The 57,671-nt window shown below is 35.8% G+C and carries 60 protein-coding genes, 1 pseudogene and 1 riboswitch (1 of these 62 only partly in view); of the genes and pseudogenes, 45 read left to right on the plus strand and 16 right to left on the minus strand.

Annotation, left to right across the window (positions count from 1 at the left end; genetic code table 11):
- The 4 genes from HF990_RS00575 to HF990_RS00590 all read left to right on the plus strand — a co-directional run.
- Positions 1–302 carry the 3' end of a potassium transporter gene (locus HF990_RS00575; RefSeq protein WP_168411737.1) on the plus strand. It extends 391 nt beyond the left edge of the window, so 302 of the gene's 693 nt are visible here — the last part of the coding sequence; its start codon lies beyond the left edge, outside the window; it ends in the stop codon at positions 300–302.
- Positions 303–330: 28 nt separating this feature from the next.
- Entirely contained in the window at positions 331–1,086 is a 756-nt protein-coding gene (locus HF990_RS00580; protein ID WP_168411738.1) for a prepilin peptidase, read from the plus strand.
- A gap of 80 nt (positions 1,087–1,166) precedes the next feature.
- Positions 1,167–1,838: a hypothetical protein gene (locus HF990_RS00585; RefSeq protein ID WP_168411739.1), complete on the plus strand. Its 672-nt coding sequence runs from the start codon at positions 1,167–1,169 to the stop codon at positions 1,836–1,838.
- 378 nt (positions 1,839–2,216) lie between these two features.
- Entirely contained in the window at positions 2,217–2,921 is a 705-nt protein-coding gene (locus HF990_RS00590; protein WP_168411740.1) for a gamma-glutamyl-gamma-aminobutyrate hydrolase family protein, read from the plus strand.
- 52 nt (positions 2,922–2,973) lie between these two features.
- Here HF990_RS00590 and lexA read toward each other — a convergent pair whose 3' ends face one another.
- Positions 2,974–3,591: a transcriptional repressor LexA gene (gene lexA / locus HF990_RS00595; RefSeq protein ID WP_016836870.1), complete on the minus strand. Its 618-nt coding sequence runs from the start codon at positions 3,589–3,591 to the stop codon at positions 2,974–2,976.
- A 167-nt stretch (positions 3,592–3,758) separates the two neighbouring features.
- On the opposite strand from lexA, the gene yneA reads away from it, so the two are divergent.
- From yneA to tkt, 4 genes are all read left to right on the plus strand, one after another.
- A complete protein-coding gene (yneA, locus tag HF990_RS00600; RefSeq protein WP_016836871.1) occupies positions 3,759–4,100 on the plus strand; it encodes a cell division suppressor protein YneA in 342 nt (113 codons plus the stop codon).
- Positions 4,087–4,743, plus strand: a complete 657-nt coding sequence (locus HF990_RS00605; RefSeq protein ID WP_016836872.1) for a YneB family resolvase-like protein — start codon at positions 4,087–4,089, stop codon at positions 4,741–4,743. Before yneA ends, HF990_RS00605 begins: the two co-directional genes overlap by 14 nt.
- Positions 4,744–4,809: 66 nt before the next feature.
- On the plus strand, positions 4,810–5,040 hold the full coding sequence (locus tag HF990_RS00610) for a DUF896 domain-containing protein (RefSeq protein ID WP_016836873.1): 231 nt from the start codon (positions 4,810–4,812) through the stop codon (positions 5,038–5,040).
- Positions 5,041–5,169: 129 nt separating this feature from the next.
- Complete coding sequence (gene tkt, locus HF990_RS00615) at positions 5,170–7,164, plus strand: transketolase (protein WP_168411741.1); 1,995 nt, start codon at positions 5,170–5,172, stop codon at positions 7,162–7,164.
- Between the two features lie 173 nt (positions 7,165–7,337).
- Here the strand turns inward: tkt and HF990_RS00620 are convergent, their stop codons facing one another.
- The 5 genes from HF990_RS00620 to HF990_RS00640 form a co-directional block, all read right to left on the minus strand.
- The gene (locus HF990_RS00620; RefSeq protein ID WP_016836875.1) at positions 7,338–7,976 is read right to left on the minus strand and encodes a response regulator transcription factor; all 639 of its coding nucleotides are present in this window, start codon (positions 7,974–7,976) and stop codon (positions 7,338–7,340) included.
- Complete coding sequence (locus HF990_RS00625; RefSeq protein WP_016836876.1) at positions 7,969–9,069, minus strand: sensor histidine kinase; 1,101 nt, start codon at positions 9,067–9,069, stop codon at positions 7,969–7,971. Before HF990_RS00625 ends, HF990_RS00620 begins: the two co-directional genes overlap by 8 nt.
- Positions 9,066–9,749 carry a cell wall-active antibiotics response protein LiaF gene (gene liaF, locus HF990_RS00630; RefSeq protein ID WP_016836877.1) on the minus strand — a complete coding sequence of 228 codons (684 nt, stop codon included), beginning with the start codon at positions 9,747–9,749 and terminating at the stop codon, positions 9,066–9,068. The genes HF990_RS00625 and liaF overlap by 4 nt, the downstream gene beginning before the upstream one ends.
- Positions 9,750–9,851: 102 nt before the next feature.
- Entirely contained in the window at positions 9,852–10,496 is a 645-nt protein-coding gene (locus HF990_RS00635; protein WP_016836878.1) for a PspA/IM30 family protein, read from the minus strand.
- Between the two features lie 13 nt (positions 10,497–10,509).
- A complete protein-coding gene (locus tag HF990_RS00640; RefSeq protein WP_016836879.1) occupies positions 10,510–10,857 on the minus strand; it encodes a lmo0954 family membrane protein in 348 nt (115 codons plus the stop codon).
- 227 nt (positions 10,858–11,084) lie between these two features.
- Here HF990_RS00640 and sirA point away from each other — a divergent pair, with 227 nt between their 5' ends.
- Positions 11,085–11,510, plus strand: coding sequence for a sporulation inhibitor of replication protein SirA (gene sirA / locus HF990_RS00645; RefSeq protein WP_016836880.1), 426 nt, complete (start codon positions 11,085–11,087; stop codon positions 11,508–11,510).
- A gap of 108 nt (positions 11,511–11,618) precedes the next feature.
- Here the strand turns inward: sirA and HF990_RS00650 are convergent, their stop codons facing one another.
- Both HF990_RS00650 and phaQ read right to left on the minus strand, forming a co-directional pair.
- Positions 11,619–12,113 carry a hypothetical protein gene (locus HF990_RS00650; RefSeq protein ID WP_016836881.1) on the minus strand — a complete coding sequence of 165 codons (495 nt, stop codon included), beginning with the start codon at positions 12,111–12,113 and terminating at the stop codon, positions 11,619–11,621.
- A 76-nt stretch (positions 12,114–12,189) separates the two neighbouring features.
- Positions 12,190–12,759, minus strand: a complete 570-nt coding sequence (gene phaQ, locus HF990_RS15005; protein WP_016836882.1) for a poly-beta-hydroxybutyrate-responsive repressor — start codon at positions 12,757–12,759, stop codon at positions 12,190–12,192.
- 210 nt (positions 12,760–12,969) lie between these two features.
- Between phaQ and HF990_RS00660 the strand changes: the two genes are divergently transcribed.
- The 4 genes from HF990_RS00660 (at position 12,970) to HF990_RS00675 (ending at position 15,894) form a co-directional block, all read left to right on the plus strand.
- Positions 12,970–13,422 (plus strand): hypothetical protein, encoded by a 453-nt coding sequence (locus HF990_RS00660; RefSeq protein WP_016836883.1) that lies wholly within the window; start codon positions 12,970–12,972, stop codon positions 13,420–13,422.
- A gap of 39 nt (positions 13,423–13,461) precedes the next feature.
- Positions 13,462–14,241 (plus strand): 3-oxoacyl-[acyl-carrier-protein] reductase, encoded by a 780-nt coding sequence (fabG, locus tag HF990_RS00665; RefSeq protein ID WP_016836884.1) that lies wholly within the window; start codon positions 13,462–13,464, stop codon positions 14,239–14,241.
- 35 nt (positions 14,242–14,276) lie between these two features.
- Positions 14,277–15,362 (plus strand): class III poly(R)-hydroxyalkanoic acid synthase subunit PhaC, encoded by a 1,086-nt coding sequence (phaC, locus tag HF990_RS00670; protein ID WP_168411742.1) that lies wholly within the window; start codon positions 14,277–14,279, stop codon positions 15,360–15,362.
- Positions 15,363–15,666: 304 nt separating this feature from the next.
- Positions 15,667–15,894 carry a YneF family protein gene (locus HF990_RS00675; RefSeq protein ID WP_016836886.1) on the plus strand — a complete coding sequence of 76 codons (228 nt, stop codon included), beginning with the start codon at positions 15,667–15,669 and terminating at the stop codon, positions 15,892–15,894.
- A gap of 366 nt (positions 15,895–16,260) precedes the next feature.
- On the opposite strand, the gene HF990_RS00680 is transcribed toward HF990_RS00675, so the two are convergent.
- Complete coding sequence (locus HF990_RS00680) at positions 16,261–17,196, minus strand: alpha/beta hydrolase (protein ID WP_184656199.1); 936 nt, start codon at positions 17,194–17,196, stop codon at positions 16,261–16,263.
- A 234-nt stretch (positions 17,197–17,430) separates the two neighbouring features.
- Here HF990_RS00680 and HF990_RS00685 point away from each other — a divergent pair, with 234 nt between their 5' ends.
- On the plus strand, positions 17,431–18,612 hold the full coding sequence (locus HF990_RS00685) for an acetyl-CoA C-acetyltransferase (RefSeq protein ID WP_016836888.1): 1,182 nt from the start codon (positions 17,431–17,433) through the stop codon (positions 18,610–18,612).
- 39 nt (positions 18,613–18,651) lie between these two features.
- Positions 18,652–18,894, plus strand: a complete 243-nt coding sequence (locus tag HF990_RS00690; protein ID WP_016836889.1) for a YqkE family protein — start codon at positions 18,652–18,654, stop codon at positions 18,892–18,894.
- Between the two features lie 155 nt (positions 18,895–19,049).
- Here the strand turns inward: HF990_RS00690 and HF990_RS00695 are convergent, their stop codons facing one another.
- A complete protein-coding gene (locus HF990_RS00695; RefSeq protein ID WP_168411743.1) occupies positions 19,050–20,390 on the minus strand; it encodes an amino acid permease in 1,341 nt (446 codons plus the stop codon).
- A 515-nt stretch (positions 20,391–20,905) separates the two neighbouring features.
- Between HF990_RS00695 and HF990_RS00700 the strand changes: the two genes are divergently transcribed.
- Positions 20,906–23,830 carry a DUF4073 domain-containing protein gene (locus HF990_RS00700; RefSeq protein ID WP_168411744.1) on the plus strand — a complete coding sequence of 975 codons (2,925 nt, stop codon included), beginning with the start codon at positions 20,906–20,908 and terminating at the stop codon, positions 23,828–23,830.
- 48 nt (positions 23,831–23,878) lie between these two features.
- Here the strand turns inward: HF990_RS00700 and HF990_RS00705 are convergent, their stop codons facing one another.
- Positions 23,879–24,352 carry a VanZ family protein gene (locus HF990_RS00705; RefSeq protein WP_247595781.1) on the minus strand — a complete coding sequence of 158 codons (474 nt, stop codon included), beginning with the start codon at positions 24,350–24,352 and terminating at the stop codon, positions 23,879–23,881.
- Between the two features lie 8 nt (positions 24,353–24,360).
- On the minus strand, positions 24,361–25,260 hold the full coding sequence (locus tag HF990_RS00710; protein WP_016836892.1) for an aldo/keto reductase: 900 nt from the start codon (positions 25,258–25,260) through the stop codon (positions 24,361–24,363).
- A gap of 427 nt (positions 25,261–25,687) precedes the next feature.
- Between HF990_RS00710 and HF990_RS00715 the strand changes: the two genes are divergently transcribed.
- Positions 25,688–25,948 (plus strand): hypothetical protein, encoded by a 261-nt coding sequence (locus HF990_RS00715; protein WP_168411746.1) that lies wholly within the window; start codon positions 25,688–25,690, stop codon positions 25,946–25,948.
- A 677-nt stretch (positions 25,949–26,625) separates the two neighbouring features.
- Here the strand turns inward: HF990_RS00715 and HF990_RS00720 are convergent.
- Both HF990_RS00720 and HF990_RS00725 read right to left on the minus strand, forming a co-directional pair.
- Positions 26,626–26,811, minus strand: coding sequence for a hypothetical protein (locus tag HF990_RS00720; RefSeq protein ID WP_016836895.1), 186 nt, complete (start codon positions 26,809–26,811; stop codon positions 26,626–26,628).
- Positions 26,812–27,025: 214 nt separating this feature from the next.
- Positions 27,026–27,364 (minus strand): hypothetical protein, encoded by a 339-nt coding sequence (locus HF990_RS00725; RefSeq protein ID WP_168411747.1) that lies wholly within the window; start codon positions 27,362–27,364, stop codon positions 27,026–27,028.
- Between the two features lie 620 nt (positions 27,365–27,984).
- Here HF990_RS00725 and HF990_RS00730 point away from each other — a divergent pair.
- The 13 genes from HF990_RS00730 to HF990_RS00790 all read left to right on the plus strand — a co-directional run bounded on the left by HF990_RS00730 (position 27,985) and on the right by HF990_RS00790 (position 41,121).
- Positions 27,985–28,527, plus strand: a complete 543-nt coding sequence (locus HF990_RS00730; protein ID WP_168411748.1) for an NUDIX domain-containing protein — start codon at positions 27,985–27,987, stop codon at positions 28,525–28,527.
- Positions 28,528–28,623: 96 nt separating this feature from the next.
- Positions 28,624–29,136, plus strand: coding sequence for a hypothetical protein (locus HF990_RS00735; RefSeq protein WP_016836899.1), 513 nt, complete (start codon positions 28,624–28,626; stop codon positions 29,134–29,136).
- A 64-nt stretch (positions 29,137–29,200) separates the two neighbouring features.
- Entirely contained in the window at positions 29,201–29,659 is a 459-nt protein-coding gene (fur, locus tag HF990_RS00740) for a ferric iron uptake transcriptional regulator (protein ID WP_016836900.1), read from the plus strand.
- Between the two features lie 258 nt (positions 29,660–29,917).
- Positions 29,918–30,820 (plus strand): site-specific tyrosine recombinase XerD, encoded by a 903-nt coding sequence (gene xerD, locus HF990_RS00745; protein WP_168411749.1) that lies wholly within the window; start codon positions 29,918–29,920, stop codon positions 30,818–30,820.
- Between the two features lie 25 nt (positions 30,821–30,845).
- Positions 30,846–32,024, plus strand: a complete 1,179-nt coding sequence (deoB, locus tag HF990_RS00750) for a phosphopentomutase (protein WP_168411750.1) — start codon at positions 30,846–30,848, stop codon at positions 32,022–32,024.
- 13 nt (positions 32,025–32,037) lie between these two features.
- A complete protein-coding gene (locus HF990_RS00755) occupies positions 32,038–33,342 on the plus strand; it encodes a pyrimidine-nucleoside phosphorylase (protein ID WP_168411751.1) in 1,305 nt (434 codons plus the stop codon).
- A 248-nt stretch (positions 33,343–33,590) separates the two neighbouring features.
- Complete coding sequence (locus tag HF990_RS00760) at positions 33,591–35,312, plus strand: SulP family inorganic anion transporter (protein WP_168411752.1); 1,722 nt, start codon at positions 33,591–33,593, stop codon at positions 35,310–35,312.
- Positions 35,313–35,826: 514 nt separating this feature from the next.
- Positions 35,827–36,177, plus strand: coding sequence for an anti-sigma F factor antagonist (gene spoIIAA / locus HF990_RS00765; RefSeq protein WP_016836905.1), 351 nt, complete (start codon positions 35,827–35,829; stop codon positions 36,175–36,177).
- Entirely contained in the window at positions 36,170–36,613 is a 444-nt protein-coding gene (gene spoIIAB / locus HF990_RS00770) for an anti-sigma F factor (protein ID WP_016836906.1), read from the plus strand. Before spoIIAA ends, spoIIAB begins: the two co-directional genes overlap by 8 nt.
- 92 nt (positions 36,614–36,705) lie before the next feature.
- Positions 36,706–37,500, plus strand: coding sequence for a SigF/SigG family RNA polymerase sporulation sigma factor (locus HF990_RS00775; protein WP_016836907.1), 795 nt, complete (start codon positions 36,706–36,708; stop codon positions 37,498–37,500).
- Positions 37,497–38,954, plus strand: coding sequence for a spore germination protein (locus HF990_RS00780; RefSeq protein WP_096550770.1), 1,458 nt, complete (start codon positions 37,497–37,499; stop codon positions 38,952–38,954). Before HF990_RS00775 ends, HF990_RS00780 begins: the two co-directional genes overlap by 4 nt.
- A gap of 270 nt (positions 38,955–39,224) precedes the next feature.
- Positions 39,225–40,550 (plus strand): diaminopimelate decarboxylase, encoded by a 1,326-nt coding sequence (gene lysA / locus HF990_RS00785; RefSeq protein ID WP_016836909.1) that lies wholly within the window; start codon positions 39,225–39,227, stop codon positions 40,548–40,550.
- A gap of 202 nt (positions 40,551–40,752) precedes the next feature.
- Positions 40,753–41,121: a GNAT family N-acetyltransferase gene (locus HF990_RS00790; RefSeq protein WP_096550772.1), complete on the plus strand. Its 369-nt coding sequence runs from the start codon at positions 40,753–40,755 to the stop codon at positions 41,119–41,121.
- Here HF990_RS00790 and HF990_RS00795 read toward each other — a convergent pair.
- Positions 41,118–41,618, minus strand: a complete 501-nt coding sequence (locus tag HF990_RS00795; RefSeq protein WP_168411753.1) for a DUF309 domain-containing protein — start codon at positions 41,616–41,618, stop codon at positions 41,118–41,120. The genes HF990_RS00790 and HF990_RS00795 overlap by 4 nt on opposite strands.
- 63 nt (positions 41,619–41,681) lie before the next feature.
- Here HF990_RS00795 and HF990_RS00800 point away from each other — a divergent pair, with 63 nt between their 5' ends.
- From HF990_RS00800 to HF990_RS00850, 11 genes are all read left to right on the plus strand, one after another.
- Entirely contained in the window at positions 41,682–42,455 is a 774-nt protein-coding gene (locus tag HF990_RS00800; RefSeq protein WP_016836912.1) for a segregation/condensation protein A, read from the plus strand.
- Positions 42,448–43,023: an SMC-Scp complex subunit ScpB gene (scpB, locus tag HF990_RS00805; protein ID WP_016836913.1), complete on the plus strand. Its 576-nt coding sequence runs from the start codon at positions 42,448–42,450 to the stop codon at positions 43,021–43,023. Before HF990_RS00800 ends, scpB begins: the two co-directional genes overlap by 8 nt.
- A 12-nt stretch (positions 43,024–43,035) precedes the next feature.
- Entirely contained in the window at positions 43,036–44,025 is a 990-nt protein-coding gene (locus HF990_RS00810; protein WP_096550774.1) for a D-alanyl-D-alanine carboxypeptidase family protein, read from the plus strand.
- 160 nt (positions 44,026–44,185) lie between these two features.
- Positions 44,186–44,920 carry a pseudouridine synthase gene (locus HF990_RS00815; protein ID WP_168411754.1) on the plus strand — a complete coding sequence of 245 codons (735 nt, stop codon included), beginning with the start codon at positions 44,186–44,188 and terminating at the stop codon, positions 44,918–44,920.
- A gap of 103 nt (positions 44,921–45,023) precedes the next feature.
- Positions 45,024–45,557 (plus strand): thiol-disulfide oxidoreductase ResA, encoded by a 534-nt coding sequence (gene resA / locus HF990_RS00820; RefSeq protein WP_016836916.1) that lies wholly within the window; start codon positions 45,024–45,026, stop codon positions 45,555–45,557.
- A gap of 14 nt (positions 45,558–45,571) precedes the next feature.
- Positions 45,572–47,224: a cytochrome c biogenesis protein ResB gene (resB, locus tag HF990_RS00825; protein WP_168411755.1), complete on the plus strand. Its 1,653-nt coding sequence runs from the start codon at positions 45,572–45,574 to the stop codon at positions 47,222–47,224.
- Positions 47,221–48,402: a c-type cytochrome biogenesis protein CcsB gene (gene ccsB / locus HF990_RS00830; RefSeq protein ID WP_168411756.1), complete on the plus strand. Its 1,182-nt coding sequence runs from the start codon at positions 47,221–47,223 to the stop codon at positions 48,400–48,402. Before resB ends, ccsB begins: the two co-directional genes overlap by 4 nt.
- Before the next feature lie 151 nt (positions 48,403–48,553).
- Entirely contained in the window at positions 48,554–49,270 is a 717-nt protein-coding gene (locus HF990_RS00835) for a response regulator transcription factor (RefSeq protein WP_016836919.1), read from the plus strand.
- A complete protein-coding gene (locus tag HF990_RS00840; RefSeq protein ID WP_096550778.1) occupies positions 49,263–51,044 on the plus strand; it encodes an ATP-binding protein in 1,782 nt (593 codons plus the stop codon). The genes HF990_RS00835 and HF990_RS00840 overlap by 8 nt, the downstream gene beginning before the upstream one ends.
- 228 nt (positions 51,045–51,272) lie before the next feature.
- Positions 51,273–51,806, plus strand: a complete 534-nt coding sequence (locus HF990_RS00845) for an RNA polymerase sigma factor SigX (protein ID WP_026018951.1) — start codon at positions 51,273–51,275, stop codon at positions 51,804–51,806.
- A complete protein-coding gene (locus HF990_RS00850) occupies positions 51,796–53,004 on the plus strand; it encodes a hypothetical protein (RefSeq protein WP_168411757.1) in 1,209 nt (402 codons plus the stop codon). Before HF990_RS00845 ends, HF990_RS00850 begins: the two co-directional genes overlap by 11 nt.
- A gap of 250 nt (positions 53,005–53,254) precedes the next feature.
- Here the strand turns inward: HF990_RS00850 and HF990_RS00855 are convergent, their stop codons facing one another.
- Positions 53,255–53,809, minus strand: a complete 555-nt coding sequence (locus HF990_RS00855; protein WP_247595784.1) for an ABC transporter permease — start codon at positions 53,807–53,809, stop codon at positions 53,255–53,257.
- 17 nt (positions 53,810–53,826) lie between these two features.
- Here HF990_RS00855 and HF990_RS00860 point away from each other — a divergent pair.
- From HF990_RS00860 to HF990_RS00875, 4 genes and pseudogenes are all read left to right on the plus strand, one after another.
- Positions 53,827–54,051 (plus strand): annotated as a pseudogene (locus HF990_RS00860) (response regulator); the annotation flags it as partial.
- Between the two features lie 95 nt (positions 54,052–54,146).
- Positions 54,147–54,281: riboswitch (FMN riboswitch) on the plus strand.
- A gap of 228 nt (positions 54,282–54,509) precedes the next feature.
- Positions 54,510–55,091: an ECF transporter S component gene (locus tag HF990_RS00865; RefSeq protein ID WP_168411758.1), complete on the plus strand. Its 582-nt coding sequence runs from the start codon at positions 54,510–54,512 to the stop codon at positions 55,089–55,091.
- Between the two features lie 210 nt (positions 55,092–55,301).
- On the plus strand, positions 55,302–56,648 hold the full coding sequence (locus HF990_RS00870) for a sodium-dependent transporter (RefSeq protein WP_168411759.1): 1,347 nt from the start codon (positions 55,302–55,304) through the stop codon (positions 56,646–56,648).
- 50 nt (positions 56,649–56,698) lie between these two features.
- A complete protein-coding gene (locus HF990_RS00875; protein ID WP_016836930.1) occupies positions 56,699–57,343 on the plus strand; it encodes a TlpA disulfide reductase family protein in 645 nt (214 codons plus the stop codon).
- Positions 57,344–57,671 lie beyond the last annotated feature (328 nt).

A 57,671-nucleotide genomic window follows, 5' to 3' on the forward strand; every position in this document is an offset into this window, starting at 1 on the left:
GTGAAAATGTAGATGACTCTGGGGAAGAAACGTCTTCAAACGAAAGACCTGTTTCGACAATTGCAAAAGAATCTTTACCTCCAGAGTTAAAATTAATTACATTTGAAGTCAATGTGGAATCCCCAGATTTCCAGCATCTAGTCCATTTTATTAAAGAAATTGAAAAAATAGAACGTATTATGCATATTGATATTATCGATTTTTCTCTGCCTGGGGAAGAAAATGAATTCGCTGAGGATCCAGTGGATAGCATCGAAGCAACTGTTCAAGTGACAACCTTCTATTATGAAGGAGATGAATAGTCAATCGATTTTGTGAGGAGCGCTTTACATGGAAATTGTGTATGGAATTTTTTTCTTTCTATTTGGAATTGTGTTTGGGTCATTTTTTAACGTTGTAGGCCTAAGAATTCCTAAGAAAGAGTCAATCATTACTCCACCATCCCATTGTCCGAATTGTCAAAGGCGACTGACTGCGATTGATTTAGTTCCTGTATTTTCATACATATGGTTACGAGGAAAATGCCGGACGTGTGAAGCGAAGATTTCGCCGATTTATGTAGTTTCAGAGCTTGCAACAGGTTTACTGTTTGCATTTAGTTATATTCAGCTCGGATTGTCCATTGAATTGGCCATTGCGCTTTTCTTTATTTCATTATTAGTGATCATTGTCGTATCTGACCTAAAATATATGATTATTCCGGACAAAGTGCTTCTTTTCTTTTTACCATTGCTAATCTTAGGTCGCATTCTTTCGCCGATTGAACCGTGGTGGGATGCTTTTCTTGGTGCGGTGATAGGTTTTGGAATATTGCTTTTGATAGCGGTAATTTCAAAAGGAGGAATGGGTGGCGGCGACATTAAACTATTTTTCTTAATCGGTCTGGTTTTAGGGACTTTGAAAACCTTGCTAACTTTATTTTTAGCATCCGTCATCGGCATGATTGTCGGTATGATTGTGTTATCGGTGCGAAACCAAGGTCCCAAAACTCCTGTTCCATTTGGCCCGTCCATTGCATTGGCAGCGGTCATCGTGTATTTTTACGGCGGTACAATCATCCGGTGGTATTGGCGGTTGTTTCATTAAAATTCATCAAGGAGAGTATCACCTATTTTGGGTGGTGCTTTTTTGTTTGGGTTAAAACAATAGTGTGTGAGGTTAGGTTTTTGAAGCTTGATAAGGTGGCAACTCGTGCGTATAGGGTGTCCGCTCGTGTAGATAAAGTTGAAGCATGTGCGAATAGGGTGTCTGCTTGTGTAGATAAGGTGGCAACTCGTGCGGATAGGGTGTCTGCTTGTGTAGATAAGGTGGCAACTCGTGCGTATAGGGTGTCTGCTTGTGTAGATAAGGAACCAACTTGTGCAGATAGAGTGTCCGCTTGTGTAGATAAAGTTGAAACATGTGCGAATAGGGTGTCTGCTTGTGTAGATAGGGTACCAACATGTGCAGATAGAGTGTCCGCTTGTGTAGATAAGGTGGCAACTCGTGCGTATAGGGTGTCTGCTTGTGTAGATAAGGTGGCAACTCGTGCGTATAGGGTGTCTGCTTGTGTAGATAAGGTGGCAACTCGTGCGAATAGGGTGTCTGCTTGTGTAGATAGGGTACCAACATGTGCGAATAGAGTGTCCGCTTGTGTAGATAAGGTGGCAACTCGTGCGTATAGGGTGTCTGCTTGTGTAGATAGGGTACCAACATGTGCGAATAGAGTGTCCGCTTGTGTAGATAAGGTGGCAACTCGTGCGTATAGGGTGTCTGCTTGTGTAGATAAGGTGGCAACTCGTGCGGATAAAGTACTTGCTTGTGCAGATAGAGTGTCCGCTCGTGTAGATAAAGTTTGAAACATGTGCGAATAGAGTGTCTGCTTGTGTAGATAAGGTGGCAACTCGTGCGGATAAAGTACTTGCTTGTGCAGATAGAGTGTCCGCTCGTGTAGATAAAGTTGAAACATGTGCGAATAGAGTACTTGCTTGTGTAGATAGAACAGCCACTTGTGCGAATAAAGTGCAAATAATACCAACATGTGTGTATAAAAGGGGTGTCCACTTGCGCAGATATGAAGTATCAGGAGCAAATAATTCGTTTCTCTTGTGTAAAGATTCACGATTATGCAAAGAGTCTCCCATAAAATGAATACTCAAAAAAATTCCAAAATATTCCTATACAATTCAAATATAATAAAATATATTACATAATATAATGGCAAGGGGGATGACTATATGAAACCAATTATAGGTATAACAATGGATTGGGAGGGGGGAACTTATCGGGTAAATGAGTCATACGTACAAGCCATTCTCAATGCAGGTGGAATTCCAATTTGCCTTCCGTATATTGCAGAAGAAGATGGAGAGCAATTGATAAATAAAATCGATGGATTATTGCTCACAGGAGGAGGAGATATCAATCCCATCCTTTTTGGTGAAGAACCGCTTCCTAAATTGGGGAGAGTTGTAACAAAGCGTGATGAAAGGGAAATTCAATGGACAAAGATTGCACTTCAACGAAATATCCCGATTCTTGCAATTTGCCGTGGATTGCAAGTGTTAAACGTAGCGCTAGGTGGGACAATTATCCAAGATATTTACTCACAAAATGAAAGAGAAATTCTTCTGCATACCCAAAATTCTCATCGTTCCGAAACATCCCATTTTGTTCATCTTCAAGATAAGTGTAAATTGCAGCAAGTTGTAAGCTCCACAAAAATAGCAGTGAATTCCTTCCATCATCAAGCTGTAAAAGAAATTGCGGAAGACCTGACAATTGTCGGAGTGGCTAGCGACGGCATCGTGGAAGCGGTAGAACATAAAACTTCACCATTTTGCATCGGCGTTCAATGGCATCCAGAAGAGCTGGCTTTTAATGGTGAGGAAGGAGCAATAAAATTATTCAAAGCATTTGTTGCTGCTTGTACAAAAGAATAATAATGAAGAAAACTCGCATTCAGATGAATAGTTTGCGAGTTTTTTCTAGTAATTAATGAAATTTTCTATATAAACCAACTACAATTCCTAAAATCGTGACATTATCAACAATGATTGGTTCCATAGAAGAGTTTTCAGGTTGTAAGCGGAAATAATTCTTTTCTTTATAAAATCGTTTCACAGTCGCTTCATTTTCTTCCGTCATGGCAACTACAATTTCTCCGTTGTTTGCAGTAGATGCCTTTTTCACAACGACGTAATCTCCATCTAAAATACCGGCTTCAATCATCGAATCTCCCATTACTTCTAGCATGAACAGCTGATCTTCACTTGTTCCGTATGTAGCAGGTAGCGGAAAATATTCTTCTATATTTTCAATCGCTGTAATTGGACTACCAGCAGTTACTCTACCGACTAATGGCACATGGACAACTGGCTGTTTTTGAACCACTTCGTCACTATCCAATATTTCTATTGCTCGAGGTTTAGTAGGATCTCTCCGAATATATCCTTTTTGTTCTAGGCGCGTAAGGTGACCGTGTACTGTTGAGCTAGAGGCAAGCCCAACTGCTTCACCTATTTCGCGAACGGATGGAGGATACCCTTTTGCTCGAACTTCCTCTTTTATAAATTCTAAAATATCCTTTTGCCTTTTTGATAATTTCTCCATGTTGGTCACCTCTAATGTGAATAGTTTTACATATTTTACATATAGTATAACAGCACATCTCGAACAATGCAAACACAAGTTCGAAAAACCTATTGACAAAAACGTACGTTCGTATTATATTAAGAACAGATATTCCGAACAAGTATTCGAGAAAAGGGGAACGGAAAATGAGTTGGTTAGAGAAGAATCATTATATTAAAATTCTATCTATTGTAACATTACTCATTATTGCTTATATTTTCATTACAGATGATGGAGATATGACGTTTGAACAAATTACAATTAAAGAAGGCGATACGCTTTGGACATTAGCAGATCGCTATAAAGGATATATGACGACGGAGGAATGGATTCGAACAGTAGCGAAGGAAAACAACATCAACGTTGATTATATCATTGCAGGTGAGACATTAATGATTCCTATTCCGAAAGATGCAATCTATATTGCGATGAATGAAGAAGAAATTCAATCAATAAAGGTAGCTGTAAAAGACAATGAAAGAAAATAAAGCGGTTATATATGCAAGGGTAAGCACTGAAAAAAACGAGCAAGAAACTTCATTAGAACGACAAAAAGAGGAACTCTCAATCTATGCCCAACAATTAGGGTTTCAAGTAGTCAACATTTTCGAAGATCAACATAGCGGTTATGATGTAAACCGAGAAGGATTGCTCGAAATGATGGATTATATTGTGGAACACAATATTGGAAGTGTTTTCGTTCAAGATGAAACGCGTTTAGGCCGTGGACATGCCCGCGTTGCAGTATTGCATTTGCTAAAAAAAAGCGATATAGAAATATATTCTCTTAATGATGCCGGTCCATTAACAATGAATGAAATGGATACGATGCTGTTAGAAATTTTAGCCATTGTTGAAGAATATCAGCGGAAAATACATAATGCCAAAATAAAACGAGGAATGCGTCGAGCAGTGGAAAACGGATATCGCCCTGAACGGAATTTTAAAAATAAACATAAACGTGAAGGGAGAGAACGGATTGATGTTCCGATTGAAGAAATTGTCAATTTGCGGGAAAAAGGATTAACATTCCAAGAAATTGCTTCAATTCTGAGAGGTTTAGGATATGAGGTAAGTAAAGCAACTGTTCATCGCAGATATATGGAATATAAAGAAAGACTCGAAGATTAATCTACTTGCACTTCGAGTCTTTTTTGCATATCCTTTTATGTATTGAAAAGGAAAGGTGTGAATGGAATGTTGTCTAAAGAAAAAATTGCCCGCATCAATGAATTAACGAGAAAAGCGAAGGAGGGCAAATTAACAGAAGAAGAAGCGAAAGAGCGCACAATGTTAAGGAAAGAATATTTAGAGGCTTTCCGTGAGTCATTTAGAAAGACGATTGAAAATGTGCAAGTATATGATATCGAAGGTAACGATGTCACACCGGATAAAATAAAACAGCTTCGCCGCAATAAATTAAATTAACGAGTTATAAGTATATTGCTATCTAAAGTAAAAAATATGACATTCCTAAAAATTAGATTGTTTTCTCTGTAAATGTTGTCTAAACTGAATACGGAACAAATATTTAGCACGAGAAAGGATGTCAATCATATGACGACTACAGCGGATTTACTTGCAATTAACGCAATCCGAACTTTATCAATTGACGCCATTGAAAAAGCGAACTCTGGGCATCCAGGTCTTCCAATGGGTGCAGCTCCAATGGCATACACATTATGGACGAAACAAATGCGCCATAATCCAAAAAACCCAAAATGGTTTAACCGCGACCGCTTTATTCTTTCCGCAGGACACGGTTCCATGTTATTATACAGCCTTCTCCATTTAGGTGGATATGGCTTAGATATGGAAGAAATCAAAAATTTCCGCCAATGGGGTTCAAAAACGCCTGGGCATCCTGAATACGGTCACACAGTAGGGGTTGAAGCAACAACTGGCCCACTTGGACAAGGTATTGCAATGGCTGTTGGTATGGCGATGGCTGAACGTCACTTAGCAGCTACATACAATAAACCTGGTCATGAAATTGTAGATCATTATACTTTTGCTCTTTGCGGTGATGGAGATTTAATGGAAGGTGTTGCTGGCGAAGCTATTTCATTAGCAGGACATTTACAACTTGAAAAATTAATCGTACTTTACGATTCAAATGATATTTCATTAGACGGCGATCTTTCAAAAGCCTTCTCTGAAAACATTCAACAACGTTTTGAAGCTTGTGGATGGAACTATATTCGTGTAGAAGATGGCACAGATGTGGATGCAATTAATGACGCGATTGCACAAGCAAAGCAGTCAAAAGGGAAACCAACATTAATTGAAATAAAAACAGTAATTGGTTATGGTTCGCCAAATAAATCTGGAAAATCCGATGTTCACGGTGCACCACTTGGAGCTGACGAAGTTCAGTTAACGAAGGAATTCTATGGCTGGAAGCACGAGCCGTTTAAAATTCCGGAAGAAGTGTATGAAACATTCAAAGCAGCTGCTGAAGTAAACGGTGTACAGGCTGAGGCAGAATGGAACGAGAAATTTGAAAACTATAAAAAGGAATATCCAGAATTAGCAGAGCAATTTATTAAAGCTATGAATAATGAACTTCCGGAAGATTTTGATGAAGAGATTCCTGCATATGAGCCTGGAAAATCTATTGCGACTCGTTCATCTTCTGGCGATGTAATTAATGCATTAGCGAAAAAAGTGCCTTATTTCTTTGGAGGAAGTGCCGACCTTGCTGGTTCTAACAAAACAACAATTAAAGGTGGAGGCGATTTTTCAGCGCAAACACCTGAAGGTCGCAACGTTTGGTTTGGCGTGCGCGAGTTTGCGATGGGTGCTGCTTTAAACGGTATGGCGCTACATGGTGGTTTAAGAGTATTTGGTGGTACATTCTTCGTCTTCTCTGATTATATTCGACCAGCAGTTCGCTTATCTGCATTGATGGGACTACCAGTTACTTATGTGTTCACGCACGACTCAATCGCTGTAGGGGAAGATGGGCCAACACATGAGCCAATTGAACATTTAGCATCTTTCCGTGCTATGCCAAATGTTTCTGTTATTCGCCCTGCTGATGCAAATGAATCAAAAGAAGCATGGAAACTTGCAATTCAATCAACAAATCAACCAACAATTTTAGTGCTTTCACGCCAAAACTTACCTGTGCTTGAAAATACAGCAGCTCTAGCTAAAGAAGGTGTTGCAAAAGGTGCATATGTCGTATCACCAGCGATAAAAGATACACCAGATGCTATTCTAATTGCTACAGGTTCTGAAGTAGCATTAGCGGTGAAAGCCCAAGAGAAATTACGTGAAGATGGTATCGATGTATCGGTTGTATCTATGCCGTCTTTTGATCGATTTGAACAGCAGTCTGATGAATATAAAGAATCTGTCTTGCCAAAAGCGGTGACAAAACGATTGGCTATTGAAATGGGTTCTTCTTTAGGCTGGCATAAATATGTTGGCACAGAAGGAGATGTACTTGCGATTGATAAGTTTGGTGCAAGTGCCCCAGGTGAAGTGGTAATGGAAAAATACGGATTTACTGTCGACAATGTAGTGGCAAAAGTAAAAGCTTTATAATGCTGAAAGAAGGATATCTTCTATTTAGAAGGTATCCTCTTTTTTATGGAATAGAAGGGTTAAGAAGATTTTAGAGGTGGTTAAATGTTGAGATGGATCTTCTGGGCGAGGATAGTGACCGCAGGAGAAAAGGAGAGGGGGTGTTTTCCTCTTTCTAGACACCCCATATCTTGTTATTTCACCAGCCCATTTTGGAATGCATATACCACTGCTTGGGTTCTGTCTTGAACTTCCAATTTCGATAAGATATTGCTCACGTGCGTTTTTACGGTTTTCAAAGCGATAAATAATTCATCTGCAATTTCTTGATTTGATTTACCTTGGGCTATAAGTAATAATACTTCCATTTCCCGATCAGTTAATTGTTCATGAAGGGGATGGCTATTTGTATTTCGCATCCGGTTAATCATCTTTGAAGTGACTTCAGGTTCCAACACGGATTCGCCGCTAACGGTTTTTCGAATCGCTTCTGCAATTTGTTTGGCATTGGAAGTTTTTAAAATGTAGCTGATAGCGCCAGCTTCTAGTGCAGGGTAAACTTTATCATCATCAAGAAAACTTGTCACCATCATAATTTTTGCTTCCGGCCATGCTTTTAAAATTTCTTTCGTCGCTTCAGCACCGTTCATAACTGGCATCACATTATCCATCAAGATAATATCAATGTCAGGCTTAAGCTGGAGAATTTTTTCCACTGCCTCTTGACCATTACTTGCTTCTCCGACAACGGTCATATCTGTTTGGGCTGATAGGTATGCAGAGACACCGATGCGAACCATCTCATGATCATCGGCAATGAATACTTTAATCATCTGATTCACCTCCCGAATTTTTCTGTTCCATCAAATGCTTTTCCCGTATTTCATCAAGTGAAATCTTTTCTTCCATCTCATCTTGTGCTTTCAATGGTATTTTTACTTCAACAATCGTTCCTTCGCCAGGCACCGAAACTATTTTATATTTTCCTCCAATTTCCACAGCACGCTCCGCGATGTTTCGTAAACCATAAGAAGTCGTATTGGATTCTTTATTCATATCAAATCCACGGCCATTGTCTTGAATTCTTAATATTGCCAGTTGATCTCTTTCAATCAGTAGCAGTTCCACTTCCGTTGCTTTTGCATGGCGCAATGTATTCGATAACGCTTCTTGAGCGATGCGGAATAAATGGTCTTCCTCAGCTTTTGAAAGCTGAATCTCTTCAATTTCATATTCAATTTCAACGTTGACTTTTTGCTTTAATTCGTTAATTAATTCTTTTAACCCTTGAGCAAGGGTATTGTTTTTTAATGCGATTGGTCGGAGATGTAATAACAATGCACGCATTTCTAATTGGGCTTGCTGCACCATTTTTTCAATTTGTATTAGCGTATGTTTTGCATTATCCGGTGGAGTCTCCGTTTCTGTTATGGAAGATAACAACATCGACGCAGCAAACAATTGTTGAGAAACGGAATCATGAAGTTCCCTTGCAAGTCTTTGTCTTTCTGCGATAATACGTTCCTGAATGATTTTGTCACTTGCTTCTGCTTTTTCATTGGATAAACGTTGCAGACTTTTTCGTTGCGTTTCGATTAATTCATTCGTTTCAATTAAAGCTTTTCGGAGTGGATAGGAAACGTTTCGTTTAACAGTTAGCTCAGGCTCAGCCAATTGCTTTACATAATGTAATGTAGTGAATTCTTTTGATTTTTCTACAATCATCCACCATAAGCTTATGAAAAAGCTGATAATGAACGTACCAATTACAATAATTGCAAAAAGCGGCAGCTCGTTATAATAATTTTCCCATATAGGACTCCAAGTTGTTTCATTTGGTACACCATATAATAAATAGAAAAGTCCAAAAAACATACCTAAAATAATCAGTGAAATCGTAAAGGTGCGGAATATCAGTGAAATCATTTCCGAATCACCTCCACATCCCCAAGCCAAGTAGCGACATGAATAACTAGTTTTCGTTTTGCTTCATTCGGGTCACCATCTTCAAAAACAAGCCGTTCATTCCACAATCTTTTCGGTGAATAATGCAATAATTTTGCCTCACCAATTAGAGCAGAATATTGAATGCGGAAAGGAATTTCATAAGGTAAAATAATTTTTATTTTTCCTATCCCTTGGCGAATCGTTATTACAGAAGTACCTGCTGGTAAAATCGTTTCTGTCACATCAATCGTGTAATCGCCTAAAAAGTTTTGGATTTGGATATCTTGCCATTTATAATTTTCCATTGGAATGGATGAGGTGTGTAGAAAATCATTTTTCTGAACTGTCCCTAATTCAAAGTCTTTTGCTAATATGGTTACTTCTTTATGATGTTTTGTTAAATGTTTAAAGAGAATATAAATGATTACGCAGACGATAAAGAATCGCAAACTCCAAATGGTGATAATAGCTAAAAAGATAAAAAAAGCACCTAACCAAAAATACAGCTTTTTCTCTTTTACAAAACTTTTATAAAGAAGAAATGCACCAATAATTAGAAAGAAGGCACCACCGTTATTGAAAATGGTTAGCTCCGCAAAAACAATAAGCAACATCATAATAAAAATGGTTGTTAACTGCTTCGTCGTCAAACTTTTCAACGTGGTTCCTCCTTCATGTTGCACGATAAATGTTTAATAATAATAAAGAAGGGAGATAATTCCCTTCTTAATTTCTCATCTTTTTCATTATAGCATGTTCGATTATTCCTTTGATGAAAGTATCGATGTTTCATCGTTATTTTTGGTTGATTGTTGTTCTAATAGGGCTAAGCGAGTTTCGAGTTGAGTATATTCGTAGTTTTTCTCAATTTTATTTGATAGTTGATCTATATAAGTTGATAGCTCATGGAAGTTCATATCTTCAGAATTTAATACACGATTCATCTTTACATTCGCTCGCACGACATTTTCTTTCCCCATTAATTGCAATTGTCGAACTTTCATATCTTGAATCTTATGCTTCATCATTTCAAATTTTTGTTCTAATTGAATGACTTCCTCATTCGCTTGATTTAAGCTTTCTTGTAATGTCATTTGGCGGCTTTTGTAAGTTTCCACTTCTTGTGTCGCAAAGAGAATTAAATCTTCTTCACCGCTAGCTTTTGCTAACTCCAATTGATTTGTTCTTCTCTCCAGCATTTTGCCAGTTTCTTTTAAATTTTGTTCCAATTCTTCTTTTAATAATCTTTGTCTTTCTAATAGTTTCCCTGTTTGTTCTGTTTGTTTTTCAGCTTCGCGAATATATTGATTTAACATAGCAATTGGATTTTTCGCTTCTTTTTTGTCAAACAGTGCATGTAAATCTGCTTCTAATGTATAGCGGAAACGTTTTAATAAACTCATCATTTAAAATCTCTCCTTATTTTGTAATTTTTGACCATTCATTTTCAAAGTTTGTGAAAGGATCATCCTCTTCTTTGATAGGAAGTGTAATATCTTCATTTTTCCATTTTTTATATAGCGCATATAAGAGGACGATTGCTACAAGACCAACTAAAGCAGGGATATTGGATACAGCCATCAATAATCCAATTAAACCAATGAATATCCAAATCACCTTGCTAAAAACAGAATTACTTTTAACGTAATAGTGCATTCCTAGGAATACAAAAGCTAAGGCAAAAGCTAGCCCTAATAAAGGTCCTAATGTTCCAAGGATAATGAATACTAGAACCACTGCTGCAAGCAATAAGAGTAATTTTTTCATTTTCATTCTCCTTTCTCGTTTGTACCTTAATGTTACAATGCATCACTATTTCTCAAAATGACCTTGAATTGTATTTTCGACTAAGACTCAAGACCGAGATTTGGAATATAAAAATAGAAGAAAGATTTTATCGGAATTTGGCAAAAAAATATCGATAATTGGGACAAGGTTTGACAAAAAATTCAAAATCTTTCAATTATAATGAGGTTAGGAAGGAGGACAGGCAGATGAGAATATATTCAATATTCATCATAAAAAAACAATATCAATCATTCGTTTTTGGAAGGGAAAGAATGCTGTTAGAAATGGTTGCAAAAATAGATGATCAACAGGAGTCCTCTGCAAGAAAACAATTAAGTTATCTATGTGAACCAATTGAAGGGGATGTAGAGGGAAAAATTTATCAGCATCTTCAAAAATGTTTTCCTGAAATGCATTGGATGGATGATTACTTAGGGTTTGAACATAAATTAAAAGGCCGAATTAAAATTAAAGTGTTCGAATATTATATTGAAGCCATTTGTGAAGGATCGCGAATGCTTGATTTAGATTTGTTCCAAAGTTTAAGCCAAATGAATGATTCTTTTCTTGCATTTAATAAAGAGGAACATGAATGTGGTTGGTTAAAGCCGGTGAAATATGCGTCGTATTAGAATGAAATGAAAAACCCTGTTGGCAACATGGGACAACAGGGTTTCAATGGGGAGTTAGGGGATTTTTTTAATTAAAAGGGGATTTAACTATAAGTTTAGTAGGAAAAATTATTCTGCAACTGCCAACAATTTTTTATGAGTTTCTTTTAATTGATTAGCAATTTCTTCAATTTTATTTAATGTTTCAATGCGTTCTTGTTTTTGTTGCTCGATTGCTTGTTGAAGTGTTATTTCGATTTGTTTTTGCGCATTTGTAAATAAATCAAGAAGTGCGTTGTTTGGTTTCCAAGCTAAATTTTGTGCTTTGTCTGTAATTTCTTGAACGCTTTCCAACCATTTCGAAATGTCATCGAATTGACCTTCTTTACCTAATTCTTTGAAGCTATTTTCAAGTCTTTCTTGCCATTCTCTTGAAGCTTTTCTCCCTTCTTCTTCAATGGCATTAATGGCATTTACGGAAGATTCAATAAATTCCTTTTGTACGTTAAATGTTTGTAGAGCTCTTTTTTCAAAGTCTTCTTGGACTTTTTCAATCGTCTTTAAGCTATTTACCCAGCTGTCCCATACTAAATCTACACCTTTTGCAAGTTGCTCTTTTGCCATTACTTGATTTCCTCCTTTAATGTAAGCAGACTTTAAATTTATAATGAATGCATTTTCATGCATTACATCCAAAAATTTAAGATTGTGGTTGCTCTTCTGGTGCATTGGAACTTTGTGCTTTTGTTTTGCGAGTACGAGTGGATTTAGGTTTTGTCGTGGATGCTGTGGATTTTGCTTTCGTTGAAGTGGTTTTCGTAGATGTTTTTTCTTTGGTTGGTACGTCTGTTGTTTGAGGAGTTGCTGCGAATTGTTCTTCTAATCGTTTCGATGTCGTATTTGGTGTGAAAAATGGATTATATAAATTGAAAAATTGATTTAATAAACGTTGATATTCACTTAAAGAATTAGCCCACATATCTAAATATTTTTCGCCAGCTTCTGTAATGGAATAAATGCGTTTTGCTGGTCCTCCAGAACTTGTATCCCAAACAGAAGTTACTAAATTCTCTTTTTCAAGCTGTCTTAATAGGCGATAAAAATTTCCGTGATCCAATGATTCAATTCCAAACTTTGTAATTTTCTCCATCAGTTCATAACCATGAGTGTTAAATTCACGTAAATGTAACAACATGATGGGGATTAAAAAGTTTTTTGGCGCTCCAATACTTGGACTTTTCGGTTTCTTTTTTTCATCTTTCGATACCAATATTTTTACACCGCCCTCTGATATTTACTTATATATGTAATTTACACATAGATGTATTTGTTGTCAACTGTTTTTGTTTGAAATTATTTATTTTATTACAAAAAATTCATAAATTTGTAAATTTTTCATAAGAATGAAATTTCTGCATAAATAATATATTGAAATATGTTATGAAAAAAATAAAAAGATTTGTAGAGGAGATGATCTTCGTTGACCCAATCAACCTTTGATGTTTTTTCTTTATGGAAAGAAATCTATAACAAAACAGAAAGTGCATGGCATGATGCCATTCAAGAAACACTAGAGAAAAAATCTTTTGCTGAAAGTTTAGGACAAATTCAAAGTCAATATGTTCAATTTCAAGAACTTGTCAATAAAATGACGGAAAGCTATTTAAAACAAACAAATATACCATCACGTGATGAAATTGCCAATGTGGCTTCCCTCATTATTGATGTTGATTCAAAAATTGATCAATTGGAAGATGAAATAGATGAGAAAGAAGAGCGCTTAGTAAAAGAAATGGATGCTCTGAAAAAATCCGTTTCTTCATTAGAAAAGAAACTCGATAAGGTCATTGAATTATTAAATAAGTCGATTGAATCAATAGCAGACTCAAATGCTACTGTAGCGGCAACAGCAAACAAAACGGTTTCAAAATAATCTTTATATAAAAATATATTCAGAAAGGGAGACTGTTTTATGACAACTACAGTATTTGAAGTAGAACAAGTGAATTCATTAAAACCATTGGAAGGAAAAGTGGCAATTGTAACTGGTGCATCCCGTGGAATTGGTGCAGAGATTGCTAAGGTGTTAGCCAGAAATGGTGCAACGGTTATTGGCACATATAATAACAGCCCAAAACAAATTGAAGATGTTGCGAAAGTAATTGAAGAAGAAGGCGGCAAATTCCATGCCCTTCAAGCGGATGTATCCGTTTTTGATGATACTGAAAAACTAGCAGCAGAAGTAATAGAGAAGTTTGGAAAAATTGATATTTTAATAAACAATGCAGGAATTACAAAAGATCGAACATTTAAAAATATGTCAAAAGAAGACTGGGATGCCGTAATCAATGTAAACTTAAATGGTGTGTTCAATGCAACGAAATCAGTCATCCAACATATGTTAGAGCAAAATTATGGCCGCATTGTAACGATTAGCTCCATCGTAGGCCAAGCTGGTGCGTTTGGACAAACTAACTATTCAGCGACAAAAGCAGGGATTTTAGGTTTTACGAAATCTTTAGCATTAGAAACTGCTTCCAAAGGTATTACCGTGAATGCAGTGTGCCCTGGATACATCGGAACGGAAATGGTGGCTGCTATGCCGGAAAAAGTACTGAATAATATTGTAGAAAAAGTTCCAATGAAACGATTAGGACTGCCGAGCGAAGTTGCTCAAGCGGTGTTATATCTTGTTCAAGCAGACTATGTAACAGGTCAAGCGATTGCTGTAAACGGTGGTCTATATATGTAAATCGTTTAATTGGAACAATTGTTGGGAGGGATTTTGTGGTTACTGTTGATACAACACCATTAAAAGAATGGTTTGAAAGTTTGCCTAAAAACAAAGATTTCGAAAAATTGCAACGTTTCAATAAAGTATTATTTACCGATCCAGAACCTCAAGTGGGTCAAACGCCAAAAGAAATTATCTGGACAAAAAATAAAGCGAAATTATATCGTTATCAGCCAAATAAAGTAAAAACGAATAAAGTGCCAATTTTAATGATTTATGCACTCATTAATAAACCTTATATATTAGATTTGTACCCTGGGAATAGTTTTATAGAGTATTTAACAGACCGCGGCCATGATGTATATTTACTAGATTGGGGTACGGCTGGTTTCGAGGACCGCCATATGAAATTAGAAGATTATATTGTTGATTATATACCACGGGCTGTAAAAAAAGTGCTAAAACATTCTGGCGCAAAAGAAATCACGATGTTTGGGTATTGCATGGGCGGAACGATGACGGCGATTTTTACTGCTCTTTATCAAAAGAAATTGCCGATTCGCAATGTAGTCTTGTTAACAAGTCCAATTGATTTCGAAGATGCCGGACTTTATACAAATTGGTTAGATAAACGCTACTTCAAATTAGATAATATTGTAGAAACTTTCGGAAATGTACCGTTTGAATTCATTGATTTTGGTAATAAATTATTAAATCCACTTTCAAATACTGTAGGTGTTTACGTCAATGTTGCTTCTAATATTGAAAATGAAGAGAAAATTTTAAACTGGAAGCTAATGCAAAAATGGCTAAATGATGGTGTGCCATTTCCGGGTGAGGCATATCGCCAATGGATACGCAATTTTTACCAAGAAAACAAATTGATTAACGATGAATTAGAAGTTCGTGGTGAAAGAGTATTATTGTCAAACATTACAGCGAACTTATTAAATATTGTTGCCACTCGCGATAATATTGTGTTACCGCAACAAATTGAACCGTTGAATGATAAAGTCTCCAGCAAAAATAAAACATTGCATGTTGTTAATGCAGGACACGTTTCGGTTATTACTGGTAAACGCGCCGTAGCTGAAAACTATCCATTTATTGAACAATGGATTACTGAAAATTCGAAATAACGAATTTTGAATGATCACAGCATCCGAACAATATTTGAAACTCTAGTACAGAGAGTTTCAAATAAGTTCGGATTTTTTTGAGTTGGAAAAGGTATCATTTTAATAAAGTATGAAAATTAAAAATATTTTATTTTGGAAAAATATCTTTATATTATAGAGGAATTTGGTTAAAATACATAAGGTATGTAAAGTGTATGGGTTTAGAAAAATTCGGGAAAAACTAGAATCGCTGTTATGAATAGTGTATAATCCATCGTGGAGAGTAAAGTTTTTCTCGGGAAAAGTTGAGAGGGAGGTAAGTATTTTGGAAACTTGGCTAGCGATATTATTAATTATTGTTGCGTTAGTAGCTGGCGTTGCGTTAGGATTCTTCCTAGCTCGTCAATCAATGATGAAATATTTAAAAGAAAACCCACCAATTAATGAACAAATGATTCGTGTAATGATGGCACAAATGGGCCGTAAACCATCTGAAAAACAAGTTCGTCAAATGATGGCTCAATTAAATAAAATTCAAGAAAAACAAAAATAATCATACAAGGTTGTCCTGTATCGGAATTTTTCTGGAAAGGGATAACCTTTTTTATTGTGGATTGATGAGGTTTATGCATTGGTCATAGTGTATTTGCTATTGAGGAAATATATGCAAATATGACTGTAATTCCACGTGTGAGATTTTGCAGAGTTGATGAGACAAGTGCATTAGCTGATGGATTTTCTACATATGATGAGAAATATTCATAAAAAAGGTAATTAATGCACTAACCCCATTTATAATGGCGCTGGATTTTTAAACAAGCCCTCACTAAATGCTTTATCAATTGAGGGCTTGGTTTTATTTGTCCAAATGATAAACAAAAGAAATATAGAAAAAGAATTTAATGCTATTCAAAGCTCTCTAAAATCTCAATATATATTTCTCTAAGAACTCGCGAACCGTTTCTTCGTATTCTCTTGGGTTTTCATTAAATGATTGGGCATGAGCTCCCATCTCAAATAGTTTTAATGCTTTTGGGCCTTTCTTCAATTCATACATTTCTTCTGTCATTTTACAAGGAATGAATGTATCTGGAATGCTATGAATAAATAGCATAGGTTTCTTAATATTTTTTACTGCTTCTTTCGGTGTGAGATGTTTAAAGCGATAGCCATCTCGGAAACGAATAAAGAAATCTGCTAAATGAATAGGAATATCAGGATTGATGCGGGTTGAATTTTTGACGATGTGACGCAATAATTCTTCAAAATCAGAAAAAGCGCAGTCCGAAATATAAAAATCTACATGATTTCCAACCGTACCTGCATATAAAATCATGGTTGCAGCACCCATCGACTCACCATGAATCCCTAATTTTGCATCTTCTCCAATAACTGAACGAACCGTTTTGACAACAGCATCTAAGTCGAACTTTTCATAATAGCCATAGCTTGTTGTCTTTCCACCGGACTCTCCATGTCTTCGATGATCGTAAACAAAAGAATTAAATCCTAACCTTTCAAACATTCGCGCATATTTAATTGAATTTATTTTATTTTCCGTGACACCGTGACAAATAATCACAGTGTTTTTCGTAGGGCAAGGTTGTAAAAGTATACCTTTAATTGGATAGCCGTTAGGGGAATCGATTGTAAATTCATCTTTTTTCACGTGATTATACCAGTTTTCATCGAATCGATTCGCTTTCAATTCTCGATCTAATATAAAATCGTCATCTTTCTTTTGGATGTACATGAGACGATTTGTTAATGCAAAACCAAAAATTGTAGTCAGTACACTAGCTGTCATTGTAATGAAAGTTGAAAACCAAAGAATTTTACGTTTTTTCTTTTTCATCTAGGACACCTCCTTCGCATTTTTGATAATATGTATAAAGACAATAAATTTTGAAAAGTCGAAAATGAACGCAAATTAACAAAAAAATGTTGATTATGAAACAAAATATAACATATCATTTGGTAGAATAATATTGCACGGTTTTGAATTGTTTTCTACTAATAATACTTTTTAGTTTCTAGGATTCACACAAAATCGTGTATACAATGTAAACTGAAATTGGGGGAGATGTTCATGTTAAATGATGTAGTTATTGTAAGTGCGGTTAGAACAGCAATAGGTTCTTTCCAAGGTTCGTTAAAAGATGTACCTGCCACAACATTAGGCGCGATTGTCATTAAAGAAGCGTTACGTCGTGCAGGAATTCAACCGGATCAAGTGGATGAAGTCATAATGGGAAATGTTCTGCAAGCAGGACTAGGACAAAATCCAGCTCGCCAAGCAGCAATAGAAGCGGGACTTCCAAAAACAGTTCCGGCTATGACAATTAATAAAGTTTGTGGTTCCGGTTTAAAGACGGTACACCTTGCTTCACAAGCCGTTGCAGTAGGTGAAGCAGACATCGTTGTGGCTGGCGGGTTTGAAAATATGAGCCAAGCACCTTATCTATTAAAAAATGCTCGCTCCGGCTTTAAAATGGGCAATCAAAACCTAATTGATAGCATGATTCATGATGGATTATGGTGTGCATTTAACGATTATCATATGGGGGTAACAGCAGAAAATTTAGCTTCTCAATATCATATTACGCGACAAGAACAAGATGAGTTCGCGGCACGTTCCCAAGCTCGTGCAGCAAAAGCGATTGAGGAAGGGAAATTCAAAGATGAAATTGTGCCAGTAGAAATTCCTCAACGCAAAGGGGATCCAATTATTTTCGATGCAGATGAATTTGTACGCCCTGGCACAACGGTAGAAAAATTATCCGCATTACGTCCAGCTTTCAAAAAAGATGGAACAGTCACTGCTGGAAACGCTTCCGGAATTAACGATGGTGCTGCAGCAGTTGTGGTCATGTCTAAGAAAAAAGCGGAAGAGTTAGGAATTAAACCGCTCGCTTCGATTGTGGCAAACGCTGCAGTTGGGGTAGATCCTGCGATTATGGGTATTGGTCCAGCTGAAGCTGTTCGAAAAGCTTTAAAGAAAGCTGACTTAACGCTCGATCAAATCGATTTAATTGAAGCAAATGAAGCTTTCGCAGCTCAGTCTATTGCTGTTGATCGCGAACTTCACTTTGATTCTGATAAACTAAATGTAAATGGTGGAGCAATTGCCCTTGGACATCCAATCGGTGCAAGTGGAACACGTATTTTAGTGACGCTTCTTCATGAAATGCAAAAACGAGATGTGAAGTACGGGCTTGCCACACTTTGCATTGGTGGTGGACAAGGAGTCGCAACAATTATTCAACGATAAGCTGTTGTTTCCACCGCAAAAAAGTAAGCAGGTGAGAATATGGCTAAAAAGAATAAGAACACTAATCATCAAGCAACAAATGAAGGGATTACTCTTCAAGATCAACTAGATAGCGAGTTAATCGCAAAATTAAAAGAAGCAAAGAAAGAATTAGCCGCTGAGGAAAAAAGAAAAGAGGAAGAACGACAAGCACAGCTCGAATTTGAAAGAAAACAGCGGGAGAAAAATATGAGCTTTGCAGAATTGCTTGAAAAGTATGGAGATAAAGGCTCTAAGTACTAATAAAAAGGTGTCGCAAAATAATGCGACACTTTTTTCATTTAGTGTGCTTAAAGATTGATTCGTATCTCTGTCTCGGTAATGAGTTCTTCAATCATCATACCTCAATCTACGTATCACATACATAAAAGGGAATTTCCAGAAAAAACGCCCTGCGCTTATTTTTTCTTGCGAAGGGCGTAAGTAATAAACAAAATAATAAACCAAATCGGAGTAAGTAAAACCGCTATTCTTGTTTCTTCGGAAATCAACATCACGACTAATACAGCCACAAAAAATATCAACACAACATAATTTACAAATGGTGCAAGAGGAGCTTTAAAAATGGATGTTTTATGTAAATCCGGTCTTTTTCTTAAATAAATTATATGAGTAATTAAAATAATGCTCCAAACCCAAATAAAACAGATAGCACTAATTGTGGTGACAATACTAAAAGCTGTATCTGGAATAATATAACTTAATAGAGCCCCTATTGAAACAACGATGGAAGAAATGAAAAGTGCATTTCCAGGGACAAAGTTTTTATTTAATGTTGATAGGAATTTTGGCCCTAGATGGTTCTTACTTAAATTGTACATCATCCGGCTTGTTGAAAATAAACCGCTATTTCCGGCAGAAGCGGCTGATGTTAACACAACGAAATTGATAATGCCGCTAGCCAGTGGAATTCCTGCCAAAGTAAAGACTTGTACAAACGGGCTATTGGTAGCACTTAATTCAGTCCAAGGATTAATGCATAAAATGACAAAAATTGCTCCTACATAAAACAGCAATATACGAATGGGAATTTTATTGATAGCAGAGGGTATATTTTTTTCGGGATTCGAAGTCTCCGCAGCCGCTACCCCCACAAGTTCAACCCCTACAAATGAGAATACAACCATTTGGAATGCAAAAAGGAATCCAATCATACCATTTGGAAAAATTCCACCATGACTCCAAATATTGCTTACTGACACATGACCAGTATCCGTTTCAAATCCAATAATGATTAAGAAAATACCGATTACAATTAAAGCAATAATCGTAATTACTTTAATAATTGCAAACCAAAATTCCAACTCTCCAAATAGTTTTACAGTTAATAGATTCAATAAGAGCAATAAAATAATCGCAATCAATGTTGGAATCCATTGAGGGATATCGAACCAATAACGAACATACACACCAACGGCAATTACATCAGCCATCGCTGTCATAATCCAGCAGAACCAATATGTCCATCCTGTTACATACCCTGCCCAAGAACCTATGTAATCTGTAGCGAAATCGGTAAAGGATTGATACCCAGCATTGGATAACAGCATCTCTCCTAGGGAACGCATCACAAAAAATAGGGCAGTCCCAACAATAAGATAAACTAATAAAATGGATGGACCTGCTTTAGAAATTGCAGCACCAGATCCTAAAAACAGTCCAGTACCGATTGTTCCCCCGATTGCAATTAGTTGTACATGCCTGTTTTTTAATTCTCTTTTTAATTCTTTCTGTTTCATCTCGTTGCCCCCAAGACTCGTTAACTAGGAAAGGAATGACAATTTGCACTTTCCTAATCTTAGTTATCACTTTTTTTAAACAAAATCATCATTTTTTTTGATGACAACTTCAAAATTCTATCAATAAACTATTTTTCTTTCAATATCTTATATCGAAATAGAATTCGCAAACGTAATTTTGAGTAGAAAATACCAACGAGGGCAGAATTTTTAATACAAGAATAACAATAAATGTGGAGAAAAAAGTAGTGATGAATAATAATAGTTCAATTTAGAGAAAACATTTATGATGTGTACGAATCTACATTACTTGGAGGTATCATTTTTGAAATGTCTTCTAGTTTAATGCAGGAATTTACATAAAGGAATTCTATGATTAGAGTGGACTGAAAGAGGGATTGAATGAAGAATCAATCATTAGGATATAATTCCCAATAATAAATATTTTTTTCTGATTCCATATAACCTTCCTCCTATATTATAATTAAACAATACCAATATAGGAGGAATTTAGTATGAATGTAAAACGTAGTATACGAAGGTTGTTTCAAATTACATTAGTCATTGTAATGATATTGCTTTTGACAGCTCCGCAAACATTTGCTTTTACGCAATACAATACGGCTGCATATGGATTAGCCTATCGGAATGGTGATGTCTATTTTACTGGTTACGATTCTGCAATAAAAATTAGCAAAATCTCCAGTGACGGGAATATGACCGATGTCGCAACGAATTTTCAAGGATTAGGACCCATTTCGTTAGATTTCGATTCGGATGGCAATCTTTATTATACGATTCCTAACAGTTTCCAGCTAGGTAAGATATATAAAATTTCTAGTGCAGATTTAGCTGAAGTGACCGTAAATGCAGCAAATGTAGCTACAGAAGTTGTTATAGGCGGCGGGGATTTATTTGGATTAGCCTTCCACCCTATAACAGGTGATGTCTATTTTTCAGACAATTATTCAAAAAAGATTTATAGAATATTAAAAAATGATTTTAATGAATTTCCAATAGAACTTACAGACGAAAAGGTACATGAAATCGGAACAATGATGAATTTATTATTCGATATTGCTTTTGATAGCGCTGGGAACTTATATATTTCTGATTTCAATGGAATTATTAAGGTTTCAAATGATGACCTAGCTGATGGTCATATCGACAATGCGTTGTCATATACACCTTTAACATATGTATTTGGAATAACTTTCACTTCGGATAATCGGCTATACTACTCAACACTTTCACCAGCAGTCATAAAACTACTAGATGATCCTCCTATAGCAAATGACGTCTTAATAACAGGACAAGCCGAAGTTGGAAAAACATTAAGTGGTTCTTATATTTACAGCGATACGGAAGGAGCGCTGGAAGGGGAAACGACATTTAAGTGGTATCGCGCTGATAATGCTTCTGGAGACAATAAAACAGCTATATCCGGGGCAACTGGCAATTCTTACAACCTTACTGAAGCTGACGTGGGTAAATACATTAGTTTTGCTGTAACACCAGTTGCTCAGAGCGGTTGGACACACGGACTCGAGGTGCTGAGTTCATTTATAGGACCTGTAATCGTAACTGCTCCATCTGCACCAAATGTAACAGTAGATGATGTTAATAACATTATTATAGGTATCGATGAGACGATGGAATATAAAATTGATGAGGGCGATTGGACTCCATATAACGAACAAACGCCTCCTAATTTAAGTGGAAACAAAACAGTCAAAGTACGAGTGAAAGCAACAAATGATACACCAGCAGGAGAAGAAACGCAACTCGTGTTTACAGCAAATCCTCCAGGAGCACCAAATGTAACAGCGAATGATACAAACAACATCATTATTGGAATTAATGAAACGATGGAATATAAAATTGATGAGGGCGATTGGACTCCATATAACGAACAAACGCCTCCTAATTTAAGTGGAAACAAAACAGTCAAAGTACGAGTAAAAGCAACAAATGATACACCGGCAGGAGAAGAAACACTGCTTGTATTTACTGCAAATCCATCACCGTCAAAGCCTGATCGGACTCCATCAACTTCACAGTCAACAACAGAACAAATTATTGTAGATGTGGATGGAAATAATGATTTCCATTTAACAAAAATATCAGTAATTCGTTCTAAAGAACAAGATGGGACGATTAAAGATGAAATATTAATGACTGATAGTAATGCAAAAGAAACGGTATTAAAGGCTAAAGAACAAGGTATTGACACTGTACGTATTATCATCCCGGATGAAGACGATCAAGTAGCAGAAGTTAAAGTGGAAATAACGAAAACAGCGTTGGAAGAATTAAACAATGGGAATTTGAAACTGGAAATTGCTACTTCAAATGCGGTCATTTCGATTCCAGTAACATCGATTCATCATTTTAATCAAGATCTATATTTCCGTATCGTTCCAATGAAATCTGCAACTGAACAAAACCAAGTTGAAGAGCGTGCTAAGAATGAACCATTAATTAAAGAGGCAGTTGGAGATAATGCTGTCCAAGTTATAGGGCGTCCAATGGAAATCGAGACAAATATGCAAAGTCGCCAAGTATCAATTATTCTCCCAATAACGGCAAATCTTCCAACAAATCCAGCTGAACGCCAAAAAGTGTTAAATAATTTAGGCGTATACATTGAGCATAGTGATGGCTCGAAGGAATTAATGAAAGGAACTGTAGTAAAAATGAAAGACGGTTCGGAAGGTCTTGAATTTGAAGTAAATAAATTCAGCACTTTTTCAATCGTTTATTTAGAAGGTTGGCAAGATGAAGTAGCAGAAGAAGAAACTGAAACTCCTGAAAAAGCAGCTCACATTCCATACATCAACGGCTATAACAATAACGAATTCCGTCCAAATGCGTTTGTAACACGTGCTCAAATGGCGAAAATGATTGCTCAAAATCTTGATGGATCTTTATCAACAAAAGCGTTTGAAGATGTGAAATCTTCACATTGGGCATTTAATTATGTGTTGGAAGTTAAAGAAGCTGGTATTATGACAGGTGTGAATCAAACAACATTTAATTTAAACGGAAATGTAACGCGTGCTCAAATGGCAAGTATCGTCTATCGTTGGATACAAAAGCAATGTGAAAAAGACTCATCCGCTTATGCTAGCTGTGGAATGTTAAGTGATATTCCAGAAGCAAGTTTCAAAGATGTAATGAGCGACCACTGGGCAGCTGAAGCTATTAATTTTACAAAAGTGGCAGGTATTATGGTAGGTTTTGAAGATCAAACCTTTAAGCCAAATCAAGAACTAACAAGAGCTCAAGCGTTAAAAGTAATAAACATGCTTTTCAAACGAGGGCCATTAACTAATGTAGAAACTCCAACGTTTTTAGATGTTCCAAAAACTCATTGGGCTTTCGGCGAAGTGGAAGAAGCAGTAAGAGAGCATGATATATTATTAGATGATAATAGATAAAAAGAAAAACAACCTAGCATATAGAAGCTAGGTTGTTTTTTTGGCAATTTAATAAGATTTTCGATTCAACAAATATTTTATAAAAAAATATACCTTGAGACAAAAAATAAAAGTAATGGCACCAGCCGTATCAATTAAAACATCATCAAACACACCAGTACGTCCATCTACGAAAGTTTGGTGATATTCATCTAACATGGCAATGAAGAATGTAACTAAACAAGAAATAACCGCTGCAAATGTCCATTTCAATCGACGAAATAGCAAATATAAGAGCACGGCAACGATTCCATAGCCAATAAAATGCAATGCTTTACGAATTAAAAATTCAACAAAATAATAATATCCACGGGTTTCGACAGAAATAGTTCTTCCCCAATATGTTACTTCAATTTTACTTAACAAGTCATAAAAAGGTTGGTTGCTTAGAAGCACTCTTAATTCAGGAACAATAGTCTGCTGTTCATAAGGCATGCTAGAAAGATAATATAAAATGATTAGTGCGGTGATTACGAAAAACAAATATTTCTTCATCGGTGATCAGTATATATTTCTTGTTTTGTAATACTTTGAATAAAAGAAATGTCGGTGATGTTTTGAGCTTCTTCATAAGCTTTCATATTTTTCAGCAGTTGTTCCTTTGTTCTAGCTCCAACAACAATGGATGCTACAGCAGGTTGACTCAAATTATAAGCAATCGCAGCAGGGTGAACCGATCCGTATTGCGATTCAATTTTTTCTAAAATAGAGACAAGCTCTTCTTTCGAGTAATTCAAATAGGAATCAACATTTTCCACTCGTTTTTTCCACTCATCTGTCAGTAATCCCTTTGCAATGGAACCTCGTGTAACAATCGAAACGCCTTTTTCTTCAAAGAAAGGTAGCCATTCCTCTGGTCGTCTATCCAAAATGCTAAATTGCATCATATTGGATACGGCTTGGCTGCGTTCAAAAAAGGATTGAAAAACATTTGGACGAATGGAAGATATGCCGTACTCCCGAATGAGTCCTTCCTTTTTTAATTTCTCAAAAGTGTCGATGATGTCATCCCATGGATCGTCGATAGTGCCGCCATGAAGTTGATATAAATCAATATAATCGGTTTTTAATCGGCGTATACTTTCTTTTACTCCTTCTTCAATATGTTTTTTTGATGCATCCCAATACCAGCCATCACCGTTAGCATTCCAGCGATTTCCGACCTTTGTAGCAATGAATACTTGGTCTCGATAGGGCTTTAACAGTTCACCGACAATTTCTTCATTAATACCTTTATTATATAAATCAGCTGTATCAAAATAATTAATGCCACATTCGATAGCCGTTTCAATTACTGGTTTTGCTTCTTCTAAGTTTGTTGGAAGGGACATGCACCCTAAACTGATTTCGGAAATTTCAAAAGCACTTGTACCTAATCTACGTTTTTTCATCGAATCCCCGCTTTCTTTCTTACATTTACTCAAACGATTGGATATAGAAAAATTATCATAAAACATGCTCGAAATCTAGTAATATCAAGGAATGTAGGGGCTTGAAGTTATGCTCTAAACCCGATTTTAACTCCATTTTGATTTAAAAATGTCTATCAATGCACGATAAAGGCTCAAGACTTAGAGTATGCCAATACTTGGAATAAAACAACAATCTATTGTGGTATATTTTACAAATTTATAATTAAATGTTAGAAGGTTTTATAGACTACAACATTGTTTAGACTTTCGGAAATCTAATTAAATGGTATTTTTCGTTGTCTGTAAACGAAATGCATCGTTGGTGATGGGAAAAATATCCAACACTTACCTCCAAAATCTTCATAAAAAATGATAAAATATACAAAATTTTAGAATGGTGGGGGTTATGAAATATCTTTTAAATATTAGTTTGTTATTGATTGTGATGTTGGTAGGTTGTGAATCGAATTTTGATAATCGTGTTAGTGAGGTTGAATATGTAAAAGAAATCATACACGAAGAACTAGATAATGAAAAGGATACTGAAGAACTAGATAAAAGATTTCAATCACGATTTCCAGACGCTAATGTATATAATAAGATTTGGTTTGATGTAACAAATGATGGCGTTGATGATCTAATCATTGTGTTTGACACGAATGATTAAAAAACAAATTTTGCTGTACTGACAGAAGGAATGTTTAATGCAGTATCTTTCAATGATATGAATAGCGATATTGTTTTTAGTAAAGGTAGTGAGTCAATAAAATTATTAGAAAATCCGAATCGGTTGTTTTTTTTCCATGCATGATAACAAGAAAAATTTTGATTTTGAACTTGAAGTAACAGTTGAATATGACAAAGAGAAAAATGATTCGAATATTGTAATAAAATCCATTGATTAACGATATTCTTGTTTTTATTTTCGATATTGCAGTTAAACTTTTCGATTTCAGTCCATTCTCTTTGCAGATATCATAAATGCTATTAGTGGAATGGGAAGATTATCTTGATTGGGCATGAAACAACAAGACATTCAAAATATTAATCTTTTTCATTCATAGTGTTTTGCCTTCGCGAGAAATCGAAGTTCCAACTACCTTGCGATTGGTGGTATCGGTGTTTTTTTAGTCATTACTTATTATAATCCTAAACCTTAAAAATGGAAGGCGACCCTATAGAGTGTGAGGTGCCTTTCATTTAATATATCTTTTCGGCTACAACAAAATTCAGAAAATATATAATTTATTTATATCAAAAAACACCCTCTAAACCTTTTTAGTCTCAACTTTCTTTCAAAATATTCAATCATACTTCTCCCTTCTACATTTGTTGAAGTAGATATCATCGCTCATCATCTAAATCATTATCAAAAAATGATTTTTTCTTTTCCTCTGTAATACCAAATTTCTTCTCAATTGCTTGTCCAACGATTGAACTGTTAATCCCTCTTCTAACTGCAGTTTCGATAACAACAAAAAGAATTATTAAACTAACTATATATAGAATTATTGAAGCCATAGGTATCACAAAAATCCCTCCATCGTCATTTTGTTAAATCCACTAATAGCATCTTATTTAATGCTTAAACTCTTAATCGAAATAAATAATTTTCCTGCAGAATTCATAATTGTATCCCTAATCCATTGGAGTTCATTCATAGTAGTAATTTTTGCCCGTACGGAAACTTCTGTTTTTTCACGGAGAATGCTATCAATTTCAAATTGACTTTCTAGTAACATATCTAAAAATATCTGTAATTTATCCTCTCTTTTTTCCCGATATAAAATATAATTTTAATTTTATATTTTCTTTCGGAAAGTAAATACTGATTCAATGCCCAAATGTAATTTTTTGTTTTTTCATCAAAGTGACTGGGATCACTAAAAATTTTTGCTTGTCCACAGTGCTGGCAAATGGCTGAGTAGCGAACATGATATACACCAATACCTGGCTCTTCAACATTTACATATACTTCATAAGGAATGAACACATCATAGGTACAGAAACTGCAAATAATTGGCTCATCAAAAATCGTAATTCGGCTTTTTAAGGGACGTAAAGACTCATCTGTTCTGCTCATTTTTTATCACTTCCGTGTACTCAATAATCGATATGTGTTTTTGCAAAGAATGGTCATACCGAAATTTTTCTTGAAACAATCGAATATCACCACAAGATGTACAGGTAAAAGATTGCAATGTCAGTTTCTCTTTTTCATCCTTATTGAAAGTTACTCTATCCAAATAAACCTCGCGATGTGTAAATTCATTGTTTTGGCAAAATGAACAAATCAGTTGTTGATTACGAATTTTTATTTGATAAATGCCTTTTCTTCTAACCAACTTATCACTCCTACACAAAACCTATACTTTATTTTACCATATTTTGAATAACTTGGATTTCTAGTGATGTAAAAATAGAATCTAAGGCTTTCAATTGTTAAAACTCATATGAATGTATAAAACTACCTAAATTACTGTAAAAGTGGGATTTAGAAGACGATCACTGTTTTATCAATTTGCGACAAAGCAAGTTCTATTAACAAAATAGCATCCAGAAATTTTACCATCTTCACCATTTTAGAGAATCTTGGAAAAATTTAATGATTCGCTTTTGGCGATTTCTGTTATACAAATTACTTTTCATTTAAAGAACTAATGGTACAATGAATTCTGTAATAACGACAAGCGAGGAATTAGTATGAAAAAATTTGAAGAAAAAACGATTCATTCGACAGAAATTTTCAAAGGGAAAGTAGTTTCTTTAAAAGTAGATGATGTATTATTGCCGAATGGAAAGCAGTCGAAGCGCGAAATTATTCATCATCCAGGAGCAGTTGCGATTATTCCAATTACCAATGAAGGAAAGATTGTTTTAGTAGAACAATATCGAAAAGCGTTGGAACGTTCAATAATTGAAATTCCAGCAGGGAAGTTGGAACGAGGAGAAGATCCAGCCGTCTGTGCACGAAGAGAATTGGAAGAGGAAACAGGTTATGGTGCAAGACAATTGACGTATATTCAATCTTTTGCAACATCTCCAGGATTCGCAAATGAAATCATTCATCTTTATGCGGCAAAAGATTTATATAAAATAGAAGAAAAACGAGAATTGGATGAAGATGAATTTGTATCCATCATAGAAGTAACGTTAGAAGAAGCGGAAGAAATGGTAAAAAACCAGCAAATCTATGATGCGAAAACAGCATTTAGCGTGCTTTGGGTAAAATTAAACGAAATGTAAAATTATGAAGAGCGAAATTTTGATAGAATTTACTAAAATTCGTACTAATAAACCCCGTGGACGAGCATAAGCTGTAACAACGAAAGGAGAATGCTTATGTTTCGTTCCGTACAAGTTATACAATATGGATTTTTACTAGCAATAGGTTTTGTTAGTGGGGTTATTTGTTTCCAAGCTTTTTCTTTGGACAAGTCTATGAATCTTATTAAGTTAGTGGATCCGCGTGTGTTAGAACTATCAGATGTCACTATGTGGCAAACGATATTACCAATTGTTGCATGGGGATTATTTGTATTATTTTTTACAACTCACCCATATCTCCATTTTTTTGCTAGACTAGTAGTAGCTGTAAAGGCCACATTTTTTGGTTTCGGATCGGTATTTTTGTTAACTCAACAAGAATCGATTCTTGTCTATAGTGTTTGGTGGTTTCCATTTCAGCTAATTTATTGTATCTTACTATTAGCGCTATGTTCTGTATTTGGAACTAGAAAAGTAGGGCCGAATCGTAAGTTTGTTTTTAATAAACATTTATTTATTACATTAATGGTTGCTTTTACAGTGATGTGCGTTGGGGAAATGTTCGTTATTTCATATATCATTAATTAGTCCCCTAATCTTGTAATTAATTTTAGACTTTTGTTATAATGGAATGTGTTTAGGAGGGCGTCATATGGAAAGCCGTATTGATCGTATAAAAAAGCAATTACATAGTGCTGGCTATAAACTGACGCCACAGCGTGAAGCGACAGTTGCAGTACTATTAGAACATGAAGAGGATCATTTAAGCGCAGAAGATGTATATCTATTAGTAAAAGAAAAAGCGCCTGAAATTGGTCTAGCTACCGTGTACCGCACTCTAGAATTATTAACAGAACTAAAAATTGTCGATAAAATTAATTTTGGAGATGGCGTTTCCAGATATGATCTTCGACAAGAAGGTGCAAAACATTTCCATCATCACCTAGTATGTATTGAGTGTGGTTCAGTAGATGAAATTCAAGAAGACTTATTAGAAGAAGTAGAAATGGTAGTAGAAAAGCGATGGAATTTTATAATTAAAGACCATCGTCTCACATTCCATGGAATTTGTCATCGTTGCCAAGAAAAACATGATCATGAAGATGAGTAATCCCTAAATAGGTAATCCTATTTAGGGATTTTTTGTCGAATAATCGTTAGAAATTCAAATGCTTGCGAAATCGGTCTAAAAACTTGCAGAATTGTAAAGTTTGCACGATTTTTCGCAATAAAATGCAAAATGATGATTATAGAGAATATCAATTATTTAGGATTTCTTGCATCTGATTCCTAATAAAAAAATGTTAAATCTTGTATGCTTTCATAAAAATCTCTATCATTTTATATAAAGGAAGGGACAGGTGAGAAAATGAAAGAAGCGCAAGAAGCCGTCCTAGATTATCTCCATTTTCTAAGAGTAGAACGGCAATATTCTGAAAATACGTTAGCATCTTATAGAAGGGATTTAGAAGATTATATTGAACATTTACATAAAGGGCAAAAATTAGAGAGGTTAAATGATGTTGATCGTACTAGAATTCTAGTCTATTTGGAGCATTTAAGGGATAATGGCAAATCTTCTCGAACGATTGCCCGCCACATTTCATCAATCCGTTCATTCCATCAATTTTTATTAAGGGAAAAAATCACTGATCATGATCCTACAGTACATTTGGAAATGCCTCAAATTGTAAAGACATTGCCGAAAGTGTTATCCATTGCAGAAATCGAAGCATTAATACATGCGCCTGATCGTTCAAAACCCCAAGGCATCCGTGATGTGGCTATGATTGAATTGCTCTATGGTACGGGTATGCGGATTAGTGAATGTATTGAACTTAATTTAGAAGATGTGCATTTATCGATGGGATTTGTGCGCATTTATGGAAAAGGTGGAAAAGAGCGAATTGTTCCTCTAGGAAAGAGCGCACTTTATGCATGTGAAACATATTTGCAACAAGCTCGCCATCTGTTGCAAGGGAATTATCCAAAAACAGATGCGTTCTTCATTAACCGTAGAGGAAAACGTTTAACGCGGCAAGGATGTTGGAAACTACTGAAACAGCATGCTTTAGCTGCAAATATAAAAAAGGAAATGACTCCCCATACATTACGTCATAGCTTTGCCACACATTTAATTGAAAACGGAGCGGATCTTCGCTCGGTACAAGAAATGTTAGGACATGCGGACATTTCTACAACTCAAATTTATACACATATTAGTAAAACAAGACTTTCAGAAGTATATAAGCAATTCCATCCTCGTGCGTAGATTGTCAATGATAAGGAGGAAAAAAATGAAACCATTTAAAAGAATTCATTTAATCGTATTGGATTCAGTAGGAATTGGGGAAGCACCAGATGCAGAAAAATTCGACGATGTTGGAAGCGATACGTTAGGTCATATAGCAGAAGAGATGAATGGTTTACGCATGCCCAATATGGAGGCGTTAGGTTTAGGAAATATCCGAGAAATAAAAGGTATAAAAAAGGTTTCTAGACCGAAAGCCTATTACGGAATGATGCAAGAAGCTTCAGCAGGAAAAGATACGATGACCGGTCATTGGGAGATTATGGGGTTGCGAGTAGATCAACCTTTTAAAGTATATCCAAATGGATTCCCAGATGAGCTAATTAAGCAACTAGAAGAGAAAACGGGTCGGAAAGTAATTGGGAATAAACCTGCAAGCGGAACCGCCATTATTGAAGAACTAGGACAGGAGCATATGGAGACGGGAGCAATTATTGTCTATACATCCGCTGATCCAGTTCTTCAAATTGCTGCTCATGAAGACATTGTCCCATTAGAAGAACTTTATAAAATTTGTGAAATTGCACGAAATCTAACTCTAGAGCCGGAGTATTTAGTTGGGCGTGTGATTGCTCGACCTTTTGTAGGAACACCTGGAAACTTTTCTCGTACTGCGAATCGACATGATTATGCAATCAAGCCGTTTGGAAGAACGACGATGAATGAACTTAAAGATCATGGTTTTGATGTGATTGCCCTTGGGAAAATTTCGGATATCTATAACGGTGAAGGAGTAACGGAAGCCATTCGCACGAAAGATAATATGGACGGAATGGATAAATTAGTAGAAGTGTTAAAACGAGATTTCCACGGATTAAGTTTTTTAAATTTAGTAGATTTCGATGCGTTGTATGGACATCGACGAGACCCAATTGGCTATGGAAAAGCGTTGGAGGAATTCGATCAGCGATTACCAGAAGTGTTCGAGTTGTTAAAAGAAGACGATTTATTCATCATTACGGCAGATCACGGAAATGATCCAACCTTTAAAGGAACAGACCATACTCGTGAATATGTACCATTGCTCGTATATTCGAAAAGATTCAAAGAAACAGGAGATTTAGGTTTGAGAGAGACTTTTGCGGATATTGCAGCAACAATTGCTGAAAACTTTAACGTTCCCGCACCGGCAAATGGTACGAGCTTTTTGTCTAATTTAATTTAACGGGGTGAGTCAAATGAGAATGGTGGATATTATTGAGAAAAAGAGAGATGGTAAGGAGCTTTCAACGGAAGAAATTCAATTTTTTGTAAAAGGATATACAGAAGGTTCAATCCCAGATTATCAAGCTGCAAGTTTACTGATGGCCATTTATTTTCAAGATATGACAGAAAAGGAACGAACAGATTTAACAATGGCGATGGTAGAATCAGGGGATACCATTGATTTATCCGCCATACAAGGAATTAAGTGTGATAAACATTCTACAGGTGGTGTTGGAGATAAAGTGACCATTTGTTTATCTCCTATGGTGGCTGCTTGTGGAGTTCCAGTTGCGAAAATGAGTGGGCGCGGGTTAGGACATACTGGTGGAACGATTGATAAACTTGAATCTATTCCTGGTTTTCAAGTGGAACTATCTAGCGGGGAGTTTATTCAACAAGTCAATAACATCAAAATGGCAGTTGTTAGTCAAAGCGGAAATTTAACGCCCGCGGATAAAAAAATCTATGCTTTAAGAGATGTGACAGGTACCGTACCTAGTATTCCTCTCATTGCGAGTTCCATTATGTCCAAAAAAATTGCGAGTGGTGCTGATGCCATTGTTTTAGATGTAAAAGTCGGTGAAGGGGCATTTATGAAAACAGTAGAAGAGGCAGAAAAGTTAGCCCATGCAATGGTGAAAATCGGCAATCAATTAGGAAGAAGAACGATTGCCATATTATCCGATATGAGTCAACCGCTCGGCTATGCTGTCGGAAACGCCCTTGAAGTAAAAGAAGCAATTGAAGTGCTAAAAGGGAATGGCCCGGAAGATGTAAAAGAGCTTTGTTTAACCCTTGGCTCACAAATGGTTTATCTTAGTGGCAAAGCACAAACCCTAAAAGAGGCTAGGACGAAGGTGGAAAATGTATTAGCAAACGGAAAAGCATTGGAAGTGTTTAAAACATTTATTGCTTCTCAAGGTGGAAATCCATCAATTGTGGATGACCCAACTTTATTACCACAGGCAAAATTTCAAGTTGAGATTCCAGCAACTGAGTCAGGTTATGTAGAAAAAATAATTGCCAACGAAATCGGTGTAGCCGCTATGATTTTAGGGGCTGGAAGGGCAACAAAAGATTCCGAAATTGATTTATCTGTTGGAATCGTGATAAATAAAAAGGTTGGAGACTATGTTGAAAAAGGTGAACCACTAGCAACGATTCATTCAAACCGAGAAAATATCAATGAGATTAAAGAAAGAATATATTCGAACATCTTCATATCGAATCAAAAAGTAGAAGCCCCTTCTTTGATTAAAGGGATTGTTGCAGAATGAAATATTAGCTTGTAGTAATACACGCAAAATGAATAGACGATTTAAAAAGAGTGAATGGTGAGTTTTCCAATTCGCTCTTTTTCGTTTTCTTGCAATTTGTGATGGTTATTAATAAAAGGGTTCGATAGTCTTAATTTAAGAGACTAAAAAAGTTCTAAATTTTTCATAAAAAATATGACAAAAATATGAAAAATGTATATTATTAACTTAATAAAGCCATAAAAGAGAAAATTAAAGAAGGGATAAGAGTGGGTAAAATTTGGCGGGGGAGATTTGAAGGGTATTCGTTAAATTCTTTTAAAAAAGATTTAGTTTCAGGGACAATTGTTGGAATAGTCGCTATTCCTTTAGCGATGTCTTTTGCGATTGCCTCTGGTGTGAAGCCAGAGTATGGAATTTATACGGCAATTATTGCGGGGATTCTTATTTCACTATTTGGGGGATCGAAATATCAAATTGGTGGACCAACAGGTGCTTTTGTTCCTATTTTATTAGGCGTTGTACTTGTATATGGCTATGAAGATTTGCTGCTTGCCGGTCTGATGGCGGGAATTATGCTCGTATTAATGGGTGTATTGCGACTAGGAGTGCTTATTCAATATATTCCTAGACCTGTTACAATCGGTTTTACTGCTGGGATTGCAGTAATCATTTTTACTGGACAAATTGCTAATTTTCTAGGATTGCAAGGTTTGGAGCAGCATGAGCGTTTCATTGATAACATGCGAGAAATCGCCTCTCATTTGAATACAATGAATGTCTATAGTATTTTTATTGCAATATTATGTTTGGCTATCATCCTCATTACTCCAAAAGTGTTGCCAAAAGTGCCGGGGCCATTAATGGGCATTGTTATTTCGTCAGTTGTTGCTGCTATTTTCTTTAATGGACAAGTGGCTACCATTGGTTCTACTTACGGAGCTATTCCTAACACATTGCCACAATTAAAATTACCGGAAATTTCCCTTGAACGATTGGTGTCCTTGTTGGGGCCAGCTTTTGTCATCGCCATGTTAGGTGCAATCGAGTCATTGTTATCTGCAGTAGTTGCTGATGGCATGACAAATAGTAAACACAATTCAAACCGTGAATTAATTGGACAAGGTATAGCGAATATGGTGACGCCACTATTTGGTGGTATTCCTGCAACTGGTGCAATTGCCCGCACAGCAACGAATATTAAGTTCGGAGCTACATCGCCTATGTCTGGTGTTATTCACGGACTATTTGTTCTCATCATATTATTGTTATTTGCGCCTTTAGCGGTGCATATTCCGTTAGCAAGTTTAGCTCCTGTGTTAATGGTTGTTGCATGGAATATGAGTGAGCGTAAACATTTTGCTCATGTATTAAAACTAAAATCAGGGGATTCACTTGTATTAATTATTACGTTTTTACTGACTGTTTTTACAAGTTTAACAATCGCAGTGTTTGTAGGATTGTTGTTGGCCATATTGTTATTTGTGAAACGAATGAGCGACATGTTGATAGTGTCGAAAGTATTGCCCGACCATAAAAATAACGGAAAAGTTCAATCCCATGTCGTAAGTGAATCTCGGGATTGTCCTCAAATTAGTATTTATACGATTGAAGGTCCACTGTTTTTCGGTGCAGCCCAAACCTTTGAAGAACGAATTTTAAAGTCCCTTCACTATAAACCGCAAATTCTTGTACTTCGAATGGGGAAAGTGCCATTTATTGATGCAACTGGTGAGGCATATTTGAGAAATATTGTTCGCAATTTTAAATCACAAGGTGGACGACTGCTTGTAACAGGCGTACAACCAAGTTTGAAAACATTATTAAATAAAAGTGGTTTAACAAATGAAATAGGTGAACATAATTTTTTCGAACATACTGGAGATGCCATTAATTGCGCATTAGGATGCGTTAACCGAAACAGTTGTATTGGATGTAAACATTACGCTTTCCGTGAATGCGAAGAATTATCAACAACAAAAATTAGTTAACATGATTGAAAGGACAGATTTGACCATATTTTGGATCAAATCTGTCCTTATTATGTTTAAAATTCTTCCTTTTTTTCCATACTAAAGCTGATTAGGTAATCTCTTCTTAACTTGACGTTTCATGATGACGCCAAATTCCAGTGCAAAAAAGCATAGGTCAAGTGGAATAAGGGAAGGCGGGTTGGATAACTGAATTGTAGGATTGAAGCATTATTTGCTTTAATGACAATTGCATGCTGTGAATTAATAGATTTATGAATAGATGACGCCTTTCCAGATGAGCTTGCAATCCGTTTATCGACTTCTACTAGCGTACTTCGTTATTTCGCAAGCTCGTCAAATTGATTCGTTTGTATAGGTGGTGGATGAAGAAAACATAAGAAACGAGTAAAACATATTATTAAAAGATTTTGTCGTATTTTTACTAGTTTCGGCGAATTTCTTCTACTATTGTCAACCGAAAGGGATTTTGACGTGCTATGTGGAATTGCGAAGGGAGGAGGCGATGTAACGGATGAATTTTGAAATAAATATGGAAAGAGATATTGCCATCATTCGACTATATGGCGAATTGGATCATCATGAAACCGAAAAAATTCGTACTCACATTTCTCAAACGATTTTAAAAGGAAATCTGCACACTATCATTTGGAATTTAGAGAGATTAAATTTTATGGACAGTTCAGGGATTGGCCTCATCTTAGGCCGCATGAGAGAGTTAAGTGCGGTCAATGGACAAACCATCATTTTAAACCCTTCAAATACGATGAAAAAAATATTTCAATTTTCGGGGTTAAGCAAGTATGTGATGGAGGGTAAAGAAGAAGAGGCGATCTTATATGCAAGGGGGATTGTGAATGGATAATGAAATGACACTTTCATTTGTAGCTTTAAGTGAAAATGAGAGCTTAGCGAGAATTGCAGTAACAAGTTTTGTGGCTCAATTAGATCCAACAATTGATGAACTATCTGAATTCAAAACGATTGTTTCAGAAGCTGTATCCAATGCAATCATTCATGGATATGACGAGGATGGCAAAGGGATTGTCACTGTCCATGCAGTTCGCGAAGGAGATGTCGTTTCAGTAGCTGTGAAAGATCAAGGAAAGGGGATTCCAGATATTAAAAAAGCTATGGAGCCTTTGTTTACGACAAAGGCAGATATGGAACGGTCTGGAATGGGCTTTACAATCATGGAAAGTTTTGCAGATCATCTTCAAGTGGAATCTGAACCTGGTGTTGGTACGGTCGTTACTTTTTCCAAAAAATTTCACTCGATGAAAATGACGCAAATATCTTAACAACATGAGTGAAATTCAACACCTTTGCGTTTTAAAAGAATAATTTTTGAATTGGATGCCAATATTAAAGGTATTTGGAAGAAGTAAGGGGGATGAGGACAATCGAACAGCCGTCCAATGTTTTGTTAACGCAAGAAGAGATGCGGGAGCTCATTAAGCTTGCTCAGGCCGGCGATATGGAAGCACGTAAACAGATGATTGAAGGAAATACGCGGCTCGTTTGGTCGATTGTTCAACGCTTTGCTTCTCGAGGAGTAGAGCTTGAAGACCTATTTCAAATTGGTTGTATTGGATTAATGAAATCGGTGGATAAGTTTGATTTATCATATGATGTAAAGTTTTCAACCTATGCTGTTCCCATGATTATCGGAGAAATTCAGCGCTTTTTGAGAGATGATGGAATGGTGAAGGTTAGCCGTTCCATCCGAGAGTTAAATTATAAAATACGTCAAGTCACCGATGAATACTTAAAGACCAATGAGAAGCCGCCTTCAGTCTCAGAATTAGCTGAAATGCTTGGTGTGTCACAAGATGAAATTTTAGTGGCAACTGATGCAATGAGAGATCCGGCGTCTCTTCATGAACAGTTGTTTGAGTCAGAGGGAGACTCCATTACGTTAATGGATCAAATGAAGGATGAAAAATCTGAATTACCGTTTCAATATATTTCATTAAAAGAAGTATTGAAAAAGCTTGATAAGCGAGAACAAGCAATCATTTACTTACGTTATTATTTAGATTTAACGCAAACGGATATTGCTGAAAGGCTTGGCATATCTCAAGTTCAAGTATCAAGGCTAGAAAAGAAAATCTTAGCCCAATTAAAACAATGGATGGATACTTCATCAAATACATCAAGTAAAACAAAAAAGACGGTGAATAAATGACGAACAAAATTTTTGCATCATTGGATGAAGCGAAAGAGTTCTTATATTCAAAATTTGGTAAAGATGAATCTTTCGATGTCTGCATTAAAGAAGTTCATGTCAAAGATTTGCCTGTACTATGCGTATATATCAGCGGTCTTGTTGATGGAATGACGCTCACTGTGCAATTAACACCGCTTTATTTTGATAGTGAAGAAAAACAATCTGCTCATCCGGTTAAAAATGACGACATCTATTTTGACAATATGTTCAACTTTTATGGAAAAGCTGAGCCGAAAGATAAAGAAGAATTTCTGCTCGGCGTTTTAAGTGGTCAAGTTGGGTTTGTGACACAACAAGGCTACGCCTACTTAACAGAGATAAGAAGTTATCCAGGTCGTCAACCGGATGAACCGGATAATGAAAAAGTTATTCGAGGTTCCCGAGATGGGTTTGCTGAAAACATTATGCTAAATACGGCGCTCATTCGCAGGAGAATTCGAAGCCCAGAGCTGCGTTTTGAACTATATAAAATCACAACAAACGGAAGAACTGATGTTGCAATTGCCTATATTAAAGATATTGTCAATGACAAACATTTAAAGTGGTTGAAGCAACGTTTAGAAGAAATTAACCACGATGGATTGACGATGGCAGACAAAACATTAGAGGAGTGGATTTTTAAACAAAGGTTTCACCCAGTTCCGTTTGTTCGGTATTCGGAAAGACCAGATATTGTTGCCGCCCATTTGCTTGAAGGCCATATTGCCATTATCGTTGATACGTCTCCGTCGGTTATTTTGCTGCCGATTACGATCTTCCACTTAATGCAGCACGCCGAGGAGTATCGACAATCACCCTTTGTTGGTTCAACCGTTAGATTTTTACGTTATACTGCAATTCTTTTAAGTTTAACATTTATGCCGATTTGGTATTTGCTGGCCACCCATGAGCAATATTTACCGGAAGCACTTGATTTTATCGGTTCAAAAGAAGAATCGAATATTCCATTATTATTGCAAATCATCATTGCCGACTTAGGTTTGGAATATTTGAGAATTGCGGCAATCCATACACCAACGCCACTATCCACTGCAATGGGGTTAGTAGCGGGTGTAATCATTGGACAAATTGCCATTGATGTAGGTTTATTTTCACCTGAAGTTGTACTTTATGCAGCAGTTGTCGCAATATTTACTTTTTCCATTCCAACCTTCGAATTAAGTGTTTCCATAAAATATTTCCGTTTTATCGTATTAGGTTTAACAGCCTTATTTGGACCAAGTGGATTTTTCATCGGCTTCTTCTTCATCTTTTCGTATTTTTGTGCACTAAGGCCGATGCAAATTCCTTACATGTGGCCACTAATACCATTTTTCCCCAAAGCCTTCTTAAGGGTATTCATTCGATTCCCGATGGCAGACGATGCCCTCAGGCCATATATTGTTGGAGCAAAGCAGCGGAAACGTGTTTAAATTCAGTTGCGAAAGATGTGCGCCTATGTTAAAGTTCAAACATAAAACTAAAAATTTAAGGCTGTCCAGTGTCAAAATATTCAATCTATATTGTATAGATGATTTAATTCAAGGAAAGTTGGCGAAATTGGGCTTTCCTACCATTTTATCTGCTGACTGGTAGATGGAATTCATAAAGTTGAAATGGAATGCTTAGTGTTTAGCCGATCCTTAGAGGAAAAAGTTAGAATTTTTGACATGGACAGCTTATTTGTATACGGAGGGGAATCTATGCACTTATACGGAACTCAAACAATCGGAGAAAATGGCCATTTACATATCGGTGGTGTTGATACAGTTGAGCTAGCTAAAGAATATGGGACTCCACTAATCGTTTATGACCTAGAATTAATAAGAAATCGTGCTCGCGCATTTAGAGACACTTTTATTAAACATGGTGTTGAAGCACAAGTTGCATATGCATCGAAAGCATTTTCATGTATTGCAATCTATCAATTTGTTAACGAAGAAAATTTATCGCTAGATGTTGTGTCTGGTGGAGAATTATATACTGCTATAAAGGCAAACTTCCCCGCTGAACGCATTCATTTCCATGGAAACAATAAATCTTATGATGAATTAATCCTCGCCTTTGATGCAAAAATTGGTTGTATCGTTGTAGATAATTTCTATGAAATTGAACTATTAAAAGAAATTTCAGAATCTCGAAAACAATCGATGAATATTTTATTGCGTGTCACTCCTGGTGTGGAAGCACATACTCACGATTTCATTACAACTGGACAAGCAGATTCTAAATTTGGTTTTGATTTATATAACGGTCAAGCGGATGAAGCATTCAAGCTAGTTGCGAATCATGAATATTTAAATTTACTAGGTTTACATTGTCATATTGGTTCTCAAATTTTTGAAACGGACGGCTTTAGTTTAGCTGCAGGGAAATTAATTGAAAAAATTGGCGAATGGAACGATGCATTTGGCTTCCAATGTAAAGTACTTAATTTAGGCGGTGGCTTTGGCATCCGCTACACAGAAGAAGATCGTCCTCTTGAACCCCATGTGTATGTTGAAGAGATGGTCAAAACAGTAAAAGAGGAAGCTTCAAAACGTCGTTTAGCAATGCCTGAAATTTGGATTGAACCAGGACGTTCCCTAGTTGGAGATGCAGGAACTACATTATACACTATTGGTTCTCACAAAGTCGTACCAAATATCCGTGAATATATTGCAGTTGACGGTGGAATGAGCGACAATATTCGTCCAGCATTATACAATGCAAAATATGAAGCTGTCATTGCTAATAAAGCAAATCTGCCAAAAGATTACACTTATACTGTGGCTGGAAAACTATGCGAATCTGGTGATAAACTAATTGAGGATGCTCCTCTCCAACAAGCAGAACCTGGTGATATACTCGCAATTTTCTGTACAGGTGCTTATGGCTATGCAATGGCTTCTAATTATAATCGTGTGCCGAGACCAGCAGTTGTCTTTGTGGAAAAGGGTGCATATCAACTAGCAATTAGAAGAGAGAGCTATGAAGATATTATTTTAAACGATCAAGAATATCATTTAAACAAGGTGAATAAATTGTGAAATTTTCAAAATGGACATTGTTAGGATTTTTTGTCGTTTTTTGTTTAGTATGGGCATTGTTTTACATTTTTGTACTTATTCCTAAACTTCAGTAAATGAATTGAGATGCTGGTAATTTCTGGGTGAAATTTGATTCTTAATTTGAAATCGTGTACGATAGTAAAGAATGTTTGTATGCGATAAGAAAACGAGGGAATGATACATGTTAGTACGTTATAAAAAATCACTCGAAAAAATTGCGATGGGTTTACTTTCGTTTATGCCCCAAGAAAAGGACGTCAAAAAATTAATGGAAACAATGCAGTCTTATGAACAAGAAGACAATTGGCAATTATATTTATGGAAAAAAGATGATGAGTATGTAGGAATTGTAGGCGTATTAGAGGAAGATTCTGTAGCGACGATTCAGCACATTACGGTTGTTCCTTCCTATAGAGGTGAGGGAATTGCCAAGCAAATGTTAAAAGAATTAAAAACATGTGGTGAATATACAGAAATCAAAGCTTGTGAAGAAACAGAACCCTTTGTTAAGAAATGCTTACATAGCTTACAAGAGGCAGACGAAAATTAACGTCTGCCATTTCTTTTTTCTTCACGCATTGTTAGAATATCTGAACGATCGCGCAGCATATGCTTATGAAGAAGAAATTCATGGGACAACGGTGGAAGTGATGAAATCTTGCCATTGACTTTTTCTATTAAATCACGATTCATCAATTTGATTTGAATAGCTTTGTATGGTTGATTGTTTTCTATGGCATCAATACTTTTTAAACAATCGTTACATAATTGCTGAAAATCGATATAATCAAAAAATGGATGTCCTTGATTGGATAAAAATTTTTTGTAGGCTTTTCTCATTATGCGATGAGCGCCGCGAAGATTTCCTCTTCGCCAATGATATAAGCCGGTCGCCAATTGTATATACCCAACGAGAGGATGTTCTTTTTTTCCAGGTGCAATTGTCTTCCAATATTCCTCTAAAACTTCGTGACATTCAAAATAATCTTGATTACCATTGAAATATGCGCAAAAATCGATAAATAGCGGATGAAATAAGGGATGCATAGTGAATATGAACCTCTTTTCTCTATACTCATTTTTTAATATGAAACGCAAGGTGTGTGACATATGTATGAAGTAAAACTAGATGCTTTTCAAGGACCACTTGATTTATTATTGCATTTAATTCAACGTTTGGAAATTGATATATATGATATCCCGATGGCAGAATTAACCGCTCAATATATGGAGCATGTTCAAGCAATGAAGGTGCTGGAGTTGGATGAAGCCAGTGAATATTTAGTGATGGCTGCAACACTCCTTGCAATTAAAAGCCGGATGTTACTCCCGATTCATGAAGGGGAGATGGAAGAGACAGAATTTGAGGTGGAAGAACCCGATCCAAGGGAAGAATTAGTCCTAAAGTTAATTGAATATAAAAAGTATAAAGAAGCAGCAATTGAATTGAAAAAGATGGAAGAAAATCGACCAGAGAACTTTACAAAGCCGCCAAGTGACCTGTCTCCATTTATGCCGGATGAGCAACTTGCATTGTTTAATGCAGACGTCAATATTTATGATTTGCTGTACGCATTTCAAAAAATGCTTCGAAGAAAACAATTGAGAAAGCCATTAAAAACGACTGTAAAAAAACAAGATATTCCAGTTAAAGAACAAATGTTAAGAGTTGTGGATGTGCTGAAAAAACGGGGTGGTAAATCCAGCTTTTCAGATCTCTTCCCTTATGAAGATAGATCCACAATCATTGTTACCTTTTTATCGCTGTTAGAATTGATGAAACGTCAAGTTGTTTTCGTCGAACAAGAAAGAAACTTTGAAGATTTGACCGTGATTTTGCAGAAGGAGGAACGATTAGGTGAACTCGAAGATCTTGATGGCTAGGATGGAGGCATTACTATTCGTTGTAGGAGATGAAGGACTGACGGTTAAACAACTGGCGGAATTATTAGATGTAGATGAAGTTGATATCGAAGCTGGATTAAGTGAGTTAAAAACCCTTTATGAAAATAATGATGCATCTGGTCTTACAATAAAACAATTGTCTGATACATATTTATTAACAACAAAACCAGAATTAGCAAATACGATCAAAAAATTAGTTGAAAATCCAAATAGTCAAGTACTTTCAACAGCCTCATTAGAAGTTCTTGCAATTATTGCATACAAACAACCTATTACGAGGACAGAAATTGAAGACTTGCGCGGTGTGAAAAGTGAACGTCCTATCCAGACTCTCGCATCACGAGGCCTTATTCGGGAAGTCGGACGAGCAGAAGGTACAGGACGAGCTATTCTTTACGGAACAACAAAAGAGTTTTTAAATTATTTTGGACTATCCGATTTATCAGAGCTTCCTCCATTACCTGAAGGTGATGAAGATGTTGAAAATGAACAAACAGATCTCTTTATGACAAAGTTCCAAGAAGTATTTCATAATGAAAATGAATAAAGGAGTGGCTAAGTGAAATTAGCTAAATTTATCATTACTTTCGCTTTTTCATTGATGTTTTATTTCTCGCTCCATCATGTTGTAAAAGCATCTTATGTTGTCATTGATGCAGATACTGGAAGAACATTGATTGGAAATAATGAGCATGCAAGAATGCCCATAGCAAGCCTTACAAAAATTTGGACTGCACTTATTGCTATTGAAAATAGCAATTTAGATGATGAAGTTGTTATTTCTCGAGAGGCTACAATGAGTGAAGGGTCATCAATTTATTTAGAACCAGGCGAAGTGGTCACTGTAGAAACATTGTTGTATGGTCTTATGCTTCGATCAGGGAACGATGCAGCGTACGCTTTAGCGGAACATGCAGGCGGATCTGTTGAAGGATTTGTCGATTTAATGAATGAAAAAGCACTATATTATCGCTTAAATCAAACATATTTTACTAATCCTTCAGGCTTGCATCATGATTTGCATTTATCCAGTGCCTATGATACTGCCCAAATGTTAAGAATTGCTTTAGAAAATGAAGATTTTTTAAAAATTGCATCAACGATTCAATATAAAAGTAATACGAAAAATGGAACGACGTGGTTAAATAAACATCGCTTACTCCGAGAGAATGTTGGCGCTGTAGCAGGAAAAACTGGATACACAAAAGTAGCTGGAAGAACTCTTGCAACGTATTTTGAAAAGGAGAATGAACGCATTATCGTCGTAACATTAAACGAAGCCAACGATTGGCAAGTACATAAACAACTTGCAAATCAGGTGTTTGAAGAGTATGATGTGAAAACGATTGTAAAAAAAGGAAAGTATAAAGCGAATGATAATATTACAGTTCAGCTGAAGGAACCAATTAAATTACTGATCTCGGAAGAAGAAGAAGATCAATTGCAAAACGTGTTGCATCTATCACGAAATCAAGATGTTAAATTCGGCATTTGGCATGTGTTTTTAAATAATGAAAGTATTTATTCAACAAAGGTAAAGTTAAAATAATAACATAAAAGCTGTCCGAAACGCTCTTATTTTTCGGGCAGCTTTTCACTTGTATAAACTGAGTTGTTTTTCTTTAATATTGAGACAAAATATGACATAATTTTCATCAGTAAAGAAGCTAATGAATTATAGTTATATGTATTTAGAGGTGAGTCATCAAATGGAAAGGCTTCAGAAAGTAATTGCTCAAGCAGGTATTGCTTCCAGAAGAAAAGCGGAGCAATTGATATTAGAAGGAAAAGTGAAAGTTAACGGTGAGGTCGTTACAACACTCGGGACAAAGGTTTCAAGAAGCGATGTTGTAGAAGTGAATGGTATAAAAGTAGAAAGGGAAGAAAAAGTTTACTACTTATTCTATAAGCCAAGAGGTGTCGTATCAACGGTATCCGATGACAGAGGACGAAAAACAGTATTAGACTTTTTTCACGATCACGTGGAAGAGCGAATTTTCCCTGTAGGTCGACTAGATTTTGATACATCGGGCTTAATATTACTAACGAATGATGGCGAATTTGCTAACTTAATGACCCATCCGAAATACAAAATTGAAAAGACATATATTGCAAGGTTAAAAGGGATTCCGAGTTTTGAAGATATCAAAAAATTGCGGAGAGGTATTATGCTTGAGGACGGTATGACTGCTCCTGCAAAGGTGAACATCAAAAAAGTTGATCGAAAAGCAAATAAAGCAATTTGTGAAATTACCATTCATGAAGGGAGAAATAGACAAGTACGACGCATGTTTGACGCAATTGGAACGCCTGTTGTCAAATTAAAACGTGAAAGATTTGCTTTTCTTGACTTAAAAGGATTAAATGCAGGAGAATTTCGGGAACTTACTGCCCATGAAGTGAAGCAGTTGCGCGTGTTGGCAGAAACAGGGAAAATCGGTTGATACTATGTTCATAGTGATAACCTTCATAAACATTTCAAATTTGGCCTTTAAATATTTGCTATAATGAAAGAGATTGGAATGTTCTCTTCAAGGAGGTTGCTGAATGGAAAAGAAAAAGAAACGTTCGATTATTAGAGGAATCATACTTGGAGTATTGGCTTGTGCAATTATTTATACAATATACAATACTGCGACAAAAGATACAGTAGAGGTTTTAGCTGATGGAGATACAGCTCCTGATTTCGAATTAGTAGATTTAGAAGGGAACACACATCGTCTATCTGATTACAGAGGTCAAGGGGTATTTTTAAATTTCTGGGGAACATGGTGTGAACCGTGTAAAAAAGAAATGCCTGCGATGGAACGACAATATCAACAATTTAAGGATCAAGGTGTACACATTTTAGCAGTAAATATAGCTCAGTCCAATTTTGAAGTAGAAAATTTTGTTGAGCAGTATAATCTTACTTTTCCAGTAGTCATTGATAAAACAAAAAGCGTGATGCAAGCTTATAATGTTGGGAAATTACCTGCAACTTATTTAATTACTCCGGAAGGAAAAGTGAAAAGAGTTCCTCCTGGTGAATTGTCAGAAGAACAAATTCAATCTCTTATGGAGTCAATTAAGCCAGAATAGGAGTATTTAAAATTATGGAAAAAATCTCATGTGTTTGTGGTCATGAAAACCCATTTGGTACAAAGATTTGTGAAAAATGTGGTAGACCATTATCTGAAGAAGCGAAAGCTCAAAAAGTTCTTGATATGCGATACGATGGTACAGCCATTCGTTCTAAAACATACAACAAATCCATTATTGATAAAATCTGGAATTTCTTTTCGAGTGTTAAAGTCGGTGTATCGTTAATTATTATTACACTAATTGCATCAGCTCTTGGTACGATTTTTCCTCAAGAATTTTACGTTCAAGTGGCTACACAAGAAGAGAAAGCGCTTTATTATAAACAAAACTATGGCGTTTTTGGTGAACTATATTACAATTTAGGTTTATCTGATTTGTATAGTTCGTGGTGGTATCAGATTCTAGTAGGGCTATTAGGAATCTCCATTATCGTAGCAAGTCTTGACAGAGGTCTTCCTCTATATAAATCGTTAAAAAATCAACGTGTAAAGCGCCATGAAAGCTTTATGAAAAGACAGCGAATTGTTGCTCATGGGCCAGTAACAGAAGGCGATTCTTCAAAAACCCTTGATTTAATTGAAGAAAAAATGAAAAATTTACGTTATAAAGTTCGTCGAGATGGAAACGCTTTATTGGCAGAAAAAAATCGCTTTGCCCGCTCTGGTCCATACATAAATCACCTTGGGCTTATTATCTTCTTGTTAGGAGTAATGTTACGATTCCTACCGGGATTCCACGTAGATGAATCGATGTGGATTCGCGAAGGAGAAGTTCGTGCGATTCCTGGAATGGATGGATATTTCCTAGAAAATAAACAATTTATTTTAGAAACTTATGACAATGATCCAACGAGAGCACAAATTGAACAAGGTGTTGCTGCCATTGCGAAGAACTATCAGACGGATGTAAAGTTATATAAACAGGCTGAAGGTGCAGTGTTAGGGGATACGGAAAATATGGAACTCGTTAAAGAGTATTCCATTCGTGTTAACTACCCATTAAAATATGATGGTTATGCTATTTATCAAATGGATTATCGATTAAATGAATTAAAATCAATGACGTTCGAATTAACCCATAAACAATCTGGTGAGTCTCTTGGATCGATGAAAATCGATTTGACAAATCCAGAAAAAGAATATGTTTTAGGTGAAAATACAAAAGTTCAAATCTTGAACTACTACCCAGACTTTTCTGGACTAAAAGATGGTGTTCCTCAAACTGCATCCCAATATCCAAATAACCCTGCTTTTGTGTTTAAAATGATGACACCGGATAAGCCAGAAGGGGAAGTAAGTTTCGTTTCAATTGGTGCTTCTCCAATTGAAGCGGGGGAAAATGAATATAAAATGACCTTTAAAGGTGTAGAAACAAGAAATGTATCAGGATTAACAATTCGAAAAGATGTAACGATTCCTATCTTGATTATTGGTGGAGTTATTTTCTTATTAGGATTAGCAATTGGTTCTTATTGGAATCATCGTCGCCTGTGGGTACAACAATTAGAAGATGGCAAAATTATGCTTGCTGCCCATACAAACAAAAACTGGTTTAGCATGAAAAAAGATTTAGATGTTGTGACAGAATATGCGCATTTACCTCAATATATTGACCAACTAGAAGAAAAAGATGAGAAGGATAAGGAAGGTGACGGTGCCGAATGAGTTTAATTGATATTAGTGGTAATTTACTTTTTATAGCATTCTTTGCATATATTATAGGTACGGTTTTCATAGCGGGTTCCATTAAAAGAAACGATGGTGCTGCTAGTAGAGCCGAAAAATGGGGAAAAATAGGAATTGTGATTGCAATTATTGGTTTCATTTCCCAGCTAGGCTATTTTATTACCCGTTGGATCTATGCGGGACATGCTCCTGTAAGTAACATGTTTGAATTTACTACAGCCTTTGGAATGTTCCTCGTTGGAGCATTTATATTAATCTACTTTATGTATCGTGTTACGGTTCTTGGTTTAGTGGCATTACCGATAGCAGTACTATTTATTTCTTATGCAACAATGTTCCCAACAGAAGTAACGCCACTTGTGCCATCGCTACAAAGTAATTGGCTAACTATTCACGTTGTAACAGCGGCAATTGGACAGTCGATTCTTGCTATTAGCGCAGTGGCTGGACTTGTTTATTTACTAAAGGAAGTAGATCCAAAAACAAGCTCAAGGGAACGTTTTTGGCTTGAAGCCATTTTATATTTCTGCGTAGTTGTAATCGGCTTTGTACTTGTAACGATTACATTCCGCGGCATGGGATATGAAGCACAATTTACTTATGTTAATAATAATGGTATGGAATCTGAAATCGTTTATAATATGCCGGCATTATTCGGAATGAATGAATCTGAATTAAAAACGGAAGGCGTTATGGAGCCGCTAGTCGAAATGCCTGCGATTATTAATGCGAAGAAATTAACGACTGTTGTATGGTCATTCTTGGTTGGAACGATTCTATACTTGTTATATCGCTTCATTGTGCGAAGACCGATTTGTGAGTTGCTTCATCCTTTAGTGAAAAAAGTAAACTCTCATTTAGTTGACGAAATTGGATATCGTTCTGTATTAATCGGATTCCCTGTCTTCACATTAGGGGCTCTCGTCTTTGCCATGATTTGGGCACAAGAAGCTTGGGGCCGTTACTGGGGATGGGATCCAAAAGAAGTATGGGCTCTCATCACTTGGTTATTCTATGCAGCTTATCTTCATTTACGTTTATCTAAAGGATGGGAAGGAAGAAAGTCTGCTTGGCTCGCATTAATCGGATTTGCAATCATCATCTTTAATCTCGTCTTTGTAAACTTAGTGATTGCAGGACTCCATTCATATGCATAATTTCTATATACTATAATAAACGTATAAATATTAATAAAATGTGAAAGCTCTCCTCAAAACTGTGGAGAGCTTTCTTAATAGTCTTTAATTTTTATTCATAAAATTGTACAATGAATGTAGGTAGAGATTGCAAAGAGAGGGGTTAGACATCGTGTCTGAAAAAGTGTCTATTTTAGTTGTAGATGATGAAGATCGCATTCGTCGCCTGCTAAAAATGTACTTAGAACGGGAAGGTTACGAGGTAGATGAAGCTGAGAACGGTGAAGTAGCGTTAAAAAAGGCACTAGATAATGATTATCATTGTGTCATTTTAGATATCATGATGCCGGAGAAAGACGGATTACAAGTTTGTGAAGAGTTGAGAGAGAAGAAATCTACTCCCATTATTTTACTGACAGCAAAAGGCGAAGAAGCAAACCGTGTGCAAGGTTTTGAATTAGGTGCGGACGACTATATCGTAAAACCATTTAGTCCACGAGAAGTGGTGTTGCGAGTGAAAGCGATTTTACGCCGCTCAAGTGCATTAAATCAAGTTTCTAGTACAACTACATCTCGAGATATCGTTGTGTTCCCTCATTTAACTATCGATAATGATGCACACCGAGTAACATGTGATGGACAAGAAGTAAACTTAACACCGAAAGAATATGAGCTACTTTACTTCTTAGCTAAATCACCAGATAAGGTATTTGATCGCGAACAATTGTTAAAAGAAGTATGGCACTATGATTTCTTTGGTGATTTGCGCACAGTCGATACGCATATAAAGCGCTTACGTGAAAAGTTAAACCGCGTATCAGACAAAGCAGCTAAAATGATTGTAACCGTTTGGGGCGTAGGTTACAAATTCGAGGTAATCAATGACTAGAATATGGAATAGTATTGTCGGGAAGCTATGGGCAACCATATTGCTTCTCGTTTCGTTTGTGTTATTTATTTTCACAGTTGCCATGCTTGAATTCTTAGATGATTTCCATATGAAACAAGCGGAAAGTTCGCTTAAGCAAACAGCAACGACCATCTCGAACATTGTTGCACATACAGATATCGATCAAATCACCGATGAGTTGTTGGAAGACTTATTAAATGGAGATACAAATGGATTTATTGCACTAAATAATCAAACTGTTATATCCAGTTATCAAACTGGAATAAATCAAGAAAAAATTCGAAATGCTTTGTTAAATTCTAAGGAATTTCAACGAGTCTTAGATACGAATGAACCGCTTATAAGACAAATGATTTTATCTTCTCAAGCGGATGAAGATAAAATGGAATCCTATTTTGTTTTAGGCTATCCATTATCGATTGAGCATGAAGTGCAAGGAGTTCTATTTATTTATCAAAACCCTTCTGCTCTTCACGAAACGACGAATCAAACGACGAAGATTGTCTTTCTCTCAGCATTTATCGCCTTTGTATTAACAACATTTTTTGCCTTTTTCTTATCTTCCAAAATTACGTTACCTCTCCGAAAAATGCGTGCCTATGCATTTGATATTGCAAAAGGTAAGTTTGATGAGCAATTGCCAACAAATCAAAGCGATGAAATTGGTCAATTAGCTGTAGCTTTCAATCAAATGGGGCGTCAGTTAAAACATCATCTCGAAGTCATTAATCAAGAAAAAGAACAGTTGTCTAACATTCTCACTTCAATGACAGATGCGGTAATTACGTTTAATCGTGATAAAACGATTTTGCTGAGCAATCCTCCAGCTGATCGATTATTACAACGTTGGTTTATTCGAAATGGGGTCGATAAAGAATTATTCTTACCAGAAGAAATTTATGCCATGTTAGATCATGTTCTAACTTTTGAAGATAAGTTGGAAGAAGATTTGGAAATAGACGGTTCGTACTACCGCATCACCATCAGTCCATTAAAAAGCAGTGGACAAGCAATCCGTGGCGCGATTGCAGTCATACGTGATATGACTGAACAAATTAAATTGGATAAATTACGTTCAGACTTTATTGCTAATGTTTCTCATGAATTAAGAACGCCAATTGCCATGTTGCAAGGATATTCAGAAGCAATTATTGATGGTGTTGTTGAGTCAGAGGAAGACAAGAATGAGATGATTAAAATTATTTATGATGAGTCTCAACGAATGGGTCGCCTAGTAGCGGATTTATTGGATTTAGCTCGAATGGAATCTGGACATACGACGCTTGTAAAAGAGTCTGTACCAATCAACCCTGTCTTTGAACGAATTACGCAAAAGTTTAGTCAAGTGGCGAAAGAAAATCATATTCAATTAATGTTCCATACGGAAATGTCAGATGATGTATTGATAAATATCGATGAAGACCGAATTGAACAAGTGTTAACAAATTTAATTGATAATGCGATACGTCATACACCAGAAGACGGCAGTGTAACGGTGTCATTGGAACAAGAATTATCTTATTTGAAAGTGCAAGTATCTGATACAGGAGAAGGAATTCCGAAAGAAGATTTACCATTTGTGTTTGAACGTTTTTATAAGGCGGATAAGGCGAGAACACGCACGAGGAAAGTTGGCACTGGTTTAGGACTAGCTATCGCTAAAAATATCGTTGAAGCCCATAATGGTAATATAAGAGTTGATAGTGAAGTTGGAGAAGGAACAACTTTTACTTTCTATTTGCCTTTAAACTAAAATAGTTTTTGGATCAGAATTCGTGGATATTCTAGGTAAATGAGTTGCAGAAATTTGGAAAGATAGGACTTGCCATTCTGCAAAAGTATGGTACTCTTTTACCTGGAGTAGAAGCGAATTCTTTTTTTATATAAATGTTGAAGAACATTTAAAAGAAAAATAGCTCTCCAAATGAAACATTTTACGATTTGAAACGACAAAATTAATAAGGATGGAGGTGGCATGGATTTGAAAGAATCCATATTCCATCGACTGTATGATCAATATCATCAAGATGTATTCCAATTTTTAATCTATTTAGTAAAAGATCGATCGGTTGCGGAAGATTTGTCTCATGAAGTATACGTTCGTGTTTTAAAATCATACGAACGTTTTCAAGGGAAAAGTTCTGAAAAAACTTGGCTTTTTGCTATCGCAAAAAATGTGGCAATCGATTATTTTCGAAAAAATGCAGTTCGCTCAGCCCATTCTTTTACCGCCTTTGATTGGGAAACAGAACAACTAGTATCACCAACAAAATCACCAGAATCTTTCATAGAATTAAATGATGAGACAAGGCAAATACTAGAGGCGCTGGAAAAATGTACAGGTGATCAACAAATGGTGATAATTATGCGCTATTTTCAGGAATTATCGATTGCTGAAACTGCAGCAATTTTAAATTGGACAGAAGGTAAAGTCAAAACAACACAACACCGTGCAATTAAACAATTGCGAGAATTACTATCACGAAACAAGGAGGCGAGTCAAAATGAATCATGAACATTGGGATGAGGATCGAATTGAAGAGCTATTAAAAAATGTTCCAAAAATTCATGATGTCCGTTCAAAAGAAGAAGTATTTGAACGATTAAAAAGAGATGGAGTATTTGATGAAGAGCCTCCGAAAAATTCACCAATTATTAAAAAGAAAACGAAAATTATGCCATGGTTGATTGCTGCTTGTGCTGCGTTATTAGCAGCTGTTCTCATACCATCTTTGACGAACAATTCAATGGAGGAACAAGCAATATTAAATAGTGAACAAGATGATTCCAGTGGAGATCAACAGGAAATGGAAACTTTTGCTCTTCCGAATGACATGGAAGAAAAGGAAAACTTTGTACCTATGTCAACATCGGACGCTGATATTAAAACTGCTGTATATCCTGAACAATTGGAAGGAAACACTCTTTTCAAGATTGGTCTTGCAAGCGATGAAGCAGAAAGCATTCCAGTAACAATCTTAATCCCAAATGAAAAAATTGTAGAAGATTTTGGGAAAGACAATCCAACACAGGTGGAGTTATACAATGAATATGCTCCGCAGTTAAATGAAAAGTTACTAGGGTTTAATGAATATCATCCATATGTGGGTGAAATAACAGAAAGTGAAGGAAAGGTTATTCATAAATTACCGAATAATCATCCATATGATGAAGATGCGGCAACTTATTATGCTACTTTAACAGATACCTTCTCTGATTACAGTGAAATGGAAATTGTTGATGAAAACAGCGAACCGGTAATTTTGGAAGATATTGGGGAAGAATATACCCTATTAACTGAAAAATCAAAGCAACATAGTTACTTTAAATATGTGCAAAATGATGGATCGGAGTTTTTAGCACCGAATTTTAGAGAAACTTATTCAACAGTAGAAGAAGCAATGGAAGCGTTAAAGGTAAGTACAAATGATATTTACAAATCAGTGATTTTACCCAATGCTGATTATTCCGTATCTGTCAATCATGATGTAGTAATAATTACATTTAAAAATCGCTTAGATTTATTTGAGTATAATCAAGTGGAAGCGATGCAAATGATTGAAGCGATGTTATTAACAGCAGCTGGATATAATAAATCGGTACAATTTGAAAACATTGTACAAACAGAATGGGAAGGTTTCGATTTTACAAAACCGTTGCCAATTCCAGTTGGACCGAATGAGTTGCCATATACTGTATTAGAAAATAGATAAAGTTTTCCATTTGGGTATTTTGAAATTGATTGAGAAGAAGTATTAGAAATGCCGGGATAATATATTTTTATATATTTAAAAATTGATTGGAGTGCCGGGGTGAGTGCCTCTGTCGCAACGCTTTCGAGGCAAAGCGTACCCGGTTCGAAAATCATTTTTTAGATTTTATCCAACCTTTTTATATTTGATATGTGAGAAAGTATGCGAAAAGACAAGGATATTGCTTTTCGCATTTTTTCTTTTATCGCATTTATCCATAGACGATTAATATAGCAAATAAGGGTATCAAAGTATTGGTATTTTGAATGGTAAAGTGCACTTGTTCATCGAGGTACAATTGCTTTATAGGACTCAAGAGCATGTAATAGCTCCAAATAATGAATGTTTGGAATTTAGATGAGATAAAGTTGCTCGTTAAACCAAGAAATGCTCCACTCATTCCAAGTGTTAAGGAAAAAGCTTGATTTTTTAATGTCATCGATGCCCATTGCTGCAATGGAATGATGGTAAAACAAGTCAATGATGTACCCAATAAAAAAATGAATAGTAATTCGTAAGGTACATTTTCAAGACCTTTATACATACCAAATGCCCAAATGAATAAAAATTGACAAATGCTTACAAATAATAAAAGGATTGAAGAACAAAAGAATTTTGCGAAATACATCTGTTTTTGATTCATCGAAAGGGTAAGTAACAGTTTCCACGTATCCCCTTTATGTTCCATATCACATATACGAGAAACGCAAATGGCCGATAAAATTGGCAAAAAAACACAGTTTAATGAAGAAATTGTTAATATCATTAACTCCCATTTTGCAGTTTCAGCGTATTTATCAAGCAACAAACTGTGAAGAAGCAAAGCAAATTATTCAATTGATTAAGCCTGATCTAGCAATTTTAGATGTGATGTTGCCAGATGGCGATGGTTTTTCTCTCTTATCGACCATTCGCCAATATTCGAATATACCTGTTATTTTTTTAACGGCAAGAGGAGAAGATGAGGATCGTTTGCTTGGGCTTGGACTAGGAGCTGATGATTATATAATAATAAAGAATGATTGTTTTAATACTTCATATTAATTCCTTTACAAATACTCGGAATACTCCTATAATATTACTAAATTAATAATAAAATAATGATTCATCTTCGGGGCAGGGTGAGATTCCCGACCGGCGGTATTAGAACGGTTGTTCTTAAGCCCGCGAGCTCTTTTTGAGCAGGATTTGGTGAGATTCCAAAGCCGACAGTATAGTCTGGATGGGAGAAGATGAAGGTACGGTCGTTTTTCGTTATGTAACCTAGACACGTGGCAATTATTGTGTTGGAAATTTTTGTATTAATCCAACGCGCTATTTTCCTATTCTCTTTTTGTCATGTGTAGCTTTTCGTGTACCCGTTTTCTCCCTTATGCTAGTTTGGCATAAGGGATTTTAATTTTTAACGAAGTCGACTATGTGCCTTTCTTCTTGCGAGTTGAATCAGCAAAGAGGAGAGAGTGCTAATGAACAAAATGAAATTGCGTTCTTTTGTAACAATCGCAATGCTATCGAGTATTTCATTTATTTTAATGTTTTTAAATTTTCCATTACCGTATTTTCCGGTATTTTTAGAGATTGATTTTAGTGATGTTCCTGCATTGATTGCGGCAATTACGATGGGACCTGTTGCAGGAATTTTAGTTGAATTCATTAAAAATATCTTGAATTGGCTATTTATGGGTGCTCCTACTGGGGTGCCAGTGGGACATATGGCAAACTTCGCAACAGGGATCTTGTTTATCATGCCAGTTTACTATGTATATAAAAGAACTAATTCAGTAAAAGGGTTAATCTTTGGACTGATAGCTGGAACATTTACGATGTCAATTGGCATGAGCGTATTAAACTATGTTGCTTTCCTGCCAATGTACACATATTTCTTAGGAATGGGTACATTTGATGTAAAAGAAACTATCGTTCTAGGAATTTTGCCATTTAATATTATCAAAGGTATTTTGTTGATGGTGTTAGTATTGATGTTATTTAGAACGATGAGAAATTGGATTGAAAATCAAAGAGCACAATATTTATTGCAAAAACAATAATAGAACATAGATCATTAGGGGTTTGCTGTTTTGTGCAAACCTCTTTTATTTTGAGTAAATTACGAATACACTTTTGAAGGAATTGTATGATTGCTTACATTATATTTCCGTTCGATCAATATTATAGAAAGTTTATATTGTTTTAAAAAATTGATATGATGTAATCATCATGTTTATTAGTTTAAAGTCATAAAGGAAGGAATTTTTACAATGGATCAAAATAAAGGGCAATGGACGAGTAAAATTGGATTTATATTAGCTTCGGCAGGGGCAGCCATTGGACTCGGCGCTATTTGGAAAATGCCTTATGTGACAGGGCAAAGCGGAGGGGGAGCTTTTTTCTTAATCGTTGTTATTTTCACCCTTCTCATAGGATTGCCAATGCTATTATCGGAATATATTATTGGTCGTAGCACTCAAAAAGAAGCAGTAACAGCATATAAATTATTAGCCCCCCATAATCTTCGCTGGTCTTGGATTGGGAAGTTAGGAGTTATCGGTTGCTTTATTATGCTATCCTTTTACAGCGTTGTAGGTGGATGGATATTTATATACAGTGGCGTTTCATTGGTTGGAGGAGTCATTGAGCCGAATGCCAATCCAGGAGATTTTTTTAATTATGTTATAGGGACACCATGGATTACGTTGTTAGGTCTTGCACTATTTACTTTAGCAAATGTATTAGTCATTGCATTAGGAGTGCAAAACGGAATTGAAAAAGCCAATAAAGTTATGATGCCGTTATTATTCATTCTATTTATTATTTTAGTAGTACGCGGCTTAACTTTAGATGGAGCAGTGGAAGGGGTAAAATTTTTCCTATGGCCTGATTTTTCAAATATTACTGGGGAATCGTTATTGTTTGCTCTTGGACAGTCCTTTTTTGCACTGGCGGTAGGATTTTCGTGCCTTGTAACTTATAGCTCCTATTTAAAAAAGGAAGTTAGCATACCTCAATCGGCAACATGGGTTGTTGTGTTAACCATTTTGGTTTCATTTCTTGCTGGACTAGCAATTTTCCCAGTTGTCTTTACATTTGGAATGGAGCCAACTGAAGGACCGGGATTATTGTTTATGGTTTTACCTGCTGCTTTTAGTCAAATGGCTTTCGGTGAAGTATTTTTGGCGATGTTTTTGATATTATTTTTATTTGCAACGCTCACTTCATCTTTTAGCATGTATGAGATTATCGTTGCTGCGTTAATTGAGAAATTACATATTCGCCGCACGAAATTAACTGTCATTTTAGGAATCATCGTTTTTATTGTTTCGATTCCATCTGCATTATCTTTCAACTTATTAAGTAATGTGTCAATTTTTAATAAAAGTATTTTTGATGCCACGGATTATCTTGTTTCCAACGTGCTCTTACCTTTAGGAAATATATTAATTGCAATATTTATTGTATATGTGATGGATAAACAATTAGCAAAAAAGGAATTATTGCAAGGAAGCCAAATGGGGGAAGGTTATTATCACGTTTATAGAGCATTGATGACGTATGTTGTTCCGGTTGTGATTATAATTGTGTGCCTTGCAAGACTGTTTGGATTTTGAAACAGCAGCATACATATAGTAAAAATGACAACCGTTATAAGGAAGGTGTTATGGAAAAATCGAAAGTATCCATTTTCTTTCTCTTGCTTATTCTCTGTGCATTCACTTGGACGATTTATTCGAAATTTATAAAGAATGAAAAAGGTCTAGAGGAGTCTTTTACAGAAGACGAGTTTATCGATTTTCTTTATCAAAATTTAGGTTTAGAGGATCCACACGATGTTGACATTCATGAATTTGAATATGACATGATTGAAACTACTTATCAAGTGGTGGATGTTGAGGCAAGCGATTTTCAACTAAAAACAATGCAAAATGAAACAATTAAATTGTCTGATTTGAAAGGGAAAAAAGTTTTCATCAACTTTTGGACAAGTTGGTGCCCCCCTTGCAAAGAAGAAATGCCTCATTTAAATGAGTTCTATGAACAATTTGCAAAAAAGAACAATATCGAAATATTGGCCATCAACATTACCGATCAAGAATTATCAATGGATGACGTGAAAAAATTTGCTGACAAATATCAAATAAAGTTTCCTATATTATTTGATGATACCGGTGCGGTTTCGACGGAATATAAAATCATTACGATTCCTACAAGCTTCATTATAGATGAAGAAGGTAAAATAACCGAAAAAATTGTCGGCCCTGTCACAAAAGACATATTATTAGAAAAATTTCAGATAAATACATGAATACTTACTAAAAAACATAAACAAGACTAGACAGTATTAATACAAAAAAGACGTAAGTGATGAATATCCAGTTGAAATCAGGGGAGTCCATACTGAGTCATTTTGCTGATGGCAATGTGTTGATTATTGTTCGGAGCGGGGTTGGTTCATTTAATTGAACAGGGAATAGCTGAATTAACGAGGAAATCGATATTGCAAATGGATTCGAAAGAGAAGCATAGTTTAAAAGAATATTATGGTTATGTAAATAAAAGAGTGGATTACGATTTTAAGCCTCCTTTCTGGGGAAAATTTTTAAATAGTTGTAAGTAGGTCATTCGTTTAGAGA

Origin of the sequence: Ureibacillus thermosphaericus, from assembly GCF_012396605.1 — a bacterium.
GTDB lineage: Bacteria > Bacillota > Bacilli > Bacillales_A > Planococcaceae > Ureibacillus > Ureibacillus thermosphaericus.

What these genes read in the sequence shown, in the direction of transcription:
- HF990_RS00580 (WP_168411738.1), top strand. Translation starts at nt 331, where the DNA reads ATGGAAATTGTGTATGGAATTTTTTTCTTTCTATTTGGAATTGTGTTT.
- HF990_RS00590 (WP_168411740.1), top strand. Translation starts at nt 2,217, where the DNA reads ATGAAACCAATTATAGGTATAACAATGGATTGGGAGGGGGGAACTTAT.
- lexA (WP_016836870.1), bottom strand. Translation starts at nt 3,591, where the DNA reads ATGGAGAAATTATCAAAAAGGCAAAAGGATATTTTAGAATTTATAAAA.
- yneA (WP_016836871.1), top strand. Translation starts at nt 3,759, where the DNA reads ATGAGTTGGTTAGAGAAGAATCATTATATTAAAATTCTATCTATTGTA.
- HF990_RS00605 (WP_016836872.1), top strand. Translation starts at nt 4,087, where the DNA reads ATGAAAGAAAATAAAGCGGTTATATATGCAAGGGTAAGCACTGAAAAA.
- HF990_RS00610 (WP_016836873.1), top strand. Translation starts at nt 4,810, where the DNA reads ATGTTGTCTAAAGAAAAAATTGCCCGCATCAATGAATTAACGAGAAAA.
- tkt (WP_168411741.1), top strand. Translation starts at nt 5,170, where the DNA reads ATGACGACTACAGCGGATTTACTTGCAATTAACGCAATCCGAACTTTA.
- HF990_RS00620 (WP_016836875.1), bottom strand. Translation starts at nt 7,976, where the DNA reads ATGATTAAAGTATTCATTGCCGATGATCATGAGATGGTTCGCATCGGT.
- HF990_RS00625 (WP_016836876.1), bottom strand. Translation starts at nt 9,069, where the DNA reads ATGATTTCACTGATATTCCGCACCTTTACGATTTCACTGATTATTTTA.
- HF990_RS00635 (WP_016836878.1), bottom strand. Translation starts at nt 10,496, where the DNA reads ATGATGAGTTTATTAAAACGTTTCCGCTATACATTAGAAGCAGATTTA.
- HF990_RS00640 (WP_016836879.1), bottom strand. Translation starts at nt 10,857, where the DNA reads ATGAAAAAATTACTCTTATTGCTTGCAGCAGTGGTTCTAGTATTCATT.
- sirA (WP_016836880.1), top strand. Translation starts at nt 11,085, where the DNA reads ATGAGAATATATTCAATATTCATCATAAAAAAACAATATCAATCATTC.
- HF990_RS00650 (WP_016836881.1), bottom strand. Translation starts at nt 12,113, where the DNA reads ATGGCAAAAGAGCAACTTGCAAAAGGTGTAGATTTAGTATGGGACAGC.
- fabG (WP_016836884.1), top strand. Translation starts at nt 13,462, where the DNA reads ATGACAACTACAGTATTTGAAGTAGAACAAGTGAATTCATTAAAACCA.
- HF990_RS00680 (WP_184656199.1), bottom strand. Translation starts at nt 17,196, where the DNA reads ATGAAAAAGAAAAAACGTAAAATTCTTTGGTTTTCAACTTTCATTACA.
- HF990_RS00685 (WP_016836888.1), top strand. Translation starts at nt 17,431, where the DNA reads ATGTTAAATGATGTAGTTATTGTAAGTGCGGTTAGAACAGCAATAGGT.
- HF990_RS00690 (WP_016836889.1), top strand. Translation starts at nt 18,652, where the DNA reads ATGGCTAAAAAGAATAAGAACACTAATCATCAAGCAACAAATGAAGGG.
- HF990_RS00695 (WP_168411743.1), bottom strand. Translation starts at nt 20,390, where the DNA reads ATGAAACAGAAAGAATTAAAAAGAGAATTAAAAAACAGGCATGTACAA.
- HF990_RS00700 (WP_168411744.1), top strand. Translation starts at nt 20,906, where the DNA reads ATGAATGTAAAACGTAGTATACGAAGGTTGTTTCAAATTACATTAGTC.
- HF990_RS00710 (WP_016836892.1), bottom strand. Translation starts at nt 25,260, where the DNA reads ATGAAAAAACGTAGATTAGGTACAAGTGCTTTTGAAATTTCCGAAATC.
- HF990_RS00715 (WP_168411746.1), top strand. Translation starts at nt 25,688, where the DNA reads ATGAAATATCTTTTAAATATTAGTTTGTTATTGATTGTGATGTTGGTA.
- HF990_RS00725 (WP_168411747.1), bottom strand. Translation starts at nt 27,364, where the DNA reads ATGAGCAGAACAGATGAGTCTTTACGTCCCTTAAAAAGCCGAATTACG.
- HF990_RS00730 (WP_168411748.1), top strand. Translation starts at nt 27,985, where the DNA reads ATGAAAAAATTTGAAGAAAAAACGATTCATTCGACAGAAATTTTCAAA.
- HF990_RS00735 (WP_016836899.1), top strand. Translation starts at nt 28,624, where the DNA reads ATGTTTCGTTCCGTACAAGTTATACAATATGGATTTTTACTAGCAATA.
- fur (WP_016836900.1), top strand. Translation starts at nt 29,201, where the DNA reads ATGGAAAGCCGTATTGATCGTATAAAAAAGCAATTACATAGTGCTGGC.
- xerD (WP_168411749.1), top strand. Translation starts at nt 29,918, where the DNA reads ATGAAAGAAGCGCAAGAAGCCGTCCTAGATTATCTCCATTTTCTAAGA.
- deoB (WP_168411750.1), top strand. Translation starts at nt 30,846, where the DNA reads ATGAAACCATTTAAAAGAATTCATTTAATCGTATTGGATTCAGTAGGA.
- HF990_RS00755 (WP_168411751.1), top strand. Translation starts at nt 32,038, where the DNA reads ATGAGAATGGTGGATATTATTGAGAAAAAGAGAGATGGTAAGGAGCTT.
- spoIIAA (WP_016836905.1), top strand. Translation starts at nt 35,827, where the DNA reads ATGAATTTTGAAATAAATATGGAAAGAGATATTGCCATCATTCGACTA.
- spoIIAB (WP_016836906.1), top strand. Translation starts at nt 36,170, where the DNA reads ATGGATAATGAAATGACACTTTCATTTGTAGCTTTAAGTGAAAATGAG.
- HF990_RS00775 (WP_016836907.1), top strand. Translation starts at nt 36,706, where the DNA reads ATGAGGACAATCGAACAGCCGTCCAATGTTTTGTTAACGCAAGAAGAG.
- HF990_RS00780 (WP_096550770.1), top strand. Translation starts at nt 37,497, where the DNA reads ATGACGAACAAAATTTTTGCATCATTGGATGAAGCGAAAGAGTTCTTA.
- lysA (WP_016836909.1), top strand. Translation starts at nt 39,225, where the DNA reads ATGCACTTATACGGAACTCAAACAATCGGAGAAAATGGCCATTTACAT.
- HF990_RS00790 (WP_096550772.1), top strand. Translation starts at nt 40,753, where the DNA reads ATGTTAGTACGTTATAAAAAATCACTCGAAAAAATTGCGATGGGTTTA.
- HF990_RS00795 (WP_168411753.1), bottom strand. Translation starts at nt 41,618, where the DNA reads ATGCATCCCTTATTTCATCCGCTATTTATCGATTTTTGCGCATATTTC.
- HF990_RS00800 (WP_016836912.1), top strand. Translation starts at nt 41,682, where the DNA reads ATGTATGAAGTAAAACTAGATGCTTTTCAAGGACCACTTGATTTATTA.
- scpB (WP_016836913.1), top strand. Translation starts at nt 42,448, where the DNA reads ATGGCTAGGATGGAGGCATTACTATTCGTTGTAGGAGATGAAGGACTG.
- HF990_RS00815 (WP_168411754.1), top strand. Translation starts at nt 44,186, where the DNA reads ATGGAAAGGCTTCAGAAAGTAATTGCTCAAGCAGGTATTGCTTCCAGA.
- resA (WP_016836916.1), top strand. Translation starts at nt 45,024, where the DNA reads ATGGAAAAGAAAAAGAAACGTTCGATTATTAGAGGAATCATACTTGGA.
- resB (WP_168411755.1), top strand. Translation starts at nt 45,572, where the DNA reads ATGGAAAAAATCTCATGTGTTTGTGGTCATGAAAACCCATTTGGTACA.
- ccsB (WP_168411756.1), top strand. Translation starts at nt 47,221, where the DNA reads ATGAGTTTAATTGATATTAGTGGTAATTTACTTTTTATAGCATTCTTT.
- HF990_RS00840 (WP_096550778.1), top strand. Translation starts at nt 49,263, where the DNA reads ATGACTAGAATATGGAATAGTATTGTCGGGAAGCTATGGGCAACCATA.
- HF990_RS00850 (WP_168411757.1), top strand. Translation starts at nt 51,796, where the DNA reads ATGAATCATGAACATTGGGATGAGGATCGAATTGAAGAGCTATTAAAA.
- HF990_RS00855 (WP_247595784.1), bottom strand. Translation starts at nt 53,809, where the DNA reads ATGATATTAACAATTTCTTCATTAAACTGTGTTTTTTTGCCAATTTTA.
- HF990_RS00865 (WP_168411758.1), top strand. Translation starts at nt 54,510, where the DNA reads ATGAACAAAATGAAATTGCGTTCTTTTGTAACAATCGCAATGCTATCG.
- HF990_RS00870 (WP_168411759.1), top strand. Translation starts at nt 55,302, where the DNA reads ATGGATCAAAATAAAGGGCAATGGACGAGTAAAATTGGATTTATATTA.
- HF990_RS00875 (WP_016836930.1), top strand. Translation starts at nt 56,699, where the DNA reads ATGGAAAAATCGAAAGTATCCATTTTCTTTCTCTTGCTTATTCTCTGT.